General features: G+C 60.6%; 56 protein-coding genes (1 of these 56 running past the window's edge). 31 read left to right on the top strand and 25 right to left on the bottom strand.

Features of this window, described 5'->3' with window-relative positions:
- The 6 genes from puuE to VL202_RS22090 all read left to right on the top strand — a co-directional run.
- Positions 1–572, top strand: partial view of an allantoinase PuuE gene (gene puuE, locus VL202_RS22115; RefSeq protein WP_325466214.1) — the 3' portion only. The gene continues 358 nt to the left of window position 1, outside the view; only the last 572 of its 930 coding nucleotides appear in the window; the start codon falls outside the window, past its left edge; the stop codon is at positions 570–572.
- A complete protein-coding gene (gene uraD / locus VL202_RS22110) occupies positions 572–1075 on the top strand; it encodes a 2-oxo-4-hydroxy-4-carboxy-5-ureidoimidazoline decarboxylase (protein ID WP_325466213.1) in 504 nt (167 codons plus the stop codon). Before puuE ends, uraD begins: the two co-directional genes overlap by 1 nt.
- A gap of 42 nt (positions 1076–1117) precedes the next feature.
- Positions 1118–1615, top strand: coding sequence for an ureidoglycolate lyase (locus VL202_RS22105; protein WP_325466212.1), 498 nt, complete (start codon positions 1118–1120; stop codon positions 1613–1615).
- Between the two features lie 13 nt (positions 1616–1628).
- On the top strand, positions 1629–1991 hold the full coding sequence (gene uraH / locus VL202_RS22100) for a hydroxyisourate hydrolase (RefSeq protein ID WP_325466211.1): 363 nt from the start codon (positions 1629–1631) through the stop codon (positions 1989–1991).
- Between the two features lie 92 nt (positions 1992–2083).
- Positions 2084–2386, top strand: coding sequence for a type II toxin-antitoxin system RelE/ParE family toxin (locus tag VL202_RS22095; RefSeq protein WP_325466210.1), 303 nt, complete (start codon positions 2084–2086; stop codon positions 2384–2386).
- The gene (locus tag VL202_RS22090; protein WP_325466209.1) at positions 2376–2660 is read left to right on the top strand and encodes an addiction module antidote protein; all 285 of its coding nucleotides are present in this window, start codon (positions 2376–2378) and stop codon (positions 2658–2660) included. The genes VL202_RS22095 and VL202_RS22090 overlap by 11 nt, the downstream gene beginning before the upstream one ends.
- A gap of 5 nt (positions 2661–2665) precedes the next feature.
- Here the strand turns inward: VL202_RS22090 and VL202_RS22085 are convergent, their stop codons facing one another.
- Positions 2666–3802, bottom strand: coding sequence for an alpha-hydroxy acid oxidase (locus VL202_RS22085; RefSeq protein WP_325466208.1), 1137 nt, complete (start codon positions 3800–3802; stop codon positions 2666–2668).
- Between the two features lie 201 nt (positions 3803–4003).
- Here VL202_RS22085 and VL202_RS22080 point away from each other — a divergent pair, with 201 nt between their 5' ends.
- Positions 4004–4228, top strand: a complete 225-nt coding sequence (locus VL202_RS22080) for a DUF6500 family protein (RefSeq protein WP_325466207.1) — start codon at positions 4004–4006, stop codon at positions 4226–4228.
- 27 nt (positions 4229–4255) lie between these two features.
- Here the strand turns inward: VL202_RS22080 and guaD are convergent, their stop codons facing one another.
- The 4 genes from guaD to VL202_RS22060 form a co-directional block, all read right to left on the bottom strand.
- Complete coding sequence (gene guaD / locus VL202_RS22075) at positions 4256–5557, bottom strand: guanine deaminase (protein ID WP_325466206.1); 1302 nt, start codon at positions 5555–5557, stop codon at positions 4256–4258.
- On the bottom strand, positions 5554–6792 hold the full coding sequence (locus VL202_RS22070; protein WP_325466205.1) for a urate hydroxylase PuuD: 1239 nt from the start codon (positions 6790–6792) through the stop codon (positions 5554–5556). The genes guaD and VL202_RS22070 overlap by 4 nt, the downstream gene beginning before the upstream one ends.
- 79 nt (positions 6793–6871) lie before the next feature.
- On the bottom strand, positions 6872–7411 hold the full coding sequence (locus VL202_RS22065) for a hypothetical protein (protein WP_325466204.1): 540 nt from the start codon (positions 7409–7411) through the stop codon (positions 6872–6874).
- 142 nt (positions 7412–7553) lie between these two features.
- A complete protein-coding gene (locus tag VL202_RS22060) occupies positions 7554–8450 on the bottom strand; it encodes a LysR substrate-binding domain-containing protein (protein WP_325466203.1) in 897 nt (298 codons plus the stop codon).
- Between the two features lie 102 nt (positions 8451–8552).
- Here VL202_RS22060 and VL202_RS22055 point away from each other — a divergent pair, with 102 nt between their 5' ends.
- Entirely contained in the window at positions 8553–8753 is a 201-nt protein-coding gene (locus VL202_RS22055; protein WP_325466202.1) for a hypothetical protein, read from the top strand.
- Positions 8754–8818: 65 nt separating this feature from the next.
- On the opposite strand, the gene xdhC is transcribed toward VL202_RS22055, so the two are convergent.
- From xdhC to xdhA, 3 genes are all read right to left on the bottom strand, one after another.
- Entirely contained in the window at positions 8819–9634 is an 816-nt protein-coding gene (gene xdhC, locus VL202_RS22050) for a xanthine dehydrogenase accessory protein XdhC (RefSeq protein ID WP_414692929.1), read from the bottom strand.
- Between the two features lie 26 nt (positions 9635–9660).
- Positions 9661–12003 (bottom strand): xanthine dehydrogenase molybdopterin binding subunit, encoded by a 2343-nt coding sequence (gene xdhB, locus VL202_RS22045; RefSeq protein WP_325466200.1) that lies wholly within the window; start codon positions 12001–12003, stop codon positions 9661–9663.
- A 163-nt stretch (positions 12004–12166) separates the two neighbouring features.
- Complete coding sequence (gene xdhA, locus VL202_RS22040) at positions 12167–13642, bottom strand: xanthine dehydrogenase small subunit (RefSeq protein ID WP_325466199.1); 1476 nt, start codon at positions 13640–13642, stop codon at positions 12167–12169.
- Positions 13643–13856: 214 nt separating this feature from the next.
- Here xdhA and glpK point away from each other — a divergent pair, with 214 nt between their 5' ends.
- The 6 genes from glpK (at position 13857) to sbmA (ending at position 20620) form a co-directional block, all read left to right on the top strand.
- Positions 13857–15350, top strand: a complete 1494-nt coding sequence (gene glpK, locus VL202_RS22035) for a glycerol kinase GlpK (protein ID WP_325466198.1) — start codon at positions 13857–13859, stop codon at positions 15348–15350.
- 112 nt (positions 15351–15462) lie between these two features.
- Positions 15463–16521, top strand: a complete 1059-nt coding sequence (locus VL202_RS22030; protein ID WP_325466197.1) for an LLM class flavin-dependent oxidoreductase — start codon at positions 15463–15465, stop codon at positions 16519–16521.
- A gap of 108 nt (positions 16522–16629) precedes the next feature.
- On the top strand, positions 16630–17082 hold the full coding sequence (locus VL202_RS22025) for a GNAT family N-acetyltransferase (protein ID WP_325466196.1): 453 nt from the start codon (positions 16630–16632) through the stop codon (positions 17080–17082).
- A 112-nt stretch (positions 17083–17194) separates the two neighbouring features.
- Entirely contained in the window at positions 17195–17944 is a 750-nt protein-coding gene (gene map / locus VL202_RS22020; RefSeq protein WP_325466195.1) for a type I methionyl aminopeptidase, read from the top strand.
- An 84-nt stretch (positions 17945–18028) separates the two neighbouring features.
- Complete coding sequence (locus VL202_RS22015) at positions 18029–19225, top strand: MFS transporter (protein WP_325466194.1); 1197 nt, start codon at positions 18029–18031, stop codon at positions 19223–19225.
- A gap of 120 nt (positions 19226–19345) precedes the next feature.
- Positions 19346–20620 carry a peptide antibiotic transporter SbmA gene (sbmA, locus tag VL202_RS22010; RefSeq protein WP_325466243.1) on the top strand — a complete coding sequence of 425 codons (1275 nt, stop codon included), beginning with the start codon at positions 19346–19348 and terminating at the stop codon, positions 20618–20620.
- A gap of 24 nt (positions 20621–20644) precedes the next feature.
- Here the strand turns inward: sbmA and VL202_RS22005 are convergent, their stop codons facing one another.
- Complete coding sequence (locus tag VL202_RS22005; RefSeq protein WP_325466193.1) at positions 20645–21646, bottom strand: polysaccharide deacetylase; 1002 nt, start codon at positions 21644–21646, stop codon at positions 20645–20647.
- A gap of 136 nt (positions 21647–21782) precedes the next feature.
- Between VL202_RS22005 and VL202_RS22000 the strand changes: the two genes are divergently transcribed.
- From VL202_RS22000 to der, 3 genes are all read left to right on the top strand, one after another.
- Positions 21783–22370, top strand: coding sequence for an NnrU family protein (locus VL202_RS22000; RefSeq protein WP_325466192.1), 588 nt, complete (start codon positions 21783–21785; stop codon positions 22368–22370).
- Positions 22371–22478: 108 nt separating this feature from the next.
- On the top strand, positions 22479–23150 hold the full coding sequence (locus VL202_RS21995) for a tetratricopeptide repeat protein (RefSeq protein WP_325466191.1): 672 nt from the start codon (positions 22479–22481) through the stop codon (positions 23148–23150).
- 83 nt (positions 23151–23233) lie between these two features.
- Positions 23234–24655 carry a ribosome biogenesis GTPase Der gene (gene der / locus VL202_RS21990; RefSeq protein WP_325466190.1) on the top strand — a complete coding sequence of 474 codons (1422 nt, stop codon included), beginning with the start codon at positions 23234–23236 and terminating at the stop codon, positions 24653–24655.
- Here der and VL202_RS21985 read toward each other — a convergent pair.
- From VL202_RS21985 to VL202_RS21975, 3 genes are all read right to left on the bottom strand, one after another.
- Positions 24609–24986, bottom strand: coding sequence for a type II toxin-antitoxin system VapC family toxin (locus VL202_RS21985; protein WP_325466189.1), 378 nt, complete (start codon positions 24984–24986; stop codon positions 24609–24611). The two genes, der and VL202_RS21985, sit on opposite strands and share 47 nt — an antisense overlap.
- Positions 24956–25132 carry a type II toxin-antitoxin system prevent-host-death family antitoxin gene (locus VL202_RS21980; protein WP_325466188.1) on the bottom strand — a complete coding sequence of 59 codons (177 nt, stop codon included), beginning with the start codon at positions 25130–25132 and terminating at the stop codon, positions 24956–24958. Before VL202_RS21980 ends, VL202_RS21985 begins: the two co-directional genes overlap by 31 nt.
- 64 nt (positions 25133–25196) lie before the next feature.
- The gene (locus VL202_RS21975) at positions 25197–26117 is read right to left on the bottom strand and encodes a sugar kinase (RefSeq protein WP_325466187.1); all 921 of its coding nucleotides are present in this window, start codon (positions 26115–26117) and stop codon (positions 25197–25199) included.
- Positions 26118–26349: 232 nt separating this feature from the next.
- Here VL202_RS21975 and VL202_RS21970 point away from each other — a divergent pair, with 232 nt between their 5' ends.
- Positions 26350–27999: an alpha-glucosidase gene (locus tag VL202_RS21970; RefSeq protein WP_325466186.1), complete on the top strand. Its 1650-nt coding sequence runs from the start codon at positions 26350–26352 to the stop codon at positions 27997–27999.
- Here VL202_RS21970 and VL202_RS21965 read toward each other — a convergent pair.
- The 5 genes from VL202_RS21965 to VL202_RS21945 all read right to left on the bottom strand — a co-directional run bounded on the left by VL202_RS21965 (position 27991) and on the right by VL202_RS21945 (position 33250).
- Positions 27991–28245 carry a hypothetical protein gene (locus VL202_RS21965; RefSeq protein ID WP_325466185.1) on the bottom strand — a complete coding sequence of 85 codons (255 nt, stop codon included), beginning with the start codon at positions 28243–28245 and terminating at the stop codon, positions 27991–27993. The genes VL202_RS21970 and VL202_RS21965 overlap by 9 nt on opposite strands.
- Positions 28242–28442, bottom strand: a complete 201-nt coding sequence (locus tag VL202_RS21960; protein WP_325466184.1) for a hypothetical protein — start codon at positions 28440–28442, stop codon at positions 28242–28244. The genes VL202_RS21965 and VL202_RS21960 overlap by 4 nt, the downstream gene beginning before the upstream one ends.
- A 163-nt stretch (positions 28443–28605) precedes the next feature.
- Entirely contained in the window at positions 28606–30303 is a 1698-nt protein-coding gene (ade, locus tag VL202_RS21955) for an adenine deaminase (RefSeq protein WP_325466183.1), read from the bottom strand.
- A 157-nt stretch (positions 30304–30460) separates the two neighbouring features.
- On the bottom strand, positions 30461–31567 hold the full coding sequence (locus VL202_RS21950; RefSeq protein WP_325466182.1) for a branched-chain amino acid ABC transporter substrate-binding protein: 1107 nt from the start codon (positions 31565–31567) through the stop codon (positions 30461–30463).
- Positions 31568–31921: 354 nt separating this feature from the next.
- Positions 31922–33250, bottom strand: a complete 1329-nt coding sequence (locus VL202_RS21945) for an aspartate aminotransferase family protein (RefSeq protein ID WP_325466181.1) — start codon at positions 33248–33250, stop codon at positions 31922–31924.
- 263 nt (positions 33251–33513) lie between these two features.
- Between VL202_RS21945 and VL202_RS21940 the strand changes: the two genes are divergently transcribed.
- Together VL202_RS21940 and VL202_RS21935 are read left to right on the top strand one after the other, a co-directional pair.
- Entirely contained in the window at positions 33514–35811 is a 2298-nt protein-coding gene (locus VL202_RS21940) for a glycoside hydrolase family 9 protein (RefSeq protein ID WP_414692926.1), read from the top strand.
- Entirely contained in the window at positions 35808–36953 is a 1146-nt protein-coding gene (locus tag VL202_RS21935; protein ID WP_325466179.1) for a Gfo/Idh/MocA family oxidoreductase, read from the top strand. Before VL202_RS21940 ends, VL202_RS21935 begins: the two co-directional genes overlap by 4 nt.
- Here the strand turns inward: VL202_RS21935 and VL202_RS21930 are convergent.
- The 6 genes from VL202_RS21930 to VL202_RS21905 all read right to left on the bottom strand — a co-directional run bounded on the left by VL202_RS21930 (position 36948) and on the right by VL202_RS21905 (position 42588).
- Positions 36948–38012, bottom strand: a complete 1065-nt coding sequence (locus VL202_RS21930; protein WP_325466178.1) for a Gfo/Idh/MocA family oxidoreductase — start codon at positions 38010–38012, stop codon at positions 36948–36950. The two genes, VL202_RS21935 and VL202_RS21930, sit on opposite strands and share 6 nt — an antisense overlap.
- Positions 38013–38359: 347 nt before the next feature.
- Positions 38360–38701, bottom strand: coding sequence for a metalloregulator ArsR/SmtB family transcription factor (locus VL202_RS21925; protein WP_325466177.1), 342 nt, complete (start codon positions 38699–38701; stop codon positions 38360–38362).
- Positions 38702–38820: 119 nt separating this feature from the next.
- A complete protein-coding gene (locus VL202_RS21920; RefSeq protein ID WP_325466176.1) occupies positions 38821–39564 on the bottom strand; it encodes a HugZ family protein in 744 nt (247 codons plus the stop codon).
- An 81-nt stretch (positions 39565–39645) separates the two neighbouring features.
- Complete coding sequence (choV, locus tag VL202_RS21915) at positions 39646–40695, bottom strand: choline ABC transporter ATP-binding protein (protein WP_325466175.1); 1050 nt, start codon at positions 40693–40695, stop codon at positions 39646–39648.
- Entirely contained in the window at positions 40692–41534 is an 843-nt protein-coding gene (gene choW / locus VL202_RS21910) for a choline ABC transporter permease subunit (RefSeq protein WP_414692928.1), read from the bottom strand. Before choW ends, choV begins: the two co-directional genes overlap by 4 nt.
- Before the next feature lie 106 nt (positions 41535–41640).
- Positions 41641–42588: a choline ABC transporter substrate-binding protein gene (locus VL202_RS21905; protein ID WP_325466173.1), complete on the bottom strand. Its 948-nt coding sequence runs from the start codon at positions 42586–42588 to the stop codon at positions 41641–41643.
- A 245-nt stretch (positions 42589–42833) separates the two neighbouring features.
- Between VL202_RS21905 and VL202_RS21900 the strand changes: the two genes are divergently transcribed.
- The 10 genes from VL202_RS21900 to VL202_RS21855 all read left to right on the top strand — a co-directional run bounded on the left by VL202_RS21900 (position 42834) and on the right by VL202_RS21855 (position 53449).
- Positions 42834–43415: a thymidine kinase gene (locus tag VL202_RS21900; protein WP_325466172.1), complete on the top strand. Its 582-nt coding sequence runs from the start codon at positions 42834–42836 to the stop codon at positions 43413–43415.
- A gap of 69 nt (positions 43416–43484) precedes the next feature.
- Positions 43485–43868 (top strand): cytochrome c family protein, encoded by a 384-nt coding sequence (locus VL202_RS21895; protein WP_325466171.1) that lies wholly within the window; start codon positions 43485–43487, stop codon positions 43866–43868.
- A 163-nt stretch (positions 43869–44031) separates the two neighbouring features.
- Positions 44032–45120 (top strand): hypothetical protein, encoded by a 1089-nt coding sequence (locus VL202_RS21890; RefSeq protein WP_325466170.1) that lies wholly within the window; start codon positions 44032–44034, stop codon positions 45118–45120.
- Between the two features lie 127 nt (positions 45121–45247).
- Complete coding sequence (locus VL202_RS21885) at positions 45248–46396, top strand: hypothetical protein (RefSeq protein WP_325466169.1); 1149 nt, start codon at positions 45248–45250, stop codon at positions 46394–46396.
- A 4-nt stretch (positions 46397–46400) separates the two neighbouring features.
- A complete protein-coding gene (locus VL202_RS21880) occupies positions 46401–48311 on the top strand; it encodes an AAA family ATPase (RefSeq protein WP_325466168.1) in 1911 nt (636 codons plus the stop codon).
- A 63-nt stretch (positions 48312–48374) separates the two neighbouring features.
- Positions 48375–48635, top strand: coding sequence for a type II toxin-antitoxin system RelE/ParE family toxin (locus VL202_RS21875; protein ID WP_325466167.1), 261 nt, complete (start codon positions 48375–48377; stop codon positions 48633–48635).
- Positions 48632–49048, top strand: coding sequence for a helix-turn-helix transcriptional regulator (locus tag VL202_RS21870; RefSeq protein WP_325466166.1), 417 nt, complete (start codon positions 48632–48634; stop codon positions 49046–49048). Before VL202_RS21875 ends, VL202_RS21870 begins: the two co-directional genes overlap by 4 nt.
- A gap of 24 nt (positions 49049–49072) precedes the next feature.
- Positions 49073–50374 carry a DUF6638 family protein gene (locus VL202_RS21865; protein ID WP_325466165.1) on the top strand — a complete coding sequence of 434 codons (1302 nt, stop codon included), beginning with the start codon at positions 49073–49075 and terminating at the stop codon, positions 50372–50374.
- On the top strand, positions 50367–51515 hold the full coding sequence (locus tag VL202_RS21860) for a DUF2333 family protein (protein WP_325466164.1): 1149 nt from the start codon (positions 50367–50369) through the stop codon (positions 51513–51515). Before VL202_RS21865 ends, VL202_RS21860 begins: the two co-directional genes overlap by 8 nt.
- Positions 51516–51769: 254 nt before the next feature.
- On the top strand, positions 51770–53449 hold the full coding sequence (locus VL202_RS21855; protein WP_325466163.1) for a formate--tetrahydrofolate ligase: 1680 nt from the start codon (positions 51770–51772) through the stop codon (positions 53447–53449).
- A 64-nt stretch (positions 53450–53513) separates the two neighbouring features.
- On the opposite strand, the gene VL202_RS21850 is transcribed toward VL202_RS21855, so the two are convergent.
- Complete coding sequence (locus VL202_RS21850; RefSeq protein ID WP_325466162.1) at positions 53514–54023, bottom strand: DUF1993 domain-containing protein; 510 nt, start codon at positions 54021–54023, stop codon at positions 53514–53516.
- A gap of 161 nt (positions 54024–54184) precedes the next feature.
- The gene (locus VL202_RS21845; protein WP_325466161.1) at positions 54185–54997 is read right to left on the bottom strand and encodes an extensin family protein; all 813 of its coding nucleotides are present in this window, start codon (positions 54995–54997) and stop codon (positions 54185–54187) included.
- Positions 54998–55283: 286 nt separating this feature from the next.
- Between VL202_RS21845 and VL202_RS21840 the strand changes: the two genes are divergently transcribed.
- Positions 55284–56756 (top strand): TonB-dependent receptor domain-containing protein (locus VL202_RS21840; protein WP_325466160.1); only part of this gene is annotated, 1473 nt, incomplete at its 3' end.

Raw genomic sequence — 56756 nt, 5'->3', positions numbered from 1 at the left:
CGGGCTGGGAAATCGCCAGCCACGGTTATCGCTGGCTGGAATACAAGGATTTCTCCGAGGAGGAAGAGCGCCATCACATCCGCGAGGCCGTTCGCCTGCACACGGAATTGACCGGCTCGCATCCGCTCGGCCTGTATCAGGGCAAGCCGTCGGCCAACACGCTGAAGCTGGTGCTGGAGGAGGGTGGTTTCGTCTATTCCTCGGACAGCTATGCCGACGAACTGCCCTATTGGGTGCCGGGTCTGACCCGGGACAAGCCGCACCTGATCATTCCCTACACGCTGGATGCCAACGACATGCGCTTTGCAACGCCGCAGGGGTTCAATTCCGGCGAGCAGTTCTTCACCTATCTCAAGGACACGTTCGACGTGCTCTACGCCGAGGGCAAGGAAGGCAGCCCGAAGATGATGAATGTCGGCCTGCATTGCCGCATCGTCGGCCGGCCCGGACGGGCAGCGGCGCTGGCGCGGTTCGTCGATTATGTGCTGAGCCACGAGAAGGTGTGGATCCCCAAGCGCATCGATATCGCCCGGCACTGGCATGAGCATCACAAACCTGAAGGAGGTCTCTGATGGACAAGGCGGCCCGTTTCGTCGAACGTTTCGGCGGCATTTTCGAGCATTCTCCCTGGGTGGCGGAGCGTGCCGTTGCCAACGATCCCCACGTCAATCTCACCTCGGATGCCGTGCACGAAGCTCTCGTCGCCGCGTTTCGTGGCGCAAGCCACGCCGAGCGTCTTGCCGTTCTGCGGGCGCATCCTGACCTTGCCGGAAAGCTGGCCGTCGCGGGGGAGTTGACCGAGGATTCAAAGGCCGAGCAGGCCGGTGCGGGGTTGGACCGGCTGACGCCCTCCGAACATCGTCGTTTCACCGATTTGAACAGCGCCTATACCGGCAAATTCGGCTTTCCCTTCATCATCGCGGTCAAGGGATTGGGCAAGGACGATATTCTCTCCGCCTTCGAGACCCGGCTTGACAACACGCAGCAACAGGAATTTGAAACGGCCACGAAACAGGTCGAAAAGATCGCGCTGCTGCGGCTGCGCGCCATGCTGCCCGGAGAAGACAATGCCTGAAATGAAATCGTCGCGACCTCGTCACGCGGAGCAACCGCGTTGATGGCCCGCATTCTGACGATTGAACCGCTGACGCAGGCCGCCTTTGCTCCCTTCGGTACTGTCATCGAGGCTGACCCGGCATGCATGCGGCTGATCAATGGCGGTACGACGGAGCGCTTTCATGCGCTCGGAGCGGCTGATGTCATCGGTGAAGGCGGCCGCGTGATCATCAACATCTTCCGTGGCCAGCCGCGCCGCTTTCCCTACAGCCTCGACATGATGGAACGCCATCCGCTGGGCTCGCAGAGCTTTTCGCCGATCGGCGGTGGCGCCTGGCTCGCGATCGTGGCGTCGGACGAGGCCGGAAAACCGGGCCTGCCGCGGGTTTTTCTGGCGACCGGCGCGCAGGGCGTGAACTATGGACGCAATGTCTGGCATCACCCGCTGATGTCGGTGGATGCCGTCAGCGATTTTCTGGTTGTCGATCGCGAAGGGCCGGGCAACAATCTGGAAGAAGTCTTCTACGACGAGCCTTTCGTCATTCCCTATCCTTTGTAAAAGCGAGATTTCCATGAGCCCATCCGGCCGGCTGACAACCCATGTCCTCGATACCGCTCTTGGAAAACCGGCTGTGGGCTTGAAGATCGACCTGTTCCGGCTCGATGGCGAGGAACGAACATTATTGCGCTCCGTCGTCACCAACAGCGATGGCCGCGTCGATGGTCCGATGCTGGACGGCGATGCTTTTGCTGCCGGAACCTACGAATTGCTGTTCCATGCCGGCGATTATCTGCGCGCCGCTGGCGCGGTGCTGCCGGATCCGGCCTTTCTCGATCTGATCCCGCTGCGCTTCGGCATTGCGGATGCCGGCAGCCACTATCATGTGCCGTTGCTGCTATCGCCTTTCAGCTATTCGACTTATCGAGGGAGTTGAGGGCGCGGTGCAAAACTGGGGTGGCAGGTCATTCGGATATACCAAACTTGTGAATTGTAGTTCACGGTTATCGCTGTAGACTGGGCTCAAGAATGGAAGTGCGTCAGACTTTAATCTTCCGCAACTGGCTTGACGGGCTCAAGGATATAAGAGCCAGAACGCGGATTGCGCAGCGTATCGTGCGTTTGCAGGCGGGCCTGTTCGGAGACGCGAAGTTTTTCGAAGGCATCGGCGAGCTTCGTATCGATCATGGCCCCGGCTACCGCGTCTACTTTGTCCAACGCGGCGCCGTCCTCGTCATCCTTCTTTGTGGCGGCGATAAAAGTACGCAAGACAAAGATATCAGAAGGGCCAAGGCGATGGTGGACGATCTGGATTTTGACAATGGCAATTGAAACACTGCCGTTTGATGCGGCCGAATACATCGATACACCGGAAGCGCAGGCCGAACTTCTCAGCGACGCGTTTGAAAGCGGTGACGCCGGCTATATTGCTGCCGCGCTGGGTGTCGTCGCCCGTGCAAAGGGGATGACCCAGGTTGCGAAAGACGCGGGCGTAACGCGCGAGGCGCTTTACAAAGCTTTGAGCACGGGGGGAGACCCCAAGCTTTCAACCCTTCTCGGCGTGATCAAGGCTCTTGGCGTCAACCTTACGGTCACTCCAGCATAACCGAACTACTCCGCGATCACATCGCGATTGATATCCCGGATGTCGCGCTTGCCGCAGAGCGCCATGGTGATGTCGAGTTCCTTGCGGATGATCTCGAGCGCTGTCGTCACGCCGGCCTCACCTCCGGCGCCGAGGCCGTAGAGGAAGGGGCGACCGATATAGGTGCCCTTGGCGCCGAGCGCGACGGCTTTCAGCACGTCCTGGCCCGAGCGGATGCCGCCATCCATGTGGACCTCGATCATGTCGCCGACGGCATCGACGATCTTCGGCAGCATGCTGATGGAGGAGGGGGCACCGTCGAGCTGGCGGCCGCCGTGATTGGAGACGATGATGGCGTCGGCGCCGGTGCGTGCGGCCATCTTCGCGTCTTCGACATCGCAAATGCCTTTCAGAATCAGCGGTCCGTCCCACATTTTCTTGATTTCCGCGACATTTTCCCAGGACAGTTGCGGATCGAACTGCTCCGCCGTCCAGGAGGACAGCGAGGAAAGATCGGACACGTTCTTGGCGTGGCCGACGATGTTTCCGAAGCTGCGACGCTTCGTCAGCAGCATCTGCATGCACCAGAGCGGCCGCGTCGCCATCTGCCAGATATGTTTTGGCGTGAATTTCGGTGGTGCCGACAGGCCGTTGCGCAGGTCCTTGTGGCGCTGGCCGAGGATCTGCAGGTCGAGCGTCAGCACCAGCGCCGAGCATCCGGCAGCCTTGGCGCGGTCGATCAGGTTTTTGACGAACTCCCGGTCGCGCATGACATAGAGCTGGAACCAGAAGGGTTTGGTCGTGACCGAAGCGACATCCTCGATCGAGCAGATGCTCATGGTCGACAGCGTGAAGGGAACGCCGAACGCTTCCGCTGCCTTCGCCGCCAGCATCTCGCCATCGGCGTGCTGCATGCCCGTCAGGCCCGTCGGTGAGAGTGCCACCGGCATCGACACTTTCTGGCCGATCATCGTGCTTTCAAGCGACCGATTGGTCATATCCACCAGCACCCGCTGGCGAAGCTTGATCTTCTGGAAATCCTCCTCGTTGGCCCGGTAGGTGCCTTCGGTCCATGCGCCGCTATCGGCATAATCGAAGAACATTTTTGGCACGCGGCGTTTGGCGAGTGCTTTCAGGTCGCGGATTTCGAGAGTTTTGGCCATGGCATGGACTTCCGACTGATGGGATGCCCGGCAATACCATGTTTCGCGAAGCCTTGTTAAGAGCCCGGGCAAAAAGAGGTAAAATTATTTTACCTCTCTGATCTGGGGCAACCCTTCCATCATGGGTCTTGCGTTCCTGGGAATCTGCGTCAGAAGGGTGTTGGTGAAACGCAGGGCCTCGAAAATGAGGATGGAGATGAGATGAGAGCCAGCCTCAGACGGAAGATCATCGAGGTCTGCGATCGCAAGATCGCGGATAAGGGTATCGGTGTCGGGCTGTCCTTCTATGCCTTTTTCGCAAACAGGAATGACGATCCCGAGCTTTTGATGGAGGCCGCCGAATGGTGGATCCGCACGCACAAACTGGATCACTTCGAGAAGGCCGCCAAGATCAGGACGATGGTCGAGGAGATGGCGCAACCATAAGGCTCGACAAAAGACCGCCTGTTTTCGCTACAGGCCCGCCTTCATCGCCATGCCCGCCACATAGGTCTCCACGATGGCCCGGTCGTCGCCCATGGTCTGCAGCAGGAAAAGCTCGTCGGCCAGCGAGTTGACCACTTCGGCCTTGAGCGCCATGGTAGGGGTTGCCGCCATGTTCAGCACGATGAAATCCGCGTCGGTGCCGGGCTCCAACGTACCGATCCTGTCGGCGAGCGACAAAGCCTGCGCATTGCCTGCTGTCATCAGGTAGAAGCTTTCGAACGGATTCAGCCGCTCGCCCAGCAATTGCTGGATCTTGTAGGCTTCATCCATCGTCCGCAGCATCGAATAGCTGGAGCCGCCGCCGATATCGGTGGCGACGGCGACGCGGACCGGCTTTTCGCGCCGCAGCAGTGTCTTCAGCGGAAACAGGCCGGAGCCGAGGAACAGGTTGGACGTCGGGCAATGCACGGCCACGGAGCCCGTCTCGCTCATGACATCCCTTTCCCGCTCGGACAGGTGGATGCAATGGCCAAGCAGTGTCTTCGGCCCCAGCAGGCCGTAGCGCGCATAGACGTCGGTATAGTCGCAGGCTTCCGGATAAAGCGAGGAGGTGAAATCGATCTCGTCGCGATTTTCGGAGAGATGCGTCTGCACATGCAGGTCCGGAAATTCGCGAACCAGCGCCTGCGCCGCCGACATCTGTCCCGGTGTCGAGGTGATGGCGAAGCGCGGGGTGATGGCGACGTGGTTGCGGCCCTTGCCATGCCATTCTGCGATCACGGCGCGGGTCTCGTCATAGCCCATTTGCGGCGTATCGAGCAGGCCCTGCGGCGCGTTGCGGTCCATCATCACCTTGCCCGCGATCATGCGCATGTTGCGGCGCACGGCCTCGGCGAAAAAGGCGTCGGCCGAGGACTTGTGAACCGAGCAATAGGCGGCCGCCGTGGTCGTGCCATGACGCACCATCTCGTCAAAGAAATGCCGGGCGATCCGCTGCGCATGCTCTGTCTCGACGAACCGGCATTCTTCCGGGAACGTGTAGGTGTTCAGCCATTCCAGCAGATTGGCGGCATAGGAGCCGATCACCTGCATCTGCGGGAAATGCAGGTGCGTGTCGATGAAGCCGGGCAGGATGAGATGCGGCCGGTGGTCGATTTCTTCGATGCCTTCCGGCGCCTGCGCCTTGACGGCCTGATAACGTCCAGTCGCCACGATCAGCCCGTCGTCGATCCACAGAGCGCCGTCGGCTTCATAGGAATAGGCGCCATGGTCATCCATGCTCACGGGCATGCGGTTGAAGCTCAGCGTGCGGCCGCGGATCAGGGTCATTCCGTCCTGCTTTCCTGTACGGCGCTTTCAAACCATGCGGTCAAGAGCGCGCGCTCACTTCCGGTCATGTCGGTGACGTTGCCGGGCGGCATGGCATGGCTGCGGCCAGCCTGGATATAAATCTCGCGGGCATGTGCTGCGATCTCGGCGTCGTTTTCGAGCACAACGCCCTTCGGCGGACGGTTGATGCCTTCATAGGCGGGCTCTGCCGAATGGCACATCGCACAGCGCATCCCGATGGCTTCGCGCGCTGCCGGAAAGTGACTGTTCTCGGTGAATTGCCTCAGGCGTGGAGAGAGTTCGGCGGTCTCGTCGGACACAGGTGGTTTCGACACCGTCGAGAGCCACATGATCAGGATGAAGAGGATCAGCGTGACGATCCAGGTCCAGGTGGGGCGCCCCTTGCGGGCATGTGTCGTGTTGAACCAGTGGCGGATGGTGACGCCCATCAGGAAGACCAGCGCCGCGATGATCCAGCTATAAGCGGTGGCGAAAGCCAGCGGATAGTGGTTCGACAGCATGAAGAAGATAACCGGCAGCGTCAGGTAATTGTTGTGCAGCGAGCGCTGCTTGGCGATCGCGCCGTATTTCGGATCGGGTGTGCGGCCGGCGATGAGATCGGCGACGACGATCCTCTGGTTCGGCATGATGATGAAGAAAACGTTGGCCGACATGATCGTCGCGGTAAACGCGCCCAGATGCAGAAAGGCGGCGCGGCCGGTAAAGACCTGCATATAGCCCCAGGCCATCGCCACCAACGCGACGTAAAGGATGCCCATCAGCGTCCAGGTGTTCCTGCCGAGCGGCGACTTGCACAGCAGGTCGTAGAAGATCCAGCCGATGCCGAGCGATGCCAGCGAAATCAGGATGGCGGTCGTCGAGGAAATATCCAGCACATGGCGGTCGACCAGAAACAGGTCGGCGCCGCCATAATAGACCAGACAGAGCATGGCGAAGCCCGACAACCAGGTCGTATAGGATTCCCATTTGAACCAGGTCAGGTGCTCCGGCATCATCGCCGGGGCGACGAGATATTTCTGGATATGATAGAATCCGCCGCCATGGACCTGCCATTCCTCGCCATAGGCGCCGACCGGGAGATGCTCGCGCTTCACCAGTCCGAGATCGAGCGCGATGAAATAGAAGGACGAGCCGATCCAGGCCACGGCGGTGATGACGTGCAGCCAGCGGACGGCGAAGGTCAGCCATTCCCAGGCGATAGCGTATTCATACATTCAGTGTCCCCATTCTTGCCTTCCGCTTCGCCACTGTGCGAAAAAACGGAGGCAGGGGAAAGAGGCAAACGTGATGTCTTCACCGTCCTGCGAGGATTGCGATCATTTCTTTCGTCTTCACGCCCTGGCGTCCCTTCTCGAACGTGGCGTGCGACAGGCGGCCATTCGCGAGCGCGGCGGTCAGGCGCTTGCAGCCGACTTCGAGCGCCTCTGCACGGGACGTGTGCGTGTAGGTCGCCAATTCCGCGACATCGGCAGGGTTTCCGAGTTTCTCGCGGCACATCTGCATGACTTTCTCCCGCAGGCCGGCGTCCTTCTTCAATTCCTTCTGCATTGCCCTGTAGTCTTCGGCGTCCGTTTTCTTGGTGTTCTCACGCGGTGTCACCGTCAGGGTGTAGTCGCGGTAGGGCTCGGGGTCGGGAACGAGTTTGCTGAACTGGCGGCGTGCCTCATTGGCGATGGCGCGGTCGCGCTTGAGATCTCCTGAGGACGTGCCGAGCAGGACGTCGGCGAGCTTGCCGTTCGGTCCCGTCTGAAGATGAACGACAGTTTTCCCCGTCCCCGTACATGACGAAAGCGCCAGCATCGTGAAAAGGCAGGCAATAAGAATTTTCAGCACGTGTGATCCCCTTGAACGCCGGCATCTTTGGTCGAAGTGTGGGGAAAAGGAAAGTACGCCCTGAGCGTGTTCCACGCCTTTTACGTCGCATCCTTCTTATGTGATGAATTTGCTGCCGGCTGGTCTCCACCGGCATTGATGGTTATGCCCGCGAGGGTGCGAATTCACCGAGCAGCCAGTCGCGAAAACCCTTGATCTTGGGGGAGTGCCGCCGGGCCGTCTGATAGACGACCCAATACTGGTGGCCGTCATTGCCGCGCAGGTCGAAGGGTTGGTAAAGCCGCCCGAGCGCGATATCGTCCGGATAGAATTCCGGAGTGAGGATCGCGACGCCCTGGCCTGCAATCGCCGCCCGGGCCTCGAAGGATTGGGCGCCGAGACGGCTGGCCGGGCGGCTGGCCAGATCGGCGTCATCAACGCCGGCCGCAGCGAACCAGTGTGCCCACCAGGGGTCGCCGGGGTCGATGATCCGCAGCTTGAGGAGATCGCGGGGCGTGTGGATGCCGCCGACGCTTTCGGCGAGTTGCGGACTGAGCATCGGCGTGAAGTCGACGCTCATCAGCGGATGGCTGGTCAGCCCCGGCCACTCTCCGGTGCCGGAGCGGATGGCGAGATCAACGGCTTCGCGGTTGAAATCGACAATTGTTTCGCTGGTCGTCATGCGCACCGCGACGCTCGGATGCTTCAGTTGGAACGAACCCAAATGGCGGGCAAGCCACTGCGACGCGAAGGTGGGTGTCGAATGGATGAGAAGCGTGGCTTCCGAATCGTCGCGAACGCTTGCCATGGCATCCCGCAGCAGGTCGAAAGCCTCCCCGACCTTCGGTGCCAGCATTTCGCCTGTCCTTGTCAACTGGATCTGGCGCGGCCGCCGCAGGAACAGCGGTTCGCCGACATTGTCTTCCAGAAGCTTGATCTGGTAGCTGACCGCCGTCTGGGTCATGCCGAGCTCGTCGCCCGCCTTGGTGAAGCTGCCAAGCCGTGCTGCGGCTTCAAAGACGCGCAGCGCGTTCAAGGGAAACTGTTTCGACATTTTCATGGATAAGTTCTCTTGATGCATGCAGACGGTTGTTCGATTGGAATTGGAGCATGTTTGCGGGCATCCTGCAATCACGATCTTCCCAAGAGAACAGGTGCTGTCATGGATTACCAAGCTATTGAAAAATATGAAATCCGCTCGCCATCCTGGTTTGAGCGCACGTGGTTTTCGCTGCGTCGCGGACTGGCTCGGCTGCGCCCTAGCTACCCCAGGATCGACCTCGAAATCATGTCCGATTACATGAAACGGGACATGGGTTTTCTTGACGGTCGCGACCCGCATCGCGATACCGATGTGACATGATAGACTGCCCTGCAGCGGGCGGGAGCGCATCGGGAATGCGCTTCCGTATACGGGAGGGCAGGCGCCTATCCTGCTTTCCGCCGTGCCCGATGTCGTGTGAGCGCAACGAGGATTTCCGCTGAAGTCATGGCGGCGATGACCGACGGTCGTTTGTCGCCGACGGCCTTGCCACCGATCGGCAGCACAAGCCGGTTGACGGCTTCATCGTCCAGACCTTCCTTGCGCGCCCAGCTTGAAAAGGTGGCGCGCTTGGTCTTCGAGCCGATCATGCCGACATAGGCGAAATCGTTGCGGGCGAGCGCTTCTTTTGCGATCAGGAAATCCAGCGCATGATCATGCGTCAGGATGACGATGGCAGAGGCCGGTGCGATATCCTTGACGATCGCCTCCGGCATCGCAACCAGCCGGTGATGGGCCCCGGCCGACATCAGGTCGAGTTCGGTCTTGCGTGTCTCCACCGCATAGGTCTTGAGGGGCAGCAGGAGCAGCGCATCGGCAAGCGCCCGCCCGACATGACCGGCGCCAAACAGCCAGACTTCCGGCAGGGCTTCCAACCGCGCGGTCAGTTTGGCATTCAAGGCCGCGCGGGCCTCGTCGTCGCCGATGCGAAATGTCAGGATCACCCGGCCGCCGCAGCATTGACCGATATCGGGGCCGAGCGGAATATCCATTTCAAAGATATCGCTGACGCCGGCGAGAAGGGCACGGGCATTGTCGATCGCCACATGCTCCATCTGACCGCCGCCGATCGTGCCATGCGCATCCGTTGGCGAGACCAGCATGAAGGCGCCGGTTTCGCGTGGCGTCGAGCCCAGCGCCTGGCTGATCTCGACGATGACGATCCTGTATTCGCGTTCCAGAAACGCTTCGAGACTATCGATGGCAAAGTTCATTTCAAATCTGCTTTTCAGGCTTTTACGGCACGCAGCCGCTCGACGGCCATCAATAGGCGTTCCGGGGTCGCGGGCGTGTCCAATCGCGGGCATTCCCGGTAATCGGCAACGCTGGCGACGGCCATGGACAATGCCTCCAGCACCGAGATCGGCAGCATGAAGGGCGGCTCGCCCACGGCTTTGGACCGGCCGATGGTCATTTCGGCATTTTCAGCCCATTCGGCCAGCTTGACGTTGAAGATTTTCGGCCGGTCGGAGGCGAGCGGGATCTTGTAGGTCGATGGCGCATGGGTGCGCAGCCGGCCCTTGGCGTCCCACCAGAGCTCCTCCGTCGTCAGCCAGCCCATGCCCTGGACGAAGGCGCCTTCGACCTGGCCGATATCGATCGCCGGGTTCAGCGACTTGCCGACATCATGAAGTACATCGACCCGATCGACCATATATTCGCCGGTCAGCGTATCGATCGATACCTCCGAAACGGCGGCGCCATAAGCGAAATAATAGAAGGGCATGCCGCGGCCGGTGTTGCGGTCCCAATGAATTTTCGGCGTCTTGTAGAAGCCGGCGGCGGAGAGTTGCACGCGGGCGAAATAGGCCTGCTTGATGAAATCGGGGAAGGGGACAAATTCCTCGCCGATCTTCACATGGTGGGGCACGAAACTGACGTTTTCCGGATCGGTCTGCCAGCGTTCAGCGGCGAAGGCGACCAGTCGTTCCTTGATCTGGCGGGCCGCGTCGTAAGCCGCCATGCCATTGAGGTCGGAGCCGGACGAGGCCGCAGTGGCGGATGTGTTCGGCACCTTGCCGGTCGTCGTCGCGGTGATCTTCACATTGGTGATATCGACCTGGAAGCTGTCGGCCAGAACCTGCGCCACCTTGGTATAGAGGCCCTGGCCCATTTCGGTGCCGCCATGGTTCAGGTGGATGGAGCCATCCTGATAGATATGCACCAGCGCGCCGGCCTGGTTGAAGGCGGTCATGGTGAAGGAGATGCCGAATTTTACCGGCGTCAGCGCGATGCCCTTGCGGATGACGCGGCTTGTCCGGTTGAAGTCGAGGATGGCCTTGCGACGTCTCTGATAATCGGCGCTGCCCTCAAGCTCCGCGACAATGCGCTGGATGATGTTGTCCGCGACCTCCTGATGATAGGGGGTCTGGGTGCGGCCGGAGCCCCTGTCGCCATAGAAATTCAGCTTGCGGATCTCAAGCGGATCCCTGCCCAGCGCATAGGCGATTTCCTCGATGATCCGCTCGCCGCCGACCATGCCCTGCGGCCCGCCGAAGCCGCGATAGGCGGTGTTGGAGACGGTGTTCGTCTTCAGCGGCTGCGAGGTCAGCTTCACATGCGGATAGAAATAGGAACTGTCGGCATGGAACAGGGCGCGGTCAGTGACCGGGCCGGAGAGGTCTGAGGAATAGCCACAGCGGGCGGCGTAATTGGCCTTGACCGCATGGATGCGGCCGTCATCGTCGAAGCCGACATCGTAGTCGACCAGGAAGTCATGCCGCTTGCCGGTCGCGGTCATATCCTCGTCGCGGTCCGGCCGCAGCTTGACGGCGCGCTTGAGCCTCTTGGCGGCGACGGCGGCAATGGCGGCGAACTGGTTGCTCTGCGTCTCCTTGCCGCCGAACCCGCCGCCCATGCGCCGAACCTGCACGGTCACCGCATTGGAGGGCACGCCGAGCACATGACCAACCATATGCTGCACTTCGCTCGGATGCTGGGTGGACGACCAGACGGTGATCTCGTCGTCTTCTCCGGGAATGGCGAAGGCGATGTGGCTTTCGAGATAGAAATGCTCCTGCCCGCCGATCCGCATGCGGCCTGTCAGGCGCCGTGGTGAAAGCTCCAGTTCGGCTTCCGCATCGCCGCGCGCCAGCGTCAGCGGCTTGGTCACGAGTTGACCGCCATTGTTCAAAGCATCCAGAATGTCCGTATGATGCGGCAGGTCGCGATAGCTGATCTTCGCCTTGCGCGCCGCGCGCCTTGCTATATCGCGGGTCTCGGCAACCACCGCGAACGCCGGCTGGCCGTGAAACTGTACGATGCCGTCGGCCAGCACCGGCTCGTCGTCGAGATGGCTGGGGCTGATATCGTTGCTGTGCGGCATGTCCCCGGCCGTCATTACCCAGACGACACCGGGCGTCGCCTCGACCTCCGAGAGATCCATGGCGACGATTTCGGCATGCGCCCGGTCGGTCATGCCCAGCGCCGCATGCAGCGTGCCTACCGGCTCGGCAATGTCGTCGATATAGTCGGCGGTGCCGGAGACATGCTTGTGGGCGCTGTCATGGCGCAGGGCCGCATGCATGCCGCCGGCGATGGTCTTGCGCTCCTCGAAAGTGGGCTTGTCCATTAGAGCGGTCTCCGATTGATACTGCCCCTCATCCGGCTTATCGGCCACCTTCTCCCCATCGAAACAGGGAGAAGGGACAAGCGGCAAACACTTTCGTCCCCTCTCCCTGCGAGCGGGGAGAGGGCTAGGGTGATGGGCTTTTCTGAAAACAAGCCGTTCGTCGTCATGCCGTGACCTCAAACCGAACAAGTTCGGCCCTTTCCCCCGAAGTCTCCAGGAAAAACCGCAACAGCAGGCTTTTCGCCGTCAGTATCCGATAGGCGGCCGTGGCCCGCCAGTCTGTCAGCGGCTGGAAATCAGCCTCGTATGCAGGTTGCGCCGCCGTGACGGTTTCCTCACTCCAGGTCTTGCCGATCAGTGCTGCCTCGACAGTCTTCGCCCGTTTCGGCGTTCCCGCCATTCCGCCAAAGGCGATGCGCACGGAGGTTATCCGATTGTCGTCATCGAGCGTGATCCGGAAGGCACCGCAGAGCGCGGAAATATCCTCGTCCCTGCGTTTGGAAATCTTGTAGACGGCGAAGTGGTCGTCCTCGGGAAGGTTCGGAATGAAGATACCCTCGACGAATTCGCTGGCTTTGCGGTCCTGCCGGCCATATTCGATGAAATAATCTTCGAGCGGCACGGTACGCTGCCCGGTGGCGGAGCGTAGAGTGACGCTGGCCCCGAGCGCGATCAGCGGCGGCGGCGTGTCGCCGATCGGCGAGCCATTGGCGACATTGCCGCCGATCGTACCCATGTTGCGCACCTGCTCGCCGCCCAGCCGGTCGATCATGCGGCCGAAAGCCGGGTAGCGTGCGGAAATTGCTTTAAAGGCTGCGGAGTAGCTGACGCCGGCGCCGATCGAGAGGCCATCTTCGGTCTTGCGGATGGATTGCAATTCGTCGATGCCGTTGATGAAGATCACCGGGTTGAGATCACGCATCTGTTTGGTGACCCACAGGCCCACATCGGTGGAACCGGCGACGATCGTTGCCGTCGGATGCGCGGCCAGCGTATCTGCAAGCGCCTCGGCACTGCCGGGGATGATCAGGGTGCTGTCGTCATCGGAAATGCAGATCGTTTCCAAGCTGCGCATCGCCTTGAGCTTGGCCGTTATCTCTGCACGGACTTTCAGGATCGGATCGAACACCGCATCCGGCCGTGCCTCTGCGACGGCTTCCGCCGCGCGAATGATCGGCTCGTATCCGGTGCATCGACAGAGATTGCCCTGCAGTGTCTTTTCAATATCGGCACGGCCGGGATTGTCATTCGATAGCCAGAGACCATAGAGCGACATGACGAAACCGGGCGTGCAGAAGCCGCATTGCGAGCCGTGATAATCGACCATGGCCTGCTGCACCGGGTGCAGGATGCCATCCTTGGCCGCCAGATGCTCGACGGTCACCACGTGGGTCGCATTCAGCGAGCCGGTGAAGCGGATGCAGGCATTGACGCTTTCATAGACGAGATCGTCGCCCGACAATCGCCCGACCAACACCGTGCAGGCGCCGCAATCGCCCTCGGCACAGCCTTCCTTGGTCCCGGTCAGCCGGCGCTCCAGACGCAGGAAATCGAGCAGCGTCGCCGTCGGCCGCAGACTGTCGAGCGCAATCTCCCGATCGTTGAGAATGAAGCGGATGCTGCCGGCCGATTGTGTCATGCGGTTTCTTCTTTTCATTGCGGTGCTTGAAACTATGCCCGAAACCGGCACCGTGACAATTGTGTTTTTGCCATTGCGACCCCGGACTTTTCGCGAGCGCAAAGGTGCGTTTTGTTTTCGTTTGACATTCGTTTTTGCATCGTATTGAAGTTTTTGAAATGGTTCTCCGTCTTGAGGAGAGATAGCGTACCGATACACGCCGGGGAGGGGCAGGATGGGCGGATATATTCTTGCAATCGATCAGGGCACGACATCGAGCCGCGCGATCGTCTTTGATAAAAACCAGAAAATTGCCGGATCAGGCCAGAAGGAATTCAGGCAGCACTTTCCGAAATCAGGCTGGGTCGAGCATGATCCGGAAGAGATTTGGGACACGGTTGTCTCGACCATCAAGCAAGCCCTCCGCAACGCCGGCATCAAGGCCGGCGACCTCTCGGCGATCGGCATCACCAACCAGCGCGAAACCGTCGTCGTCTGGGAGCGCGAGAGCGGCAAGCCGATCCACAACGCCATCGTCTGGCAGGACCGGCGCACCGCGTCTTATTGCGACAAGCTGAAGCGACAGGGGCTGGAAAAAAACTTCACGAAAAAGACCGGCCTGCTGCTCGATCCTTATTTCTCCGGCACCAAGCTCTCCTGGATGCTGGCCAATGTCAAAGGTGCCCGCACGCGCGGCGCCAGGGGCGAATTGTGCTTCGGCACGATCGACACGTTCCTCATCTGGCGGCTGACGGGCGGAAAGTCCTTCGTGACCGACGCGACCAATGCGTCGCGCACGCTGATGTACAACATCACCACCAATGCATGGGATGATGAACTGCTCGAAATCCTGCGCGTTCCCGATGCGATGCTGCCGCAGGTGCTGGACTGCGCGGCGGATTTCGGCGTGACGGATGCTTCCGTGATCGGTGCCGAAGTCCCCATCCTCGGCGTTGCCGGCGACCAGCAGGCGGCCACGATCGGTCAGGCCTGCTTCCAGCCGGGCATGATGAAATCGACCTATGGCACCGGTTGTTTCGCGCTCCTAAATACGGGGAAGGATATCGTCCGGTCGAAGAACCGGCTGCTGACGACCATCGCCTACCGCCTCGATGGCGAGACGACCTATGCGCTGGAAGGTTCGATCTTCGTGGCAGGTGCCGCCGTGCAATGGCTGCGCGACGGACTGAAGGCGATCAAGGCTGCGTCGGATACCGGCACGCTTGCCGAACAGGCCGACCCGTCGCAGGAAGTCTATCTCGTTCCCGCCTTCACCGGTCTTGGCGCGCCGCATTGGGACCCGGATGCCCGTGGCGCGATCTTCGGCATGACCCGCAATACCGGCCCGGCCGAGTTCGCGCGCGCCGCGCTCGAAGCCGTGTGCTATCAGACCCGCGATCTGCTCGACGCCATGCACAAGGACTGGAAGAGCGACGGCAAGGAAACCGTCCTGCGCGTCGATGGCGGCATGGTCGCTTCCGACTGGACGATGCAGCGGCTGTCGGACCTGCTCGATGCGCCGGTGGACCGGCCGACCATCCTGGAAACCACGGCGCTCGGTGTCGCGTGGCTCGCCGGCAGCCGGGCGGGGGTCTGGCCGAACCAGAAGGATTTCGCCAAATCCTGGGCTCGCGACCGCCGTTTTGAACCGGCGATGGATGAAAGGACCCGGAACGTAAAACTGAAGGGCTGGCGCAACGCGGTGAAGCGGACGCTGAGCGAACTGTAACCGTTCAGGAAACGCACCGTTTCCTGTGGTGAACTGTCAAAGCGCGCTGGCCATGGTTATTTCTGATGAAAATGAAATAACTCGCCTAACAGCTGACAGCAGGTAGCATCCCATGGAACTTGGACTTTACACTTTCGGTGACGTTCACCCCGAGGCGCCGACCGGGCGCGGCAGGGAAGGCGAGGAGCGGGTGCGCCACCTGATCGAGGAGATCGAACTGGCCGATCAGATCGGGCTCGATGTCTTCGGGCTGGGCGAGCATCACCGACCGGACTATGTCGCCTCGGCCCCGGCGATGATCCTGGCGGCTGCCGCATCGCGCACGAAAAACATCAAGCTGACGAGCGCCGTGACCGTTCTCAGTTCCGAAGACCCGGTTCGGGTGTTCCAGCAGTTTGCAACGCTCGATCTCATTTCCAACGGTCGGGCCGAGATCATGGCGGGTCGCGGTTCCTTCATCGAATCCTTCCCGTTGTTCGGCTACGAGCTCGAAGATTACGACCAGCTTTTTGCCGAGAAGCTGGATCTGCTGCTGGCGATCCGCGAGGGCGAGAAGGTGACCTGGACGGGCGAAAAGCGCGCGCCGATCAACGGGCGTGGCGTCTATCCGCGTCCGGTCAACGATCCACTGCCAGTCTGGATCGCCGTCGGCGGCACGCCGCAATCGCTGGCGCGGGCCGGCGTTCTCGGCCTACCGGTGGCGCTGGCGATTATCGGCGGTGAGCCGGCACGCTACGCGCCGCTGTTCGACCTCTACCGCGAATCGGCGCGCCGGGCGGGGCAGGATGCATCGGCGTTGAAGACCAGCATCAATGTGCACGGTTTCATCGCCGATACGAAAGAACAGGCGGCCGATCAGTTTTACGGTCCGCAGGCCGAGGTGATGAACCGGATCGGGCGTGAACGCGGATGGGGACCGACCAACCGGGCGCATTTCAACCAGTCGATCGGGCCGAACGGCAACCTTTTCCTCGGCGATCCCGACACGGTGGCCGAGAAGATCATCCGGCATCACACGATCTTCAAAAATGATCGCTTCCTGCTGCAGATGGCGATCGGCCTGATGCCGCATGACCAGATCATGCGGGGCATCGAACTCTACGGCACGAAGGTTGCGCCGCTCGTGCGGGCGGCGCTTGCCGATAACAAGAAAGACGTTGCAACGGCCTGATTTCCGCCGGGTTCCCCATGCTCTGATGACGTCGAAGCAAAATCGGCGCGTTTGTTTGTGCGGATTGTTCTGGATCCGCCAGCCGGCTGTATGGGGATGATTGCGAATATGCGTACGTTCGCCTTGAGGCCCGCCGTTGAGGAAGACCGAAACGAGATTGCGGCGCTCTGGCATGCGAGCGCAAGCCTGCCCGATGTTGGTCCAGCCCTCATGCCGACGCAGGCCGAGATGCTGGAACGCGTCGATCTGGAATTGGCAGACGGCTGGAATGTGACGGTCGCCGCTGATGACAGCCGGTTGATCGGATTTGTCGCACTCAAGCCGAAGGAAGCAATGCTGAACCAGTTGTTCGTCCATCCCGGCTCCCTCGGCCTCGGGGTGGGCCGGGCGCTGCTCGCCCATGCGGCCGGGGTCATGCCGGACGGCTTTACGCTTTTCACCCGATCGGCAAACGGCAAGGCCAGGCGTTTCTATGAAAAGGAGGGGATGGTTTACATCGGGGATGGGCTTCACCCGCGAACCGGTGATCCCATCACCCATTATGGTTGGAACGTCCGCTGATATTCTGGTGTCGGGAATGGGCTGTGTTCGTGCCACAGGTGCATTTTCCTGGGCCTGACGACTGGATCGAAGGCTTTCGGCGCGTTACATAACCAGCCGAAAGCGAGAGACGATGACCCTCAACAATGACGAAGACCTGGAGCGGCTGAAGGAAATCGGTCGCATCTGCGCCAATGCGATACAGGTGATGGCGGGAGCGCTGGAGCCGGGCATGACCACGGCCGAGCTCGATGCCATCGGCCGCAAGGTGCTGGAGGACGCGGGCGCGCGTTCGGCGCCTGAACTCTCCTATGATTTTCCGGGCGCGACCTGTATCAGCGTCAACGAGGAAGTCGCCCATGGCATTCCGGGTTCGCGCGTCATCCAGGCCGGCGATCTCGTCAATATCGACGTCTCCGCCGAGAAGAACGGGCTGTTTGCCGATACCGGCGCGTCTTTTGCCGTGTCGCCGGTCAAGCCGCAGATCGAGCGCCTCTGCCGCGACGGCAAGCGCGCCATGTGGGTTGGCCTCAACGAGGTGAAATCCGGCAAGCCGCTGGCTTCGATCGGCAATGCCATCGGCGCTTTTGCCAGGAAAAACCGCTACACGCTCGTCACCAACCTCGCCAGCCACGGCGTTGGACGCTCGCTGCACGAGGAGCCGACCGAAATCGCCACCTGGCCGGACAAGCATGAAAAGCGCCGGATGACCGAAGGCATGGTCTTTACCATCGAGCCGTTCCTGTCGCTCGGCGCGCAATGGGCCGAAGGCGGCGACGATGCATGGACGCTCTATAGCGAGCCACGCGCGCCGACGGTGCAATACGAGCATACCGTCGTCGTCACCCGCAACGGGCCGCTGGTCGTCACTTTGCCGGGCTGACCTATCCCACGCATTCACGCCGTTGAACGACAACATCAAATTTTGTCGTTTGTGTCGCTCATGCTGCGTTGCGATATGTAGACCATGAGCAGTGCAGACACCTTCCGGAACGAGAGCCTGGTGCCAACGGCCGTTGCCGGCGCCATCGCCATGGCCGTCGCCATGGGCTTCGGCCGCTTTTCCTATACGCCGATCCTGCCGGGCATGATGACTGGGCTTGCCCTGTCTCCGGCCGATGCGGGCATCATCGCATCGGCCAATTTCGTCGGCTATCTCTTAGGCGCGGTGGCTGCCGGTTACGGCTGGGCTGCGGGACGCGAACGTCTGATCAGCCTCTCGGCCCTCATCGCCACCGCGATCCTGCTTCTGGCCATGGGGCTAACCTCGTCCCTGCTGCTTTTTCCCGTCATCCGGTTTCTGGCCGGGGTGGCGAGCGCCTTCACCATGATCTTCACTTCGGCCATCGTGCTCAGCCGCGGGCTTGCCGCCGGCAATCCACATGTCCAATCCACGCATTTCGGCGGTGTCGGCATCGGCATCGCGGTCTCGTCGGTGATGGTGTTCCTCTTGCCCGCGCAAGGGGTGGGCGATGTGGCGGGCTGGCAGGCGGCCTGGTTCGGCGGTGCTATGATCGCCTTCGCCGGAACGGCCATCGTCGCCATGCTCTTGCCGCACGGACCGGCGGTGGGGGCTTCGAGCGTGAAGGAAAAACCGCTGGTCTGGACCCGGCCTCTGGTGGTCGTCACGGTGACCTATGGCTTGTTCGGCTTCGGTTATGTCATCACCGCCACATTCCTTGTCGCGATGGCGCGGCAGGGCGCGACCGATCACACGGTCGAGTTTCTCGCCTGGCTGATCACCGGTCTCAGCAGTGCCGTCTCGGTCTTTCTCTGGCGCTATGCGGTGCCGCGCCTCGGCATTGTCGGCGTCTATCTCGCCGGCCTGCTGGTCGAGGCCATCGGGCTCATTCTCGTGGTCGCGCTGCCGTCTCCGGCAGCACCCTTGATCGGCGGCCTGATGCTGGGCGCCACCTTCATCATGGTCACCGCCTATGGCCTGCAGATCGGCCGGGCGCTGGCACCGCAAAGCCCGCGCAAGGCGCTCGCCTTCATGACCGCCGCCTTCGGCGTCGGCCAGATCATCGGACCACTGGTGGCGGGTTGGCTTGCGCAAGGCAGCGGCAGCTTCGCCGTGCCGACGCTGCTCGCCGCCGGTGTGCTGTTGTTCTGCGCCGCCCTGATCGGTGTGGAGATGCGGCGGATCGTGGCGGCGAGCGGGTAGCGGGCTGCCGATTAAATAACGGTAACATTAGCTTGACGTGATTGTTATGGTAGGAAAACTGCCATAGTTTCGGCACATCGAAGCAGGGTCCTCATACCCTCAGAAACGCGAGTGCCCGCCTTGTTCCATTCCTTCTTCCCGCAGCCGAGGCTGCTTTTCTCTTCGCTGACAGTCTGGACGCTTCTCGCCATTTTGGCATGGTACTTCGTGGCCGCACCTTTTGGGCTGTCGTTAGGGTTTGTGCCGCCTGCGGAAGGCAAGGAGCCGATTGATCTCAGCTTCTTCCTGTTGCCGGACAATCTCTGGTTCTATGCCTATTTTTTCGTTTGCACGGCACTGTTTTGTGGCTTTTGGCAGATCAAGGCGAAGGATCACCCTTGGAAACTCTGGTCACTCTGGGGGTCGGCGCTGATTGTTTTCGTGACCTATTTCAGCGTCCAGATTTCCGTCGTGATCAACAATTTCCGCCGCCCGATGGGCGACCTGCTTCAAAACGCGCTTTCCAAGCAACCCGGTATCACTGTCTGGGACTTTTATAGTCTGCAGATCATCTTCGTGCAGATTGCCTTTCTCAGCATGTTTGTATCGATCATGACCGATTTCTTCACCAGCCACTATATCTTCCGCTGGCGCACGGCGATGAACGATTTTTACATGTCGAAATGGGAGAAGCTCCGGCATATTGAAGGTGCCTCGCAACGTGTTCAGGAAGACACGATGCGGTTTGCCAATATTCTCGAAGGTTTGGGTATCAGCCTGATCAATTCGATCATGACGCTGGTTGTATTTCTACCGATTCTGTTTGCTTTGTCGAGTTACGTTACAGAATTGCCGATCATCGGAGAAATTCCGCACACATTGTTCTGGCTGGCTCTGTTCTGGTCTGCATTCGGTACGGGTCTGCTTGCTATCGCCGGCATCAAGCTGCCAGGGTTGAATTTTCGCAATCAGCGTGTCGAGGCGGCCTACAGAAAGGAACTCGTCTATGGTGAAGATCACGCTGATCGAGCTCAGCCGCTAACGGTTGCCGAGCTTTTCAGCAACGTGCGGCGGAATTATTTCCGGATGTATTTTCACTATCTCTATTTCAACCTCGCACGTTATTTCTACCTGCAGGCCGACGCTCTTTTCGTATTGTTCATGCTGGTCCCGACCATCGTCGCCGGGAAGATCACCTATGGTATCTTCCAACAGATATCGACCGCATTCGGGCAGGTGAGCAATTCGTTCCAGTATCTCGTCAATTCTTGGACGACGATCATTGAACTGTTGTCGATCCATAAGCGCTTAAAAGCATTCGAAGCTGCCATTGACGATGAGCCGCTCCCGGCAATCGACCAACGTTACCTTGCGCGCGAAGAGCACGACGGAGAACTGGCAGCCGACACGCCATAAATCCCGACGGTCGAAAGATAAACTTCAAAAGGCGGAGCGATCCGCCTTTTTCTGTTTTTCGATCAGCGGCAGGGCTTCGGCGTAGCTGACGCAGGCGACGTCCGGCTTGCTGCAGGTTTCAGTCAGGAACCGGTCGAGCGCGCGCCAATAGGCGCCACCGTTCATTTCGACGAAATGGAAGCCGAGCTGCAGCGGTATGCGACTGCCGGTATATTCGTGCTGGAAGGCCTTGTGATAGGTCTCGAGGGTGCGTTCTTCGAAGGCCGCGCTGTCCTTGCGGTTCTCGACGCCCATCGAATGGCGGATGAAGAGATTGTAGTCCATGCCGATGACCCGGCGCTGGCTCGGGCCTTCGGGAATGAGCGGCAGGCCGAAACGCGGCAGGCCATCGGCGGATGCCGGCCAGTCCGGTCCCTTGGTGACGAGGCTGGCGTCATAGTCGAAGCCGTGTTGCTTCAAGGCCGGCAGCAGCCCGTCGCTCAGCGAAAGATAGGGTGCGCGAAAACCCTTGATGTCATTGTCGATGAAGTCCGCCCAGCCCTGCGGCTCCTCGTTGCCGATGGCACCGGCCTTCCAGGCGTTTTCCAGCGCGGAATGGAAGGCGGTGAATTCCGAGTTCCAGTCCTTCTTGCTCCAGTCCTTGCCGTCGAAATGACCGCAGGCATGGCTGCCGATATCGTGGCCATCGAGATGCGCCTGCCAGATATGCCGCACCCGTGTCTGGATCTCCTCCTGGCTCTGGGCAAAACCGACATTGGAGCGTCCGGCCTTGTGGCCCGGCGCCTGATAGCTCTTGCCGCCATCGGCGCGGGTCATCAGGAAGGTGCAGGAGAGGAAATAGGTGAAATGCGCGCCTGTGCGCTTTGCCATATCCAGGCTCTTGTCCCACAGCCGGTTATCATGCGCGCCGTCGAACGAGATGATGACGAGTTGCTTGGGCGGCGTGGCCACCGGCGGCTGCACGGCACCGGCAAGCGTCGGGGTCAGCGTGAGCGCGAGAGCGAGGGCTGAGGAAAGTCTGGGCATGCGGAAACCTTGGGCGGTGGGGGCGGGATTGTGTTCCCTGCGCGCAGAATGCGGCAATCCCGTGATTGGCCTTTCAACTTGGCGATGATCCGGCTATGCGAGAAGACAGGAACTTTCATGGAAACGGATGGATATCATGGCATTGCTTATTCTGGGGATCGTCATTTTTCTGGGCATGCATCTGGTGCGCGTCGTCGCCCCCGGGCTGCGCACGTCCATCATCGAGAGCCGCGGAAAAAGCACCTGGATGGGACTTTATACTATCGTCAGCCTGATCGGCCTCGGCCTCATCGTCTTTGGTTTCGGTGAGGCGCGGATGACCACCGGCATGCTCTACAACCCACCGGTCTTCCTCCGTCACATCGCCTTGCTGTTGATGCTGCTCGCCTTCATCTGTCTTGCCGCCGGTTTCCTGCCGGCTGGCCGCATCGCCGTCGCGCTGAAGCATCCGCAGATCCTGTCGATCAAGATCTGGGCCCTGGCCCATCTGCTCGCCAATGGCGAGACATCGTCGGTCCTCCTGTTCGGCTCGTTTCTCGCTTGGGGCGTGATCATGCGCATCTCGATGAAGAGACGGCAGCGCGGCGGCGAGCAGGTGCTGCCGGTGTTCCGTTCCGGCTCCAACGACATCCTGGCTGTTGTCATCGGCCTCGTTGCCTATGGGCTGTTTGTCTGGAAATTGCACGAATGGCTGATCGGTGTCGCACCGATTGTGATGGGCTAAGATGGGCTAATTCACGCTGCCCCCTTACAACGGGCGCAAAATACGGTAGAAGCGCGGAAATCTTTACATTCATCACTGCAGGGAAGGCCGGGCGACCGGAACTTAGGAATGGCGAACCAGGACGACAGCTTTATCCGTGAGGTCAATGAGGAACTGCGCTCCGAACAGGTGAAAGCCGTCTGGACGCGGTTCGGCAGCGTTATCGTCGGGATCGCCATTCTGATCGTGCTCGGCACGATCGGCAAGGTCGGCTACGAGTATTGGCACGAGACCTCGGCCTCCAAGTCCGGAGACCAGTTCCTCGCGGCGCTGACGCTATCGAAGCAGAACAAGACCGACGAGGCGATCGCCGCGCTCAATACGCTCGAGAAGGATGGCTATGGCGCCTATCCAGTTCTCGCCAAGATGCGGGCCGCAACCATGCAGGCGCAGAAGGGTGACGTCACCGGCGCCGTTCAGGTCTTCTCAGGTATCTCCAAGGATGCCAGCCTGCCGCAGGCCATGCGTGACGCCGCGCGCGCCCGCGCCGCCTATCTGCTGGTCGACACTGGCACCTATGAGCAAGTTTCGGCAGAGGTCGAGCAACTTGCGGTTCCGGGCAATGGCCTGCGCCATTCGGCACGCGAAGCGCTGGGTCTCGCCGCCTATAAGGCCGGCGACATGGCCAAGGCGAAAACCTGGTTCCAGCAGATTGCCGACGATCAGGAAACGCCGCGCAATCTGGCCAACCGGGCTCAGATGCTGCTCGACCTGATCAACGCCGGCGGAAAGGTGTCCTGAAGAGGCGCCACACACGAAAACTCGGGGCGCCGCGAACGGCATTTGGACTGGTTCGCATCAAGCCCTGAAGACAGGATTACTCGATGAACTTCACCGTCGCCATCGTTGGGCGCCCCAATGTCGGAAAGTCGACGCTTTTCAACCGGCTGGTTGGAAAGAAGCTGGCGCTCGTCGATGATACGCCCGGTGTCACCCGCGATCGGCGGCCCGGCGATGCCAAGCTCGTCGACCTGCGTTTCACCATCATCGATACCGCCGGTCTCGAGCAGTCTGGCCCTGAAACCCTGCAGGGCCGGATGTGGCTACAGACGGAAGCCGCGATCGACGAGGCCGACCTGACACTGTTCGTGGTCGATGCCAAGTATGGCCTGACACCGGCCGATGAAACGCTGGGTGAAATGCTGCGCCGCCGCGGCAAGCCGGTGGTGCTGGTCGCCAACAAGTCGGAAGCCAAGGGTTCCGACGGCGGCTATTATGACGCCTTCACGCTGGGGCTCGGCGAACCTGTCGCGATCTCGGCCGAACATGGCCAGGGCATGATCGACCTGCGCGACGCGATCGTCGCTGCGATCGGCGAGGACCGCGCCTTTCCGCCCGAGATCGACGAGGCGGAGACCAATATCGACCTCAGGGGCGACGACGAGGTCGAGGACGAGGAATCCGAGCCGGAATATGACGAGACCAAGCCGCTCCGCGTCGCCATCATCGGCCGCCCGAATGCCGGCAAGTCGACGCTGATCAATCGTTTTCTCGGCGAGGATCGGCTTCTGACTGGTCCCGAGGCCGGCATCACGCGCGACAGCATTTCCGTCGAATGGGACTGGCGCGGCCGCACCATCAAGATGTTCGATACAGCCGGCATGCGCAAGAAGGCGCGCGTGCAGGAAAAGCTCGAAAAGCTCTCCGTCGCCGACAGCCTGCGCTCGATCCGTTTCGCCGAGGCCGTCGTCATCGTTTTCGATGCGACCATTCCGTTTGAAAAGCAGGACCTGCAACTCGTCGACCTCGTGGTACGCGAAGGTCGCGCTGCGATCCTCGCCTTCAACAAATGGGATCTGGTCGAGGATCCGCAGGCGCTGCTGGCCGACCTGCGCGAGAAGACCGAACGACTTTTGCCGCAGGCGCGCGGCATCCGCGCCGTGCCGATCTCCGGTCAGACCGGCTACGGCCTCGACAAGCTGATGCAGTCGATCATCGACACGGACAAGGTCTGGAATCGCCGTATCTCGACGGCGCGGCTCAACAAGTGGCTGGAAGCGCAATTGATCCAGCATCCGCCGCCGGCTGTTTCCGGTCGCCGCCTGAAGCTGAAATACATGACCCAGGTCAAGGCCCGGCCGCCCGGCTTCATGATTTCCTGCACGCGTCCCGACGCCGTGCCGGAAAGCTATCTCCGCTACCTGACCAACGGCCTGCGCAGCGATTTCGAGATGCCGGGCGTGCCGATCCGCATTCATCTCAGGGCCGCGGACAATCCGTTCGAAAACCGGAAGAAGAAGCGATAGGACGGCAAGCGCTAAGGCCCTGCCAGGTGATGAAGGTGGGGCTATAGGTTGCGATCTTGCTGTCGCGGGTGACCAGAACCAACGGCTCGGTGATGGCTTGGGCGATCGGCAGGCGGTCAAAAGGGTCGGCATGCGGCGTGACGACTTTCTCTGTCGCCGCCGCGTGTTCGGCGGTTATGTCCAGAATGCGGCTTCCGGCGTTGTTGAAATGACGAATAGCTTCATATCCCCTGAAGGGTATGGCCTTGTCTCTGCCAACCGTAAACTTGATCGCGATTTCCCAAATGCTCGCGGCGGAAACTAGCCCTCCAGCAGGCCTAGTTGCATCCACCTTTTTTCTTTTTGGATCAGTGGCACCAACCTTGCCGCCGGTTTCCCGTTGCGCGCGACGATGATCTCGTCTTCCGCACCGCTTTCAACGGCACTGACAAGCTGGGAAAGACGCGTCTTGGCTTCCAGCATGTTGACGGTCGTCATGATCGATCCCATGGCTAAGCTTGACCAAAGCTAAGGCCAAACCATCCAAGCAACAAGTTTTCGTTTACTGCAGGGGTTCCAGCTTGTCTTTCGCAACAAGCGCGCCGTGATGCTGGATCACTGTCGCGGCCGTTGCTGCTGCGAACCTGGCTGCGGATTGTGCGTCGCCGTTGACCGCATGATGGGCGATGAACGCACCATTGAAGCTGTCGCCGGCGCTCGTCGTATCGACGATCCTGTCCACCTTGGCGGATTCCACGAATTCCGGAGCGGCGTTACCGAAGGCAAGCGTGACACCGGCCGCGCCATCCTTGACGACGACATTGTCGACACCGAGGCTGCGGTAGCGCGAAATTGTCGCCGCCACGTCCGCATCGCCGAAATGCGTCGCTTCGTCGTCGAAGCTCGGCATCACGAGACTTGCCGCACGGGCGCCGGCGGTAATGGTGTCGCGCATAGTGGCCTTGTCGTCCCACAGGCGCGGCCGGATGTTCGGATCGAAGACCACCGTCTTGCCCGCTGCCTTGGCGCGGCGCAGTTCGGAGAGCAGCGTTTCGATTGCTGGCGGCGCGAGGATGGCGAGCGTGATGCCGGAAAAGACGATGATGCCGGAGGCTTCGATGGCGGCGCGCAGATGATCGGCGTCATCCGCCAGCGTCTTGGCGGCGGAGACGGAACGCCAGTAGGAGAAGCTGCGTTCACCGTCCTTCAAATGGATCATGTAGAGCCCGGGCGAACGGCCCTCGACGCGGCGAATGTGGCTGGTTCCGACACCGGTGCTTTCGATGAAGGCCAGCATGTCGTCCGACACCGTGTCGTTGCCGACGGCCGTGAGATAATCGACCGACCAGTCCTGCGGCAGGAAGATGCGAGCGTAATAGGCGGTGTTGAACGTATCGCCGGCATAGCCCTTGCGAAGCAGGTCCCCTTCGGCCTGCATGAGTTCCACCATGCATTCACCGATCGAAAGCAGCCTGTCCGCCATGAATCCCCCCGCTGGTCGCGCCCTTTTACGAAAGTCGAGATACGGCTTACCGGCATGGAAGGCAAGCGAATGCCGTCGCCGCCATTCAGGAAACTCGGCCGATCCAAGGTCGTCATATCGGCTTTGTCCGCACCGCTACCGTCAATCTCCGCCGAGGTTTGAGAATGCCGTTTACTCCCTGCAGCCGCAACGATACATCTTGGACATATCCTTGCGATCGTGGAGTTTTTTGATGGCATCCTCCCTGAAGTCCAATCCCGATTGGTGGCGCGGCGCGGTGATCTACCAGGTCTATCCACGCTCCTTTCAGGATACCAAGGGCGATGGGGCAGGCGACCTCAAGGGCGTGGCGCAGCGGCTTCCCTACATTGCCAGTCTGGGCGTCGACGCGATCTGGCTGTCGCCCTTCTTCACCTCGCCAATGGCTGACATGGGCTATGACGTCTCGGATTACTGCGATGTCGATCCGATGTTCGGCACGCTCGCCGATTTCGATGCGCTGTTGAAGAAGGCACATCAGCTTGGCATCAAGGTCATCATCGACCAGGTGATTTCGCATACATCCGACCAGCATCCCTGGTTCAAGGAAAGCCGTTCCGACCGCACCAATCCAAAAGCCGACTGGTATGTCTGGGCCGATCCGAAGCCGGATGGCACAGCGCCGAACAACTGGTTGTCGATCTTCGGCGGACCGGCCTGGGAATGGGACGGCGTGCGCAAGCAATATTACATGCACAATTTCTTAGGCTCGCAGCCGGATCTCAATTTCCATAATCAGGACGTTCAGGATGCTCTGCTGGAGACCGTGCGCTTCTGGCTGAAGCGCGGCGTGGACGGCTTTCGCCTCGATACTGTGAACTTCTATTTCCACGACAAGGAATTGCGCGACAACCCGCCGCTGGTCCATGACGAGGATGCGATCGGGCTCGATGCGCCCGACGTCAATCCGTATGGCATGCAGAACCATCTCCATGACAAGACCCAACCGGAAAATATCGGTTTCCTGCAGCGGTTCCGCGCCCTGCTCGATGAGTTCGGCGATCGTGCCTCGGTGGGCGAGGTCGGCGATGGCGCGCGCTCGCTGAAGACGGTGGCGGCCTATACCGGTGGCGGCGACAAGCTGCAGATGTGCTACACGTTCGACCTTCTCGGGCCGGATTTCACCGCAACCCATATTCGGCGCTGCGTCACGGCCTTTCAGGATGCGGTCACCGATGGCTGGGTCTGCTGGGCCTTCTCCAATCACGATGTCACCCGCCATGTCAGCCGTTTTGCGCAGACGATCGAGGAGCACGACCGCGTCGCGAGGCTGGCGATTTCGGTTTTGGCGGCGCTGCGTGGCTCGATTTGCCTCTATCAGGGCGAGGAACTGGCCTTGCCGGAGGCCGAACTCGAACTCGCCGATCTGCGCGATCCCTACGGCATCCGCTTCTGGCCGGCCTTCAAGGGGCGCGACGGATGCCGCACGCCAATGGTTTGGGAGAAGGATGCTGACTATGCCGGTTTCTCCGAGGTCAAGCCGTGGCTGCCGGTACCGAAGGAGCATCGCCCGCTCGCCGTCGATGTGCAGGAGGGCATTCCGGACTCCGTCCTCGCGCACTACCGCCAGACGCTTGCCTTCCGCAAGCAGCATGCACCGCTGCTCGATGGTGGCATGAGCTTCGTCGAGACGAACCAGGATCTCCTGATGTTCGTGCGCGAAAAAGCCGGCGAAAAGCTGCTGTTCGTCTTTAACCTCCGGCGAGGGCCGCAGACGGTATCGCTGCCCAAGGGCGTTGTGATCGCCGAGGCCGTGCCGATGCCGGGCTTTGCGCCCGTGTTCGAAGGCGGCGAGATCGTGCTGGAGGCGCTGGATGTGTTTTGCGGGCGGATATCACCGTAGCAGCTTGTCATACTCAGCGTGCGACCCGATCCAGAACCAGATGACATCGTCATTGTCCCGGACGGCCAAGGCACGCCAGGATGAACCGATCCGAACGGACCAGCAGCGGCCGACCTGCTTGAAATGAAGGGACGGGTGCTTTTGGTCCGCTTTTAGTTTTTGGAAGTTGGTGTCGGCGATTTCGCGGACATGCTCGGGCAGCTTGTTATAAGCTTCCCAGAAGGCAGCCGTTGCGTGATGTTTCACAGGCTGCGAGACCTGCCAGACTTGAATTCCGAAAGAGCGGCATCAGCCAGGGCGTCCAATACACCGCTTTTTGCGTCCTTCGTAAACTGGACATCCCATCGCGCCGCTTGAAGTTTATCGAACCAAGCCGCGAACGCTTTCAGTTCCTCCGGGGTGAGTTCGGAGACGGATTTTTCGATCTGTTCCAATTTGGTCATGTCAAAACTCCAATATTCGTCAGTCTACTGCATAATTCCTTAAATCGGAATCGATTTAAGGGTAAAATTATGCTGCATATTTAAAGTGTTAAAGTGACCTTTGCGCGTCCTATTTGACGCGCGGCGCCGTAAGCGCCGCAAGAGCTTGTTCCAACAAATATTCTCACCCGATCAACGCAAACTTGTCGACATCGACCAGCCCCATGTCCGAGATCTTCAGGTGCGGGATCACCGGCAGCGGCAGGAAGGCCAGTTGCAGGAAGGGCTCCTGCAGGGTGGCTCCGAGCGCGAAGGCCGCCTCGCGCAGGTGATGCAGCGTGTCGCGAACGCTCTCGTAGGGTTCGAGGCTCATCAGGCCGGCGACCGGCAGCGCGATTTCGCCGGTGACCTTGCCATCCTCGACGACGACGAAGCCGCCCTTGATCTGGCCGAGGCGATTGGCGGCGAGCGCCATGTCGTCCTCGTTGACGCCGACGACGCAGATATTGTGGCTGTCATGGCCGACGGTCGAGGCGATCGCTCCTTTTTTCAACCCGAAACCCTGCACGAAGCCGTTGGCATGATTGCCGTTGACGCCGTGTCGCTCGATGACGGCGACCTTGATGATGTCGCGGCCGAGATCGACGCCGGCCTGGTTGCCCGATGCCGGCAGCTTGAAGCGGCGGTGTTCGGTGATGATCTTGCCCGGCAGAACGCCGATGACCGAGGTCTCGCCTTCGGCATAGGGCACGCCGAAATCGGCGGCATTCACGTGGCCTGCCTTGACGCTGTCGAGGCCGATGGGGGCAACGGCGCGGCGGGCGGCAAACAGCGCGTCGGTGACATGGCGGCCGGCGGCGAAGACCATCTTCGCCTTGCAGCTTTCGAGTGAATCGACAACCACGAGATCGGCGCGCCAGCCGGGGGCGACAAGGCCCCGGTCGCGAAGGCCGAAGGCGCGCGCGGCCGAGATCGAGGCGGCGCGGTAGATGGCGAGAGGTTCAACACCTTGCGCGATGGCTTCGCGGATCATGTAGTCGAGATGGCCCTGTTCGGCGATATCGAGCGGATTGCGGTCGTCGGTGCAAAGCGCAAGGAAAGGCGACAGTCGCTCGGTAAGGATCGGCATCAATGCGTGCAGATCCTTGGAGACCGAGCCTTCGCGCACGAGAATGTGCATGCCCTTGCGGATCTTTTCGAGCGCTTCCTCGGCGCTCGTGCATTCATGATCGGTACGGATGCCGGTGGAGAGATAGCCGTTGAGATCGAGCCCGCGTAGCAGCGGTGCATGGCCATCGATATGGCCGCCCTGGAAGGCTTCGAGCTTGGCAAGGCAAACGGGATCCTTGTGGATGACGCCGGGAAAATTCATGAATTCCGCAAGACCGATAACCTTTTCATGGTCGCGGAACGGCAGCAGTTTCTCGATCGGCAGATTGGCGCCGGAGGTTTCCAGATGCGTCGCCGGCACGCAACTCGACAGTTGCACGCGGATATCCATGATCGTTTCAAGCGCCGAATCCAGGAAGAAGCGGATGCCCTCGGTGCCGAGCACGTTGGCGATCTCGTGCGGATCGCAGATCACCGTCGTCACGCCATAGGGCAGCACGCAGCGGTCGAATTCATGCGGGGTGACGAGGGAGGATTCGATATGCAGATGTGTATCGATGAAGCCGGGGACGACGATCCTGCCGGAAATATCGATCTCTTCCGTGCCGCTGTAGGTTCCGCAGGTGCCGACGATACGGTCGCCGCTGATGGCGATGTCGGAGGCCACCAGTTCTCCGGTGACGAGATCGAAGAAGCGGCCGCCCTTGAGCACGATGTCAGCCGGCACGCGTCCGGTGCCCTGGTCGATCAGCGTTTCCAGTCTCTTGCTCATGATGGTCCTGCTTCCTGCCTGTCTTTGCTGCGTCAGCATAAACGCACTGCCGCGATATTGCCTAGGGAGACGGGGAAATCTTGCGCCATGGCCAACCGCTTCCTCGTGAAATGAAAACGGGCGCCGAAGCGCCCGTTTCCGTGATTGTCGATCCCGCTTATTCGGCGGCGACGATCTTGCCACCGTCCCACTTGTAGAGCGAGAAGCTCTGCGAGGTGAGGTCGCCGGTCTCGCCATAGGTGACGTCGCCGATGGCGGTCTTGATCGGCTCGCCGGACTTCAGCGCGGTCGCAACGGCGGTCGCATCCTCGGCGCTGCCGGCCTTTTCGATGCCGGCCTTGATGACTTCGACGGCGGCATAGGCGTTCAGCGTGAAGGCTTCCGGCGGAATGTTGGCGGCCTGTAGCGCGGCAACGGCTGCCTTCGAATTGTCGTTCTTCAGCGCGTCTGACGCGTTGGTGAACACGGTGCCGGCTGCCGCATCCGTGCCGATGGTCCAGAATTCGGTGTTGGACAGACCGTCACCGCCGACGATCTGGATCGGGGCGGAGATGTCTTGCAACTGGCGCACCAGAAGGCCGGCTTCCGGGTGGTAGCCGCCGAAATAGAGGACATCGACTTTTTCCGCTTTCAGGCGGGTGGTGAGCGCGCTCAGGTCCTTGTCGCCAGGCGTCAGCGAATCGTTGAACACTTCCGTGACGCCGCCGGCGTTCAGCGTTGCCTTGAAGGAATCCGCGAGGCCTTTGCCGTAAGCGCCCTTGTCGTTGAGGATGCCGATGCGCTTGTCCTTGAACTGCTTGAGAACGTAGGCGGCAGCGACTTCCGCCTGCTGGTCGTCACGGCCGCAGGTGCGCAGGATCGTCGTCAGGCCACGCTTGGTGAGATCAGGCGTGGTCGCCGTCGGCGTGACCATCAGAATGCCGTTTTCAGCCAAAACATCGGAGGCCGGCATGGCAACGCCCGACGTGACCGGGCCAACGACGAAGCGGATGCCGTCGCCGACGATCTGGTTTGCGGCCGAAACACCTTGCTTGGGTTCGCCGGCATCGTCGGCCAGTTTCAGCACGACCTGTTCGCCGAGAATGCCCCCGTTCTTGTTGATCTGGTCGACGGCAACCTGAGCGCCGTTCTTCACCTGGTCGCCATAGGCGGCGACAGGACCGGTCAGCGGCGCGATCAGGCCGATGACGATTTCCGCGTGGGCGAGCGGCGAAAACGCCAGCGAGGCGGCGAGCGTGACGCCCGAGACTATCTTGAAGTTCATCTTGCTTCTCCTTGGATGGGTTGGTTCCCCGCAGTGTCAGCGTTATGATCGCCAGCCACACGAAGGCTATTCCTCCGGTCGAAGCAAGCTTACGCTGGATGGGTTCCCCTGTCTTCTGCGAACAGGCCCTTCCCATGCCCAAGGGTCTATGAAGGCCCTGTGGATTCCGCAAGGCGATTTTCTGGGCAATTGCGAAATAATTGTTCAATTTACCGTATAGGCACTGGCTCCTATTGTCGCGGGGTCAGGCTGCGCGGATCGTTTCTTTCGTCAGGGTGCTGTTTTCCTGCTGTTGATCTCGCTCGGCGAGCGCCCTTTCGCCGTTTGCAGATGGGCGCTCGCCGGTATTGGCCATCAGGCGTTTGCGATCAGCACCTTGCGGATGCCGTCGATCAGTTCGTCGATTTCAGCCTTCGAGATGATCAGCGGCGGCGACAGGGCGATGATGTCGCCGGTGGTGCGGATCAGGTAGCCGTTCTCATAGGCCTTCAGGAAGGCGGAGAAGGCGCGCTTGGTCGGTTCCCCGGCAATGGGAGCAAGTTCGATCGCGCCGATCAGGCCGATGTTGCGGATATCGATGACATGCGGGCAATCCTTCAGCGAGTGCAGCGCATCGGCCCAGTAAGGTGCAAGCTCGGCGCCGCGGGTGAGCAGGCCTTCGTCACGATAGGTATCGAGCGTGCCGAGGGCGGCGGCGCAGGCGATCGGATTGCCGGAATAGGTATAGCCGTGGAAGAACTCGATCATGTGTTCCGGGCCGTTCATGAAGGCGTCGTGAATTTCGGCCGTGACGAAGACGGCGCCCATTGGAATGACGCCGTTGGTCAGGCCCTTGGCGGTGACGATCATGTCCGGCTTGACGTCGAAATACTGGGCGGCGAACGGTGTGCCGAGGCGGCCGTACCCGGTGATGACTTCGTCGAAGATCAACAGGATGCCGTGCTTGGTGCAGATATCGCGCAGTTTCAGCAGGTAGCCCTTCGGCGGGATGAGGACGCCGGTCGAACCCGCGACCGGCTCGACGATGACGGCGGCGATGGTCGAGGCATCGTGCAGGGTGACGATGCGTTCCAGTTCGGTGGCGAGATCGGCGCCATGCTCCGGCTCGCCCCGGGTGAAGGCGTTCTTTTCCGGCAGATGGGTGTGGGGCATATGATCGACGCCCGACAGAAGCGTGCCGAACATCTTGCGGTTGGAGACGATGCCGCCGACGGAAATGCCGCCGAAATTGACGCCATGATAGCCGCGTTCGCGGCCGATCAGGCGGGTGCGCGAACCATTGCCCTTCACCTTGTGATAGGCGAGCGCCACCTTCAGCGCGGTCTCGACCGATTCCGAGCCGGAATTGGTGTAGAGCACATGTTCCATGCCGTCAGGCGCGATGTCGATCAGGCGGTTGGCCAGTTCGAAGGCTTTGGGATGGCCGAGCTGGAAGGCGGGCGCATAATCGAGTTCACCAGCCTGCTCACGGATCGCCTCGGTGATCAACGGCCGGCAGTGGCCGGCATTGACGCACCAGAGGCCCGCCGTGCCGTCCAGCACCTGCCGCCCGTCATGGGTCGTGTAGTGCATGTCCTTCGCCTTGACGAACATGCGTGGTTCTTTCTTGTACTGCCGATTGGCCGTGAACGGCATCCAGAAAGCTCTGAGATCGTTGGGCGTGGCATTGAGGCGGTTGGACATCGTGTTCTCCGTGGTGTTTTTTTCCTGGCCAAGACCAGGGTCAGGCGGAATCTTTTACCTGATGGTCAAACTATCAGCGCGCCTTGCAGCGTCAAGCCTTGGCCAACTGGCCCCAATGTGTTCGGCGATGGCGCTGAAATAAACGGTTTCTTGAGCATGGCGGCAGGAATAGGGCGTGACATCGCCTTCGTTTTTTCCGAAGTTTAACGTGTTCGGACACAGTGTCTCGCCGCGCCCCGACATTTGGCTTCAGGATGAAGATGTTGCGAAAAACCCTTGTCTGCCTGGTGCTTGCCTGCCTGGCGCTCGCCGTCGTTTTCCGTATCCCGGGGCAGGCCTGGGCCGCTAACATGATCGCCGATGGCACGTTCGAAAACGGCTCGGATGGTTTCTGGGCCACCGGTGGCGTGACGTTGTCGCGGGAAAAGGGCAAGCTTTGCGCCGATGTCGAGGCGGGCGGGCAGCCCTGGGACCGGTTGATGGGCGTCAACGATCTGCAATTTGCGGTGGGTACCTCCTATCAGCTCACCATGACCTTGGAGGCGCGCGAGGATCACGTCTTTCCAGTGCTGGTTCAGCGCAATGCGGAACCCTGGACCGCGCAGGCGACACTCGAGGCCGCAACGAAAAACGGCAAGCAGGATTTCTCCGCCGTGTTCAAGGCAACAGATACGGAGCCGGCGCAGATCCTCTTTCAGCTTGGCGGCGCGGAAACGCCTTGGCGGTTCTGCCTCGATGACATCGCTGTCGGCGAAGCCGATGCGCAGACCGTTGCTGCCGCCGCCGTTTCGGGCGCTGCGAAACCCGCGCCGCACAGCTTGCCGGCTCTGGTCAACCAGACCGGCTATTTCACCGACGGGCCGAAGCGGGCAACCGTTCTCTCCACCAGCGCCGACCCGCTGGCCTTCCAACTGCAGGATGCGAATGGCGCCGTCGTCGGCGAAGGCATGACCGCGCCGGGTGGTTTCGATCAGACCGTCGGGTCCGAAACGCAGGTCGCCGATTTTTCCGCCTTCACGAGGGCGGGCGAGGGGTACCGGTTGATCGTCGGCGGTAAGAAGAGCTATCCGTTTTCGGTCGGCAACGATGTCTATGGCAAATTGCGCATCGATGCGTTGTCCTGGTTCTATCCGCAGCGTAGCGGCATCGAGATTGACGGCGACATCGCCGGCGCGGCCTATGCTCGCCCTGCGGGGCATGTGCAGGAGGGGCCGAACCTCGGCGATATCGACGTTTCCTGCCTGGCCGGGAAGGAGGCCGCGAAGCTCTACGGCAAGGACTGGACCTGCGACTACATGCTGGATGTCTCGGGTGGCTGGTACGACGCCGGCGACGAAGGCAAGTATGTGGTCAATGGCGGCATCGCCGTGGCGCAGCTTCTCGGCACGTTCGAACGCGGATTGATGTACGGCAAGGGAGCCTCGCCCGTCATCAGCGACAGCCTGTCGCGCATTCCCGAGAACGGCAACGGCATTCCCGATATTCTCGACGAAGCGCGCTGGGAGCTGGAATTTCTCCTGAAAATGATGGTGCCGGATGGTCAGCCCCTGGCCGGCATGGTGCATCACAAGGTGCATGATATCAGCTGGACCGGCGTGCCGATGTTGCCGCACCTTGATCCCGAGGAGCGCGTCCTGCATCGCCCATCGACCGCCGCCACGCTCAATCTGGCCGCCGCGGCAGCGCAGGGCGCACGCCTTTTTGCCCCCTATGACGCGGCGTTTTCGCAGCGCTTGCTGGCGGCGTCGGAAAAGGCCTGGTTTGCGGCCGCGGCCAATCCCGTTTTGTTTGCGCCGGAATCGGACGGCTTGCAGGGGGGCGGCGATTATCATGATACCGATATTACCGACGAGACCTACTGGGCCGCCGCCGAGCTTTATCTCACCACCGGCGAAACGGAATACCTGACGACGCTGAAGGGCTCCTCCTATTGGGCCGGCCCAGTGTTTCCCGCCATCGGCGCGTTTGATTGGCGCAGTGTCGCCGGACTGGCCCGGCTTGACCTCGCGCTGTTCGGCGATCACCTGCCGGAGGACGACAAGGCGATGATCCGCGGCTCCGTGGTCTCGGCCGCGAAGAATTTCATCGGGCTTCAGAAAAAGGAACCCTTCGGCCACATCTACCGCCCGGCGAACAATCGCTACGACTGGGGGTCCAACCAGCTCATCCTGCAGAACATGATCGTCGTCTCCGCCGGCTATGACCTGACGGGTGAAAAGGTCTTTCTCGACAGTGTCCGCGAAAGCATGGACTACATCTTCGGGCGCAATGGGATGAACCTGTCCTATGTCACCGGCTATGGCAGTGTCTTTTCGAAGAACCAGCACAGCCGCTGGTATGCGCATCAGGTGGATGAAAGCCTGCCCAATCCACCTGTGGGAACATTGGCCGGCGGACCGAACTCGTCGCTGGTCGACGCGGTCGCGCAGGCGCGGCTCAAGGGCTGCATGCCGCAGATGTGCTACGTCGATGACATCATGGCCTGGGGTACCAACGAAATGACGATCAACTGGAACGCGCCGCTGGTCTATATCGCATCCTTCCTGGCGGATGCCCGATGAGCGGGCAGACAGGCATAGCCTTCATCGGCACCGGCTTCGTTGCTGACTATTACATGACGACGCTTGCCAATCACCCGGGCCTGCGGCTGGTCGGGGTCTGGGATAACGATGCATCTCGCCTCGCGCAGTTCTGTGCCTATTGGAATGTCCGGGCCTATACTTCCGGTGAGGAACTGCTGGCCGACCCCGCCATCACCATCGTTGTCAACCTGACGACGCCGGAAAGCCATCATCCGGTCAACAAAGCAAGCCTCCTGGCCGGCAAGCATGTCTATTGCGAGAAGCCGTTGGCGATGACGGTGGACGAGGCGCGCGAACTGGTCGAGATTGCCGAGGAAAGGGGGCTTATTCTTGCGAGTGCGCCAGCCAACGCCTTGAGCGATGCCAGGGCGCATTGCGCTGATATCCTGGCCTCAGGCATCGTCGGGATGCCGCGGCTCGCCTATGCGGAAATGGAGGACGGGCCGGTCTTCCTGGACAACTGGCAGGAGTGGCGAAGCCGCTCCGGCGCGAAATGGCCGGGCGTGCACGAATTCGAGATCGGCTGCACGCTGGAACATGCCGGCTACGCCACCAGCTGGCTGGTCTCGCTTTTCGGCCCCGTCGCCAATGTCGCCGCTTTTTCGGCTCTCACATTTCCGAACAAGGGGCCGGGTACGGAAAGCCTCGTGCTTGGGCCCGATTTCTCGACGGGTTGCCTGACGTTCCAGTCGGGGCTTGTCGCTCGCCTGACCAGCGGCCTTGCCGCGCCGCGCGACCGGTCCCTCACCATCATTTGCGACAAGGGAACGATCGTCGTGCGCGATCTCTGGGATAATCGCTCGCCCGTTCATGTCTCGCTGGTCGGTGCGAGACGCCCGTTGCGGCACCGGCTGCTTGATCGCATCGAACGCCAGATCAAGCGCAAATTGCCGTTCTGCCTGATGGCCGGAAAGCCTGTGCCCTATTCGCGGGCGGCAGCGAAGAATGTGTTGCCCGCCTATCCTTCGCAGATCGACTTTGTCCGGGGGGTCGCGGCGCAGGCGGAGGCGGTCGCGGCCGGGACGCAACCGGTCTTTTCGGGCAGGACCGCGCTGCATCTGACGGAAATCGTCCTGGCGCTCAATGCCGGCAAGCGGGACTATACGCCGACCGGCCTATGATGCCGATTGCGCCAGGATGGTTTCGATGATGCCGAGTGCCGCGACACTGGCACTGAGCGGCATCGTGCGGCTTTCGCGGTCGCCCTGAAGAATGGCCTTGCTCGCAGCCTCGATCTCGAATTGCAGACCGTTTCCGGGAAAAGCATGGTTGTGAATGGTGAGGCCGGGCAGGGGCAGTCTCGCTGAAACCTTGCCGACGAGGCGAGAGAGCCGGCTGGAACCGGATGGAATGGCCAGCCGTCCCGTCCAGCCATTGCGGATCACGAACACCCGGCTTGCGCGAAGAAACGGAGCATCGATGACGATGCTGCCGGTCTCGCCTTCAATGACGAAGCGATTGGCGCCGTTTCGATCGAAGCCGCAGCTGATCTGGGTCGCAAATCCGGCATAGCCAAGCTGGAGGTCGGCCGCCATGTCGACGCCGGTCGGGGCAGCGCTCCAGCGACCGGTGACGGATCGAGGTTCGCCGAACAGCGCCAGCGTCAGCGCGATCGGATAGGTGCCGAGGTCAAACAGCGAACCGCCGCCAAGGGATTTGGAAAAGAACCGGCTGGTGCTGTCGAACCGCCTGACATAGGCAAGCTCGGCGCGAACGCCGGTAATGGCGCCTATGGATTTGTCGGCCAGCAGCGTGCGGACATGATCGACCGCCGGCAGGAAGAGGGTCCAGAGCGCTTCCATCGCAAAGGTCTGCTTTTCGTCCGCAAGATCGGCGACCTGGCGGGCCTGCGCCAGCGTCGTAACCATTGGCTTTTCGATCAGCACCGGCTTGCCGGCGCTCAGCAACCTATGCGCGGCATCGAAATGGGCGGTGTTCGGCGTGGCGATATAGACGGCCTCGATCTCGCGATCCCGCGCCAGCGCATCGATATCCGGAACGACACGCAGGCCGCCGAAACGCCGCGAGAAGGAGTTGGCAGCCTCGGATGTACGCGAGCAGACCGCCGCCAGCCTGGCATGTTTGGCCAGCCCGATATCCTGCGCAAAGGTCGCCGCGATCGACCCGGTTCCGAGGATCGCCCAGGCAACCGTCCTGTCATTTTCAGCAGGGTCATTCATGGCGGGGATAGTGCATGCCAACTCTCAATAGCGCGTTAAGCGTCGAAAGGGTTGACGCAACCCTGCAAGCTCTGCACAACCTTTTCGTGCGATTGAAGATCGTCCCGCAGCCGGAGTGGCGGATCAAGGGCAATTACCGCTGCTTCGTGAAGGGCATATGACCTTCGTCCGTCGCGTTCGACAAAATCGGTTGGATGCGACGGGCGAGTTTGCCGCTGGAGTGAAAGCCACGTTATCGTGGCGCGGTGCCATCTGGTCTGCCGGCATCAACGACCAGCGATCGACACAAAAGTCTAATTTTTGGAAGAAGAATACGGACGGGGCCGGCGAGCGGCCCCGGTCAGGAATCAGGCAGTACGGCGCTGTACCAGCTTTTCAGCCGCGACAGGTTCTTCGCCATAGATATCTTTCAAGGTTTTCAGCACTTTCAGCACTGCTTCAGACGAACTGGAATAGTAGATCGTTTGCGCGTCCCGGCGGGTGGTCACCAGATTCTGGGCACGCAATTTCGACAGGTGTTGCGACAGGGCAGACTGGCTGAGGCCGACCTGGTTCGCCAAGGCACCAACAGCCATTTCCTCGTTCACCAGTGAACTGAGAATCAGCAGCCGCTTGGGGTTTGCCATGGCCGACAGAAACTCCGCAGCAACTTCAGCCTTGTCGTGTCTCTGAGGGGAAATCGTTTGCATTCGGTACTCCATGCGAAGATCACATCACGCTTGGTTATGATTGTGAGTGTTAGATAATTAGGCGTGATGAATAAAAGGACAACCACCCACTGCAAGAATTCGGGGTAGGTTAGGGTAGGTTAACCGTAAAGTTTAACCAGCATCGCCCGTAATTCCTCCGCGGATTGCAGCGGAGAGACATATTCGAGCCGCTTCAATTGGTCTTTTTGCGCAAGATCGACACCACCGGCATCGAGGCCGGTGATTCGCCAGCCGGACCCTTTCGCGCCGCAGTAAACCTGGGCATAAAGGCTCGCTGCGTCCGCATGATCGGTGTTCATGTGATCGATCGCGCGGGCCTCCATCTTGGCGATGTCGGCGATCGCCGGCGAACGGATCAGGAGGTCCGTTCCCTCCAGCGCATAGGCGCGCCCGAAGCCACCGTTCAAGCTGGCGCGCGCCGGCACCAGCCGGTAGAAAGCGAAGTCCGGAAAATCGACATAGAGCTGCGACTTGGGGTGCCGGCGGACGAAGCGTTCGCGGATGCGGGCGTGCGCGTCGCTGTCGCGCGCGACCTTGTCCGCCAGGCATTGAACCGTCAAGCGGGGGTGGGCGAGAGGATCGCCCTTGCCGATCTCGCCCGTCAGCAGCGAGCAGCGTCGGTCAGCGGAGAGCGCCTGCGTGTGGGTGGAGAGGGCGGAAACGAGGATGACCGGCGTGCCGTCGGTATCGATGCCGAGGAGAACCCGGCTGACGAAGGGAAAACCGTCACTTTTCGGCTCGATCACGGCGATCGAGGCGCTGCGGGCGGAGCGCAGGGTGATGCGGGCAAGCTTGCGGGCCTCGTCGTCGGTGTCGCGCAGGACGGAAGGTTTGTCGGCCATCGGCTTGCCTCGTGATTGAACGTGGGACGCCCGGAACGATGGGGTCCGGATGTCCTTATAGTGGCGTCGAGGCGGTTACGGTCAAGTTCTGTTGCGGTGCCGGGTCAGGCCTTCCACGACGTTCTGGGCATTGATGGTGCCGACGATGGCGCCGTTGTCGACGACGCCGATGCTGCCCGGCTGCCGCGACATGGCGTCGAGAATATCGATCAGCGGCGTGGTCGGCTTGGCAGTTGCCGATACACCGACGGCGCTGTCGGTGCGGTTGACGCCCTGGCTCATCACATCCATCGCCGTCAGCATGGTGATCGGGTTCATGTGCTGGACGAAATCGGCGACATACTGGTTGGCCGGGTTCTTGACGATGTCCTGCGGCGTGCCGCACTGGATGATGCGGCCGCCTTCCATGATGGCGATGCGATTGCCGATGCGGAAGGCCTCGTCGAGATCGTGGCTGACGAACAGGATGGTTTTCTTCAAGCGGCGCTGGAATTCCAGCAGTTCGTCCTGCAGGCGCGTGCGGATCAGCGGGTCGAGTGCCGAGAAGGGTTCGTCCATCAACAGGATGGGAGCGCCGGTGGCAAAGGCACGGGCAAGGCCGACACGCTGCTGCATGCCGCCGGAGAGTTCCTTCACCTGGCGGCCGGCCCACTTGGTCAGGTTGACCAGTTCCAGTTGTTCGGCGACGCGCGCCTTGCGCTCATTGTCCGGAACACCGGCCAGTTCCAGCCCGAAACCGACATTGTCTTCCACCGTGCGCCAGGGCAGCAGCGCGAACTGCTGGAACACCATGGAGACATCGTGCATGCGGAAGTCGCGCAGCGATTTCGCCGAGGTCTTGTAGGGATTGATATTGCCGTGCCGGGTCTTGACCTGCACCTCGCCGCGCACCACCGGGGCAAGCCCGTTGACGGCGCGCAGCAGCGTCGATTTGCCGGAGCCCGAAAGGCCCATCAGGACGAGGATTTCGCCTTCCTGGATCGACAGCGAGGCATCGGCGACGCCAAGCACCAGTCCAGTCGCAGCGCCGATCTCGTCGCGCGTCTTGCCCTGATCGACCATGGCGATGGCAGCATCGGGCTTGTTGCCGAAGATGATATCGACATTCTTGAAAACGACGGCATCGGTCATGCGCCTTCTCCTTCATCGGAGGAACGGAACAGGCGGTCGAGAATGATCGCGAGAATGACGATGCACAGGCCCGATTCAAAGCCCATGGCGATGTTGACGGTGTTGAGTGCCCGCACGACCGGCACGCCAAGACCGGCAGCACCGACGAGCGCGGAAATGACCACCATCGACAGAGACAGCATGATGGTCTGGGTGAGACCCGCCATGATCTGCGGCATGGCGAAGGGCAGTTCGATCTTGCGGAGCACCTGCGCCGGCGTTGCGCCGAAGGAGACGGCCGCTTCGACCAGCGAAGGCGGCGTCGAGATGATGCCGAGGCGCGTCAGACGGATCGGCGCGGGAATGGCGAAGATCACGGTGGCGATCAGGCCCGGCACCATGCCGAGACCGAACAGGACCAGCGCCGGGATGAGGTAGACGAAAGTCGGGATCGTCTGCATCAGGTCGAGGATCGGCCGCATGACGGCATAGACCCACGCCCGGCGGGCGGCGGCGATGCCGAGCGGGATGCCGACGGCCATCGAGACGAAGCTGGCGGCCAGCACCAGCGCCAGCGTCTCGGTCGTCGCCTTCCAGTAGCCGAGGTTGATGATCAGCAGCAGGCCGAAAAGCGTGAATAGCGTGACGCCGATCGATCGGCGGAACCAGTAGGAAAGGCCGGTGACGATCGCCACGACGATCAGCGGATGCGGCGTCTGCAGAATCCACAGGATCACGTTGACGACGCCCGCGAGGACGGCCGAGACCTGGTCGAAGAAACCGGTGAAATTGGTGGTCAGCCAGGTGAAGAAACTCTTCGCCCAGCCGCCTATGGGTATGCGTCTGTCAGGATTGGTCAGCCATTCCACGGAAAATCGCCTGGTTCTTGGAGCCGATGATAGGAGCGGAAACGCGACAGAGCGCGCTTAAAAAAGGCGGGGACCATGCCCCGCCTTCATCTTCCGGTCAGAGACCGAGCGCGGTCTTCACCGCAGCCAGTCCGTCACCACCATCCTTGGTGGTGACACCTGCGAGCCAAGGCTCGACGGCCGTCGGATTGGCCTTCAGCCAGGCATTGGCGGCTGCTTCCGGATCCTGGCCGTCATTGAGGATCTTGCCCATGATCTCGTTTTCCATCGGAAGCGTGAACTTCAGGTTGGTGATCAGCTTTCCGACATTCGGGCACTCGGTCGTGTAGCCGGCGCGCACGTTGGTGAACACGGTCGCACCGCCGAAATTCGCGCCAAAGATATCGTCACCGCCCGAGAGATAGGTCAGCTTGAAGTTGGCGTTCATCGGGTGCGGTTCCCAACCGAGGAAAACGACCGGCGAGCCGTCTTTTTCGGCGCGGGCAACCTGCGCCAGCATACCCTGTTCGGAGGATTCGACGACTTCGAAGCCCTTGAGGCCGAACGTGTCCTTGTCGGCCATGTCGATGATCAGGCGGTTGCCGTCATTGCCCGGCTCGATGCCGTAGATCTTGCCTTCAAGTTCGTCCTTGTGGGCGGCGATGTCCTTGAAGTCCTTGATGCCGAGCTCGGCACCCTTGGCATTGGTCGCCAGCGTGTACTTGGCGCCCTCTAGGTTCGGACCGAAGGATTCGACTGACTTGTCGTCGAGGAACGGGCGGACGTCGTTTTCCTGGGTCGGCATCCAGTTGCCGAGGAAGACGTCGATGTCCTTGTTCTTCAGCGACTGGTAGGTGACAGGAACGGACAGGACCTTGATGTCGGTCTCGTAGCCGAGGCCCTTGAGGATCGAGGCAACCGTTGCGGTGGTCGCCGTGATATCGGTCCAGCCGACATCAGCGAAACGAACGGTGCCACAGCTTTCCGGCTCTGCGGCATAGGCGGACGTCAACGCGGACAGCGATACGGCTGCGGTCAGCATGAATTTCAGTGTCAGTCTGGTCATCGTGGTTATTCCCCTGCCTTTTGATTTTTAGCCAATCACCAAATGTCCGCCAGTTCAAGCGCCCTGATGTTGGTTCCAAGTGTATTGGGACAATCGCTGGACACGCCCGCGTAAAACGACGTGAAATGTCGCATTGCTAATGTTCTGCGGGTCGCTGTCGATTTTCTGTGACTTTCCCGCTCGCGCTCTGGTCTTCCTCGCTCGGCCTGTTCATGAACAATCAGCAGCATACAGAAGAGGACGCAATGGCAAAACTGTATTTCAGCTACGCCACGATGAACGCCGGAAAATCGACGATGCTTCTGCAGGCGTCCTACAACTATCGCGAGCGCGGCATGCGGACCGTAATCCTGATCGCGGCCTTCGATGACCGGGCGGGCAAGGGCCGGGTGTCGTCGCGCATCGGCCTGTCGGATGATGGCATCGCCTTCAAGCACGAGGACGATCTCTATGGGCTGGTGGAGCGCCTCCATGCCGAGGAGGCGATTGCCTGCGTCTTCGTCGACGAGGCCCAGTTTCTCGGGGCCGACCAGGTCTGGCAACTGGCGCGCGTCGCCGACCGGATCGGCATTCCGGTGATGGCATACGGCTTGCGTACCGATTTTCAGGGCAAGCTTTTCCCCGGTTCGGAGGCGCTACTGGCGATTGCCGATGAAATGCGCGAAGTCCGCACGATCTGCCATTGCGGCCGCAAGGCGACGATGGTGGCGCGGATGGATGCCGAGGGCCAAATCGTGCGCGAAGGCGCGCAGGTGGATGTCGGCGGCAATGAGAAATATGTGGTCTACTGCCGACGCCACTGGGATGACATTATGAATGAGGGTTGAGGCGGCTATCGCGCCAGCCCCGCGCCGTGCCATGATGGGCGGCCCGCACCGTCCGCCGCAGGAGTTCGCATGCCGTCGCGCCTCGTTTTGATCAGTCTTTTTCTCTGTCTCGGAACCGGATTTGCCCGCGCGGATGGTGATGCGAGCGCCGGTGCGCAGGTCTTCAAGAAATGCGGTGCCTGCCATACGGCGACGGAGCCGGTAAACCGCGTCGGACCGAGCCTGAAGGGCGTGGTCGGCCGTTCGGTCGCAACCTTTCCTGATTACACCTATTCGAGCGCGATGGCGGATTTCGGGGCGGACGGCAAGGTCTGGGACGAGGATCGGATTTCCGAATATCTGCTTGCGCCGAAGGCCATGGTTCCGGGCACCAAGATGAGCTTCGCCGGCCTGAAAAAGCCTCGGGATATCGAGAATGTTATCGCCTATCTGAAATCGACGGCTATGAATTAGGCCGGCTTTCAACCGCCGGCATGACCACCAATGCGATACGGAATTGAAAATCGGCAAGCGGGGCTTGAGCTTCACCTTGCCGCTCCCATTATATAAGCTGATGTCACGACTGAATAATTAGGCTGCGCGATGCGTTAGCATCGGAGCAAGAAGGGGAAAACCGATGGCGACACTTCAGAATTTTGAGAGCGAAATCGAAAAGACCCGCGGTATCGTCGAGCAGATGCGCGGCAAGATGGATCAGTCGGCGGTCGTGCTCGACCAGTTCGCCAAGTCGGATACCAAGCTCGGCGACGCCAATTTCGACATCGAGAATGCCCGCATCCAGGACGTCATCAACCAGCAGAAGGTGATGGAAGGCAATATTGCCGACCTGATCATCGGGCTTGAAGATGCGACCAATGCCTTCGGCTCCGAATTCGAGAGCATGAAGAGCTACACCGGTTATGAAAAATTCATCGGCATCTTTTCCAAGCAGAGCGCGCAGCGCATGCGCACCGACCGCGTCCGCAACATGTCGCTCGCCGGCAACCTGCAGGAACTGCTCGCCAAGTCCGACACGATCGTCGGCATCCTGAAGGAACAGAAGAGCGTCCTCGACCAGCGCTACAAGACCTCCGAGGCGAGCCTGCTCCAGGTGATCGAGCGCCGCAAGGGCACGATGGCCAACCTGCAGGAAACCCAGAAGCGGATCGAGGAACTGAACCCGCTGCTGATGGACATCGAAAACAGGATCGCCGCCTCGACCGACCAGCTTTCCCGCACCCAACTCGAGGGCGAACGCTCCGTGCTGGCGACGGAATATAACGAGAAGCAGGCCAAGGAACAGGAACTCTTGGCGGAAAGCCAGACCTACGAGCGCTACACCTCGATGTTCCAGACCTTCGTGGACAGTCTCAACAACCAGATCGCCGCGCAGAACACGCTGATCAACAAGCTGACCATCGATACCGAGCAGCGCATCGTGCTTTACAAGGCGCTGGAAGATTCGTTGAAGACAGCGGCGCAGCAGGACGTGGCGCACAAGATCAACACGCTCGGCAGCCAGGTCGATACCGCCGCCGAAGAGACCATGGCCGGTATCGGTTCCGCCTCGCAGCGCCACATCGGCGACCTCTTGGAAATGCACGAGAAAAACATGCTGTCGACGCAGGACATTCAGCGCCGCAAGAAGCTTGCCGACGATGCTTTTGCCAGGCGTTTCCAGGCCGTCATGGACAAGCACAATTCCGCGAATTACGTGAAGCAGTGATGGGTTTACTTAGAGTTTGCCGAGGGTTATCCCCCTGTGTCCCTCCGGGACATCTCCCCCTTGAGGGGGAGATGTCGGCGTCGACGACAAAGCGGGGTAAGCCTCCTCATATTCAGAGCATGCCATCATGAACGCTGCATCCGAAGGCACCGTCGGCCAGTATTTTGCCTCGATCCGTGCGGCACTCGGCGGGCTGGAAATCTTCCTCGGCGACCGCAATTCGCCGCTCTACAAGAACACCGTCGTCGGCGAAGTCATCGTGCCCTATCTGGCGCGACTGAAAGCGTCGTTTTCCTGCTGGGAAAACCGGATCGGTTTTATCGAGCAGTTCCGTATTTCTCGGGCGGAAAGCGGTTTTCCGGTGTTCCAGAACGTGCTGGAGCTGGAAAACGACCGGCAGTCGGCCGAAAAGCGCCTGTCCGGCATTCCGGTTGCCGATGCGCTGCGCCAGGAAATGGCCGATTTCATCCTGCGGCAAAAGGCTTTTCCGACCGCGCTGCAATCGCGCATGGCCGAGCGGCTCTATCTCGAGCAGATCGGCAAGGGCGATATCTTCTCGCCCTTCATCATGCCCGAGACCGTGCGTGTCGCCGTCAATCCGAAGACCATGCGGCCCTATTACATCGTCTGCTGGGGCGCGTTCGACGGCGCCAGCACCTTGCCGATGGTCTATATGGCGACGATCGAGGATTCCTCGGAAAAGATCATCAAGATGCTGGTGACGTCGGACGGGAAGCTCAATCCGGAGGTCGATATCCCGCTGCCGATCGGCGGGCTTCTCAATCCGGAATTCGCCAGCCGGTTCGATGATTTCGCGTTGAAGAACAGCGCCTATTCGCTGACGCCAGTGACGATCGCCACCAGTCTCGACCGGGATTTTCCAGAGTTGCGCCCCAAGCAGTTGCGCCGTCTCGTGCTGGGGCCGTTCTATTCTGCCGGGATCACGGAGAACAATGCCAGGATCAACGATATCCTGTCCAAGGTGCGCAAGCCGGAAAACGCCTGGCTTCTGACCTGGACGGTGCAGGAGGTCTTTTCCAAGGCCGAACGCCCGGCCCAGCGTGGCTTCTGGTCTTCGACGCCGCCGAGCGAGGAATTTCATATCGATACCGACAATCTGGAAGCGACCCGCATGGGCGTGAGTTCCTACGAGAAGCACGCGTTGGTTCCGCACGAAGCCTATCAGGCCCTCTATGCCGCCGGCGATGCCGCGCAGATTTTCGGCGACTACAAGGTGCATGTGATTTCCGGCAACCAGGTCATCAGCGAGGTGTGATTCCATGTCCCTGAACGCGGGTTTGACGACGTTGCACGAGGATGACATCGCCAAGCATCAGGCGGTCGCGCAGGGGCTGGTGACACGGCTGATCATTCTGGAGGCGGACGATCCTGCATCCGGAACGGCGATCGCCGGCACCGGCCGCCGCTTCGTCTCCACCGTTTCGACGGGTGGGCAGCGGCGGACACGCGAGGTCGAACTGGTGAAGACGATCCAGTCGGTTCGCTCCGCCGATCCGCTGTTTTCGCCGAGCCAGCATGCCCTGCTGTACCGCTCCCGGCGGGGCATTCAGGTGGCGCTCGCCGTCGCCGACGTGTTTGCCCGGCAGACCAACCTGGAAGGCCTGCAATCGCGCAATGCGACGTCGCCGCTGTCGGGGGAGGAGGCGACACAGTTCAAGGCGCTCTTGTCGGCATCCGCCTATATCGCTGCCTTCACCTTCGCCGCCTATCTCGGCGCGACGCTTGCCGGCGACAGCGAGCCGGTGGAGGATGGTTTGGAGCCGGACTTCCTGTTTGACACCCCGCAGGATGCGCTGAAGGGCATGATTTCGGCTCTCGACAAGACCATTGCCGGTGCGCCGGATGATGCGGCGCTGACCAGCCGGTCGCGGGCTTTCGCGCGGCTCGCCATCGAAGGCCTGATCGGCCGCAAGGCGCGGTTCACCGGGCTTGCGAGCTTCGAGAATGTCCATATCCGGCTGGACCAGGACGATTTTACGCTGGATGGCTTCGATGTCGCCCCCGGCCAGAAGCAGAAACCTCTGGTGATGACCTTCAAGAAGCCGGAAGAGATCATCGGCAACCATATCGCCAAGTATCAGGCGCTGAAGCTATCGAAGATGCTGATGGCCTATGATTTCGAGCGACAGATGAATCCGTTCGTCGAGCTTGGCGGCTTCTTGTTCACCTTCATCGGCGACGGCATGCCGGGCACCGGCAAGACCATCCTGATCCAGATGCTCGCCGGCCTGCTCAACGACTACTGCCAGGTTGCCGGTTATGCGTTTCACTACGAGAATTTCGGCGTCGATCAGATTTCGTCCTACCAGGGCAAGTCGGGGCAGAACTGCAAGGCATTCGTCAACAATGTCATCAACCCGAAGGTGATCGGCTTTGGCACGATCGACGACGTCGACCAGGTCGCGGCCAAGCGCTCGGACGACCGTGCGTCGGCCGGCCAGCACGAGGTGACGGCGGTGCTGATGGAAAGTTTCGCCGGCGCCTCGACGGTCATTCGCGGCAATTGCACCTTCGGCATGTTTTCCAACTATCCGGAAAACGTCGATGATGCCTTGCGCCAGCGCGCCGGAGCCCGCTGGCTGGTCGACGGGCCGCAGTCGGAAGGGGATTATATCGATATCTTCGCGATGCTGGTCGGCAGGAACCACAAGATCCCACTCGGCGAACACCAGTTGTTCGCGGGGCAGGAAATCAAAAAAGCTGTTTCTCAATCCTACGCGGAGCATGCCCGCCCGAAGGAGGAAGGCCTGCTTGCCGTCTGGGAGCGGCACGAGAAGGAGGAAGGCAGGATCGAGACGCTGGCCGATGTCGGCTCCTACCTACACATGATCAAGGAGGCCGAGCCGCGCTTTACCGGCCGTGCCATCAAGAACATCACCGATGCGATCAAGATGCGGGCGATGGATGTCGAGCTTCCCGACGACTGGTTCGTCACGCCCGAGGCCTTCATGCATAAGGGCTATGACGAGAAGAAGGCGATGATCGAGGAACTGCGCGGCCCGATCACGCTCGACATGGTCATGCAGGAAATCAACCGTTATGCCGACAGTGAATTCCGCTACACCGACAAATCCGACGATGCCGCGGTGACCGACATCATCCGCCGGGAACGGCAAAGGGAGAAGGCGATCCGGGAGATCGAGGCGATGAAGGCGGACGGGCGGTGGTAGGGGTGATGATTAGCTGATAGCGAATTTTGTTGCCGGAATTAGTTTTATCGGATTAGGATTGTCATGCGCGTCATCTATGAAAAGGAGGCCATCAAGGCCCTGACGCGGATGCCGGCGACTGATGCGAAGCGAATACGCCAGAAGATACAGCAGTATGCCGAAGATCCCGCATCGCTCGCCAACAATGTCAAGAAACTGCAAGATATCGAATATTATCGTCTTCGGGTCGGCGACTGGCGTGTGATTTTCAGCGAGGACGGACTGGTAGTAGACGTCATCAAGATCGCCGGTCGCGGAGAGGTTTATAAGGGATTGAAGCCATGAACACGCCCGTTTCTTTCACGACGCCCAACGGCGAGGAGATGGTTGTCCTGAGCCGTAGCGATTATAACTTGCTCTTACAGCAGTCGGAACTTGTCGAGGACCTGGAGGATTTGCTCGCGGTCAAGGCTTATGAGGCGCGGGTTGCAGCAGGTGAAGAAGAGCGCGTGCCTGTCGAATTTGTCGATCGGCTTATTGACGGGGAACACCCGGTCCGGGTCTGGCGCGATTTTCGCGGGCTCTCCGCCAAGGACCTTGCGGCTGCCGCCGGTATCAGTACAGCTTACATTTCCGAGATCGAGACGGGAAAGAAGGAAGGCAGTATCTCCGTGCTGAAAGCGATTGCAAAGGTCCTTCACCTGAACCTCGACGACGTGGTGCCGACGCGCGATGAAGCGCCATCTAAAGATGATTGATCAACGCAAAATCGCAGCAAACGTATGAAACGCCTCCTCGAAGCCGAACTCATCTATGGTCGCCTGCTCGAAATTTCCGAGCCGCACCTGATTGCCCGCTACAACAAGGCGCTTGAGGGGTTTGGCCTGCGTCCGACGGCGCTGCCGTCGTTCCGCATCGACATGACCGGGTTTTCGCCGGAGATCGCCGATGAACTGGGCGATCGCGATTATCTCGATCCGAACCGGGTGAACCGGCGCTTCATCATCATGACCCCGAGCCAGGAGGAGCTTCCGGTCGTTCATACCAGCTTCTCCAACACCGCCGCGCTGATGCACGAGTTCTTTTCCGCCAATGCGCGGGCGATCAATGCGGTAACGATCAAGGATGCGCTTTACGGCGAGATCGAGGATTCCGTCTCGACCGTCGAAGATATCGACGATCTCCTGTCGATCAACGAAGTTCGGTTTCGCGTCATGTCGGCCGAGGACATGCTCGGCAAGGCGGCGGAACTGCGGGCGCTGATCGATCGGTTGAAAACGGTCCCGACCGCCTGGTCCGACGACGCCATGCTGAACCGGATGGTGGAACTTGCCAAATTGACCGGCGACATTCGGGAAAACGCGCTGGTTCCCGACAAGCTGGTCTTTCGTCACGACGCCTTCTGGGCCAATCATTTTGGCGGCGTCTATATCTTTCTCGACGAGAAGACGACGACGGTCATCTGCGATCCGTCCGTGCCGGGCTTCCGTCGGTCGCGTCCGTGGCAGGTCAGCTATATCAGCCTGTCCGACCCGCTGCGCATTTACGAATTCCTGGCATCGACAAACCGGCTGCAACTGCCGCAGGCGTCCTGGGTGGAAAGTTCGGGCCTCTACCAGCACCGATCGGACATGATCCTGCGCGGCCTCGTCAACGAGGCGGATCCGACCACCGATATCAATGCCATCGACGCGATCTGGCTGCAGACCTGGATGCACCGCAATTCCGCCCGCGTGGCAGCGGACGGGGCCTATCCGTTCCTGCAGAACATGCTGCGGACCGTGCTTGCATCGGGAACGGTCAGGATGCAGGACGTTACGCCGGAAAACCGCTTCCTGCTGGTGCGCGCCGCGCCCGATCATCCGGATCAATGGCTGACGAACCGGCTGATTTCACAGCTCGTGCCGCGCGATTTCGTCTCGCGTTTCGTCTTTGACAAGCAGGGCTTCTATGCCTCCTATGAGCATTACAGCGAAAAGTTCAGGGAATATGTTGTGGCGACGCTGACCGGCACATATCTCAGGGACAAGGTGGCGTTTCGCAAACGCCTTTACGGGTTGAAGGAGGATAACAGCAATGCTTGATCCGATCGTCGCGTTTTTCCAGCGTGTGTTTGCAGCGATCGGCCGGGGCATTGGCCTGGTGGTCTCCTGGATACTCTATCCCTTCATCACGGTTGCCAACTGGTACCGGGCCCGCGCCTGGATCATCAAGGGGCCGATCGGCATCGGTCTCCTGGTTCTCTTTGGATTTTATTTCTATTTCATCTGGCAGACGCAGGTCTGGACGGGTTTCAACCCCGATTATGTCAACGATTACAATTTCGCGCAGCGCAAGCAGGACGCTGGAGTCGCAGCTACCGACACCAATACGACGGCGGCGGCGAGCGAGACATCCCAGCCTGCGCCGAAAACCTGCATACGTTCGGCGGTGGTGGATGTGACGGCCGACCTGATCGACCAGAATGTCGATCAGAATGCATGGATTTCGTCGATGCTGCTCTACAAGGTCGGCTTCTTCGGGCTGGATTGGGACAACACACCCTGGTTCGACAACAAGGCGTCGTTCCAGCGCGGCGTCAATCAGGCGGTGCGACGGACATCGGTCGAACTGGTCGATTCGCTTGGACGCGTGCGTGGCACGTCCGGCGTCAATGCCGATCTGCAGCGTGCCCGGGGCAATATCCAGTTCGACGAGGAGACCTGGTATTTCGGCTCGGATTCGCTGCTGCCGAAGACGCCGACGCCGACCTATTATCGCACCGCGATGGAAGACCTGCGCAAATTCAACACGTCTCTCGAAGCCTGCGAGGCGATCTTCGATGGTCGCTCGGACAACCTGATCGAATTCCTCGATCGCATTGCCAATGATATCGGTTCGACCTCCGCCATCATCCGCGAACGCTCGGAATTCCACAATGGCGGCTGGTTCGATACGAGAGCCGACGACCGATTCTGGTTCGCCTATGGACAGCTCTACGGCTACTACGGCATCCTTTCCGCGGCGGGGGCCGATTTCGATGCCGTCATCAAGGCGCGCGGCATCGAGCCCATCTGGCAGGAAAGCATCAAGCAGCTTCGCTCGGCCCTGAATATCCAGCCGGCCATCATTTCCAACGGTCGCGAGGATGGCTGGATCATGCCGACGCATCTTGCGACGATGGGCTTTTACATCCTTCGAGTGCGTTCGAACCTTGTCGAAATGCGCGATATCCTGGCGCGGTAAAAAAGGCGCACCGGTCAGCCCGATCGTCCGGCTGACCGCGTTTTTTTCTTCTCTGCCTCTTCTGCGGCGTGCCGGCACTATCCGGCTTGCTGCATCCATAGTCGCAATTACAACAGTCCCTGGGTGTTCTGTCGTTTGGAGCGCATCATTTGTCGTTTTTGGTCCATTTGCCGGCAAATTAAGATATGGAAAGCGGCGTCAATTCAGGCTCTTATGCTCCCCAGACCGAAAAAGGTGGAAGGGAGAGACACCATATGGCCGAGGTAAAGTCCGATATCGAAATTGCACGTGCAGCGAAGAAAAAGCCGATCCTCGAAGTCGGCGCAGGGCTGGGAATTCCCCCGGAGGATTTGCTTCCCTACGGCCATGACAAGGCGAAGATCAGCGCCGATTTCATATCCCGCCAGAAGAGCAAGAAGAACGGCCGCCTGATCCTGGTCACGGCGATCAACCCGACGCCCGCGGGCGAGGGCAAGACGACGACCACGGTTGGTCTTGGCGATGGCCTCAACCGCATCGGCAAGAAGACGGTCGTCTGCATCCGCGAGGCTTCGCTCGGCCCCTGCTTCGGCGTCAAGGGCGGTGCTGCCGGCGGCGGTTACGCGCAGGTGGTGCCGATGGAAGACATCAATCTACATTTCACCGGCGATTTCCATGCCATCACCTCCGCCCATAACCTGCTGTCGGCACTGATCGACAACCACATCTACTGGGGCAACGAGCAGAATATCGATATCCGCCGCGTCGCCTGGCGCCGGGTCATGGATATGAACGATCGTGGCCTGCGCCAGATCGTCGGCTCGCTTGGCGGCGTCGCGAATGGTTTTCCGCGCGAGACCGGCTTCGATATCACCGTCGCTTCCGAAGTGATGGCGATCCTGTGTCTGTCCACCGATCTGAAGGATCTGGAAAAGCGCTTGGGCGATATCATCGTTGCTTACAGGCGCGACAAGACTCCGGTCTTTGCCCGCGATATCAAAGCCGATGGTGCGATGACCGTGCTGCTCAAGGACGCCATGCAGCCGAACCTCGTGCAGACACTGGAAAACAATCCCGCCTTCGTGCATGGCGGGCCTTTCGCCAATATCGCCCATGGCTGCAATTCGGTGGTGGCGACGACGACGGCGCTGAAGCTCGCCGATTATGTCGTGACCGAAGCCGGCTTCGGTGCAGATCTCGGGGCGGAAAAATTCTTCGACATCAAGTGCCGCAAGGCTGGCCTGAAGCCTGACGCGGCGGTGATCGTTGCCACGGCGCGGGCGATGAAGATGAATGGCGGTGTGAAGAAGGAGGACCTGGGCCAGGAAAATGTAGACGCCGTCCGCAAGGGCTGCGCCAATCTCGGCCGCCATATCCAGAACGTCAAGAAGTTCGGTGTTCCGGTCGTCGTGGCGATCAATCACTTCACGCTGGATACGGAAGCCGAAATCCAGGCGATCAAGGATTTCGTCGCCACGCTCGGCGCCGAGGCCGTGCTCTGCAAGCACTGGGCGCAGGGGTCCGCCGGCATCGAGGAATTGGCCCGAAAGGTGGTGGAACTGGCCGAAAACGGCCGCTCGCAGTTCTCGCCGCTCTATCCGGACGACATGCCGCTGTTCAAGAAGATCGAAACGATCGCCAAGGACATCTACCACGCCGGCGAAGTGATTGCCGACAAGTCTGTGCGCGATCAGTTGAAGACATGGGAAGAACAGGGATACGGCCATCTGCCGATCTGCATGGCCAAGACTCAATACTCGTTTTCGACCGACCCGAACCTGCGCGGCGCACCGAGCGGCCATACTGTCCCGGTCCGCGAGGTTCGCCTCTCGGCCGGTGCCGGCTTCATCGTCGTCATCACCGGCGAGATCATGACCATGCCGGGCCTGCCACGGGTACCGTCGTCGGAGAAGATCTATCTCAACGCGGACGGCTTCATCGAAGGCCTGTTCTGATTTGCAAAAGGGGACTGCGGCAGGTGCCGTCGTCCCCTTCATTTATCCGATGCCATGGATGCCTTCAGCTATAAGCGCCGAGGAAGTCGGCCTTGCCCACGGCGACGCCTTGGTTGCGCAGGATGTCGTGGGTCGTCGTGACGTGGAAGAAAAAGTTCGGGATGGCGAATTTCAGCATGTAGTCGTCGCCGGTGAACGTGAACTTCAGCTTGCCGAAATTGATGGTCACGTCCCTCGTGTCGCTGCCTTCCAGATCGGACGGCTTTACGGTTTCCAGGAATGCGATGGTTTTGGCGGTGCGTTCGCGCAGATCGGCAAAGGACTTTTCCTCATCCGGAAAACTCGGCACCGTGATGTCGCTCAGGCGGCCGATCGTGTTCTTGGACGTATCGCTAACGCGCTGGATCTGTCCCGACAGGGCCAGCATGTCCGGCGCGAGACGGGCGTTGAAGAGATCGTCGAGCGGGATGTTGTGCTCGGCCGCATGCGCCTCCGCCTTGTCAAGCAGGTTCGCGAGAATGTTGAGACCTCGAATGAAGACCGGCACGGAGAGCTTGTACATGGAAACGGGCATGAAACATTCCTTGTGAAGAGGGGCCTTGTGAAGAGGGCCTTGTGAAGAGAAGGACGGCCTGCGTTCAGACCAGACGCTCGACGCAGATGGGGTGCGATGCCGTCTCCGGCAAGACGAGGACAGGGCTGCTCGCCAAGTATTTCCGAACCTGCGCGAATACCTCACCGGCAGTAACGGTATCCGCCTTTGCGTTCGATCACGTCGAAATGCAGATGGTTCTCATGCGCCTCGTCGCTGCCGGGGTCGAGCACGGTCGCGAAATAGAGGCAGCCGGTGGCAGTCACTGCCCGCTGGAAGGCGCCGGCCAGCGTCGAATCCTCGTCGCGCGGCTGGATTTCGATCGACTTGCCGCTGTTGAAGGTGAAGGATGCGACGTCCACGGCATTGCCGCGCGCATGCTCGGAGATTTTTCCGCTCGTCGCATTGTTGCGCAACCGGCAGACATAGCTTGATGCCTGGTTGACCGATGTCAGCGGTCCCTCGCTTTCAAGTGCGGCTTTTGCGGCGGGCAGGACGGCTTCCTTCGTCCAGCGCGCCAGTTCGAGCGCCGTCTCGCAGCGCATCTTGCCTTCGGGCTTGAGGGCGATGCCGGGAAGGACCGATTGCAGCGAGAGCGGCCGGTCGATGCCGCAGCCCTTGCCGTCGTCGATCCGTTTCTCTTCCCGGAAACTGGCGCCGATCGCCTTTAATGCGGCAAGGCAGGCGGCATGCTCCTTGTTGTTCTCGGGCTCGATAATGAGCTTGGGCTCAGTCTGTGCCTTTGCTTCCGGTTTCCGATCAGGCTTCTGATCCAGAGGCGCTGGCCGCGGCTTGGCATCTTTGGCCGGGTTCTTGTCGGCATTGTCGACTTTCGGTGGTGACGGCGTCGCCTCCGTTTCCACCGGCTTCTTTTCCGGGAGAGGGCCCTTTTCGGGGAGGCCGGCGCTGGTGAGGACAAGGATGGGCAACAGGAGGAAGATCAATCGAAAAGCCATGAAGAACTCCGCTTCTGCCTGGGCGGCAGGATGAAGGGACAACGCGTCAGGGCGGTGCGTGGTTGCATCGCGGGTGTTGAACGATGCGAATGGGCACGCGGGTGCAAACAGAATGACTGCCGGCGGCGGCAAAACCGGGGCAAATGTGGTTTTTATATGTTGACAATAATAGTCATGTTTTATAGCAAGCTGGGCAGGCAGCAATTTCCAGCGGCCGATACCTAGCCAGCAATGGAGCCTATCGGCTCGCCAGCCAGCCCGGTGCATTTCTCAAAGGACTGGCCCCATGATTACCCGGCATCACCGCTCGGCGCTTTTGGCATGCGCGACGTTTTGTTTCGCTGCTTTCCCCCTTCAATCATTGCACGCCCAGGAGGCCGGCGAGGCAGCCGCCACGCAGGAAGGCGTCACCGTCCTGAAGAAGCTGGTCGTCAAGGCGCCCACGACCGGGACTGCCGAAACGCCGCTGGCAACCGAGACGACCGCCGAGCAGATCCGCGACAACCAGATTTCCAGCTTCGAGGACCTCGGTCGCAGCCTGCAGCCGGGCGTCGGCTTCAATCGCACCGATGGCAGCGTCAATATTCGCGGGCTCGATGGTCCGCGCGTCCAGACCACCATCGACGGCATCGTCATTCCCTATCTCGATGATGGTGCCCGCGATGCGAATGGCGGTATCGACAGCTTCGATTTCGACGCGCTGTCTGCCGCCGATATCGTTCGCGGTGCGGATTCGAGCCGGGCCGGCGATGGCGCGCTTGGCGGAGCCGTCGTGCTGCGCACGCTGGAGCCGGAAGACCTGATCGGCGAGGGAAAGACCTGGGGCGGCATCTTCAAGTTCACCTATGACAGCGAAGACAGGAGCTGGGGAACCTCGGCCGCGGCCGCCGCCCGCTTCGACAATACGGCCATCCTGTCTCAGGGCGGCTACAAGAAGGGCCATGAGCGCGACAGCAGCGGCGATGCCGATCTCTACGGCCCGGGCCGCACCGAGCCCAACCCGGCCGATTTCGACCAGAACAACGTGCTGGTCAAGGTCAAGCAATATACCGATACCGGCCATATTTTTACCCTGACCGGCGAGCGTTTCGATCGCGAGAAGGATATCGACCTGAGGCATCTGCAATTCAACAATTTCGCACCGAATGGCCTGGACGGCATAGAGGCGGTGAAGCGTGACCGCATTTCCTTGAACTACGAGTTCGAGGCGACCGACGAAGACGCCCTGGTCGACGCCGCCAATGCCGTTTTCTACTGGCAGGACCTGGTGCGCGAAAGCGGCAGCAGCGGTTATCGGGTCAAAAGCCCCATCGGCGACTATTCGCGGTTGAGCGAAGTCGATAATCGGTCCTTCGGCGGCGCCGGCTATGCGGAGAAAGGCTTCGACACCGGACGCCTACATCACACCGTCCGTCTTGGCGGCGATTTCTCCATCGGCACGACCAGCCAGTATTCTTCCGGACGAGACAATTGCCCGTCCGGGCCGCTCCCGCCGTTCGATCCTTGCAATTTCCTTCATACGAATCAGGCGGATATGCCCGATGTCGATACCAAGAAGTTCGGCATCTATCTCGAAGACGAGATCGCCTTCGGTGACAGCGCCTTCTCGCTGACGCCAGGCCTGCGCTACGACTGGTACGACCAGTCGCCGCAGGAGACCCCCGCCTATACCAGCAATCCGAACTATGACGGCATGCCGCCGGGCCAGAATGGCGAGGCCTTCTCGCCCAAGCTGCTCGCCAAATACCAGGCGGCGCCG

It is taken from the genome of Pararhizobium sp., from assembly GCF_035497515.1.
GTDB lineage: Bacteria > Pseudomonadota > Alphaproteobacteria > Rhizobiales > Rhizobiaceae > Pararhizobium.
This window is presented reverse-complemented; position numbering and strand designations above follow the sequence as displayed.

Bases quoted from the DNA above. Each gene is read 5' to 3' on its own strand.
- VL202_RS21850 (WP_325466162.1), bottom strand. From the start codon at position 54,023: ATGCCCGTTTCCATGTACAAGCTCTCCGTGCCGGTCTTCATTCGAGGT.
- VL202_RS21875 (WP_325466167.1), top strand. From the start codon at position 48,375: ATGCGCGTCATCTATGAAAAGGAGGCCATCAAGGCCCTGACGCGGATG.
- VL202_RS22000 (WP_325466192.1), top strand. From the start codon at position 21,783: ATGGCATTGCTTATTCTGGGGATCGTCATTTTTCTGGGCATGCATCTG.
- der (WP_325466190.1), top strand. From the start codon at position 23,234: ATGAACTTCACCGTCGCCATCGTTGGGCGCCCCAATGTCGGAAAGTCG.
- ade (WP_325466183.1), bottom strand. From the start codon at position 30,303: ATGAGCAAGAGACTGGAAACGCTGATCGACCAGGGCACCGGACGCGTG.
- VL202_RS22025 (WP_325466196.1), top strand. From the start codon at position 16,630: ATGCGTACGTTCGCCTTGAGGCCCGCCGTTGAGGAAGACCGAAACGAG.
- VL202_RS21905 (WP_325466173.1), bottom strand. From the start codon at position 42,588: ATGACCAGACTGACACTGAAATTCATGCTGACCGCAGCCGTATCGCTG.
- VL202_RS21895 (WP_325466171.1), top strand. From the start codon at position 43,485: ATGCCGTCGCGCCTCGTTTTGATCAGTCTTTTTCTCTGTCTCGGAACC.
- VL202_RS21995 (WP_325466191.1), top strand. From the start codon at position 22,479: ATGGCGAACCAGGACGACAGCTTTATCCGTGAGGTCAATGAGGAACTG.
- xdhA (WP_325466199.1), bottom strand. From the start codon at position 13,642: ATGACACAATCGGCCGGCAGCATCCGCTTCATTCTCAACGATCGGGAG.
- VL202_RS22095 (WP_325466210.1), top strand. From the start codon at position 2,084: ATGGAAGTGCGTCAGACTTTAATCTTCCGCAACTGGCTTGACGGGCTC.
- xdhB (WP_325466200.1), bottom strand. From the start codon at position 12,003: ATGGACAAGCCCACTTTCGAGGAGCGCAAGACCATCGCCGGCGGCATG.
- guaD (WP_325466206.1), bottom strand. From the start codon at position 5,557: ATGACCCTGATCCGCGGCCGCACGCTGAGCTTCAACCGCATGCCCGTG.
- VL202_RS22005 (WP_325466193.1), bottom strand. From the start codon at position 21,646: ATGCCCAGACTTTCCTCAGCCCTCGCTCTCGCGCTCACGCTGACCCCG.
- VL202_RS22105 (WP_325466212.1), top strand. From the start codon at position 1,118: ATGGCCCGCATTCTGACGATTGAACCGCTGACGCAGGCCGCCTTTGCT.
- VL202_RS21930 (WP_325466178.1), bottom strand. From the start codon at position 38,012: ATGAATGACCCTGCTGAAAATGACAGGACGGTTGCCTGGGCGATCCTC.
- VL202_RS21860 (WP_325466164.1), top strand. From the start codon at position 50,367: ATGCTTGATCCGATCGTCGCGTTTTTCCAGCGTGTGTTTGCAGCGATC.
- uraH (WP_325466211.1), top strand. From the start codon at position 1,629: ATGAGCCCATCCGGCCGGCTGACAACCCATGTCCTCGATACCGCTCTT.
- VL202_RS21845 (WP_325466161.1), bottom strand. From the start codon at position 54,997: ATGGCTTTTCGATTGATCTTCCTCCTGTTGCCCATCCTTGTCCTCACC.
- VL202_RS22015 (WP_325466194.1), top strand. From the start codon at position 18,029: ATGAGCAGTGCAGACACCTTCCGGAACGAGAGCCTGGTGCCAACGGCC.
- VL202_RS21855 (WP_325466163.1), top strand. From the start codon at position 51,770: ATGGCCGAGGTAAAGTCCGATATCGAAATTGCACGTGCAGCGAAGAAA.
- VL202_RS22090 (WP_325466209.1), top strand. From the start codon at position 2,376: ATGGCAATTGAAACACTGCCGTTTGATGCGGCCGAATACATCGATACA.
- VL202_RS22080 (WP_325466207.1), top strand. From the start codon at position 4,004: ATGAGAGCCAGCCTCAGACGGAAGATCATCGAGGTCTGCGATCGCAAG.
- VL202_RS21920 (WP_325466176.1), bottom strand. From the start codon at position 39,564: ATGGCCGACAAACCTTCCGTCCTGCGCGACACCGACGACGAGGCCCGC.
- VL202_RS21865 (WP_325466165.1), top strand. From the start codon at position 49,073: ATGAAACGCCTCCTCGAAGCCGAACTCATCTATGGTCGCCTGCTCGAA.
- VL202_RS22030 (WP_325466197.1), top strand. From the start codon at position 15,463: ATGGAACTTGGACTTTACACTTTCGGTGACGTTCACCCCGAGGCGCCG.
- VL202_RS21970 (WP_325466186.1), top strand. From the start codon at position 26,350: ATGGCATCCTCCCTGAAGTCCAATCCCGATTGGTGGCGCGGCGCGGTG.
- VL202_RS21900 (WP_325466172.1), top strand. From the start codon at position 42,834: ATGGCAAAACTGTATTTCAGCTACGCCACGATGAACGCCGGAAAATCG.
- VL202_RS22070 (WP_325466205.1), bottom strand. From the start codon at position 6,792: ATGTATGAATACGCTATCGCCTGGGAATGGCTGACCTTCGCCGTCCGC.
- VL202_RS21880 (WP_325466168.1), top strand. From the start codon at position 46,401: ATGTCCCTGAACGCGGGTTTGACGACGTTGCACGAGGATGACATCGCC.
- VL202_RS21980 (WP_325466188.1), bottom strand. From the start codon at position 25,132: ATGACGACCGTCAACATGCTGGAAGCCAAGACGCGTCTTTCCCAGCTT.
- VL202_RS21945 (WP_325466181.1), bottom strand. From the start codon at position 33,250: ATGTCCAACCGCCTCAATGCCACGCCCAACGATCTCAGAGCTTTCTGG.
- uraD (WP_325466213.1), top strand. From the start codon at position 572: ATGGACAAGGCGGCCCGTTTCGTCGAACGTTTCGGCGGCATTTTCGAG.
- VL202_RS22085 (WP_325466208.1), bottom strand. From the start codon at position 3,802: ATGGCCAAAACTCTCGAAATCCGCGACCTGAAAGCACTCGCCAAACGC.
- VL202_RS21975 (WP_325466187.1), bottom strand. From the start codon at position 26,117: ATGGCGGACAGGCTGCTTTCGATCGGTGAATGCATGGTGGAACTCATG.
- VL202_RS21935 (WP_325466179.1), top strand. From the start codon at position 35,808: ATGAGCGGGCAGACAGGCATAGCCTTCATCGGCACCGGCTTCGTTGCT.
- VL202_RS21885 (WP_325466169.1), top strand. From the start codon at position 45,248: ATGAACGCTGCATCCGAAGGCACCGTCGGCCAGTATTTTGCCTCGATC.
- VL202_RS22055 (WP_325466202.1), top strand. From the start codon at position 8,553: ATGGATTACCAAGCTATTGAAAAATATGAAATCCGCTCGCCATCCTGG.
- VL202_RS21960 (WP_325466184.1), bottom strand. From the start codon at position 28,442: ATGACCAAATTGGAACAGATCGAAAAATCCGTCTCCGAACTCACCCCG.
- VL202_RS21950 (WP_325466182.1), bottom strand. From the start codon at position 31,567: ATGAACTTCAAGATAGTCTCGGGCGTCACGCTCGCCGCCTCGCTGGCG.
- VL202_RS21925 (WP_325466177.1), bottom strand. From the start codon at position 38,701: ATGCAAACGATTTCCCCTCAGAGACACGACAAGGCTGAAGTTGCTGCG.
- VL202_RS21890 (WP_325466170.1), top strand. From the start codon at position 44,032: ATGGCGACACTTCAGAATTTTGAGAGCGAAATCGAAAAGACCCGCGGT.
- glpK (WP_325466198.1), top strand. From the start codon at position 13,857: ATGGGCGGATATATTCTTGCAATCGATCAGGGCACGACATCGAGCCGC.
- choV (WP_325466175.1), bottom strand. From the start codon at position 40,695: ATGACCGATGCCGTCGTTTTCAAGAATGTCGATATCATCTTCGGCAAC.
- VL202_RS22060 (WP_325466203.1), bottom strand. From the start codon at position 8,450: ATGAAAATGTCGAAACAGTTTCCCTTGAACGCGCTGCGCGTCTTTGAA.
- map (WP_325466195.1), top strand. From the start codon at position 17,195: ATGACCCTCAACAATGACGAAGACCTGGAGCGGCTGAAGGAAATCGGT.
- VL202_RS21870 (WP_325466166.1), top strand. From the start codon at position 48,632: ATGAACACGCCCGTTTCTTTCACGACGCCCAACGGCGAGGAGATGGTT.